This window comes from Herpetosiphon gulosus (assembly GCF_039545135.1).
In the GTDB taxonomy this organism is placed as follows: Bacteria; Chloroflexota; Chloroflexia; order Chloroflexales; family Herpetosiphonaceae; genus Herpetosiphon; species Herpetosiphon gulosus.
Genome location: NZ_BAABRU010000019.1, coordinates 1 through 57,671 on the forward strand (window position 1 = coordinate 1; position 57,671 = coordinate 57,671).

The 57,671-nt window shown below is 50.3% G+C and carries 45 protein-coding genes (1 of these 45 running past the window's edge); 29 read left to right on the plus strand and 16 right to left on the minus strand.

All coding sequences use genetic code 11. The features are described from left to right. Positions 1–354: 354 nt before the first annotated feature. From ABEB26_RS21145 to ABEB26_RS21160, 4 genes are read right to left on the minus strand one after another with little or no spacing between them, the layout of a single operon-like run. A complete protein-coding gene (locus ABEB26_RS21145; protein WP_345724063.1) occupies positions 355–1,104 on the minus strand; it encodes an SIR2 family NAD-dependent protein deacylase in 750 nt (249 codons plus the stop codon). A 27-nt stretch (positions 1,105–1,131) separates the two neighbouring features. Beyond that, entirely contained in the window at positions 1,132–1,866 is a 735-nt protein-coding gene (locus tag ABEB26_RS21150) for an SIR2 family NAD-dependent protein deacylase (RefSeq protein WP_345724138.1), read from the minus strand. A gap of 2 nt (positions 1,867–1,868) precedes the next feature. Further along, positions 1,869–3,653 carry a serine/threonine-protein kinase gene (locus ABEB26_RS21155; protein WP_345724064.1) on the minus strand — a complete coding sequence of 595 codons (1,785 nt, stop codon included), beginning with the start codon at positions 3,651–3,653 and terminating at the stop codon, positions 1,869–1,871. 51 nt (positions 3,654–3,704) lie between these two features. Continuing rightward, the gene (locus tag ABEB26_RS21160; RefSeq protein WP_345724065.1) at positions 3,705–4,394 is read right to left on the minus strand and encodes a class I SAM-dependent methyltransferase; all 690 of its coding nucleotides are present in this window, start codon (positions 4,392–4,394) and stop codon (positions 3,705–3,707) included. A gap of 109 nt (positions 4,395–4,503) precedes the next feature. Between ABEB26_RS21160 and ABEB26_RS21165 the strand changes: the two genes are divergently transcribed. The 4 genes from ABEB26_RS21165 (at position 4,504) to ABEB26_RS21180 (ending at position 9,362) form a co-directional block, all read left to right on the plus strand. Beyond that, positions 4,504–5,982, plus strand: a complete 1,479-nt coding sequence (locus ABEB26_RS21165; protein ID WP_345724066.1) for an aminotransferase class V-fold PLP-dependent enzyme — start codon at positions 4,504–4,506, stop codon at positions 5,980–5,982. Next, complete coding sequence (locus tag ABEB26_RS21170) at positions 5,958–7,028, plus strand: alpha/beta hydrolase (RefSeq protein WP_345724067.1); 1,071 nt, start codon at positions 5,958–5,960, stop codon at positions 7,026–7,028. Before ABEB26_RS21165 ends, ABEB26_RS21170 begins: the two co-directional genes overlap by 25 nt. Then, positions 7,021–8,055 carry a HEAT repeat domain-containing protein gene (locus ABEB26_RS21175; protein ID WP_345724068.1) on the plus strand — a complete coding sequence of 345 codons (1,035 nt, stop codon included), beginning with the start codon at positions 7,021–7,023 and terminating at the stop codon, positions 8,053–8,055. Before ABEB26_RS21170 ends, ABEB26_RS21175 begins: the two co-directional genes overlap by 8 nt. Before the next feature lie 128 nt (positions 8,056–8,183). Further along, entirely contained in the window at positions 8,184–9,362 is a 1,179-nt protein-coding gene (locus tag ABEB26_RS21180; protein WP_345724069.1) for a S1 family peptidase, read from the plus strand. A 71-nt stretch (positions 9,363–9,433) separates the two neighbouring features. On the opposite strand, the gene ABEB26_RS21185 is transcribed toward ABEB26_RS21180, so the two are convergent. Next, positions 9,434–9,772, minus strand: a complete 339-nt coding sequence (locus ABEB26_RS21185; protein WP_012190713.1) for an FKBP-type peptidyl-prolyl cis-trans isomerase — start codon at positions 9,770–9,772, stop codon at positions 9,434–9,436. 115 nt (positions 9,773–9,887) lie between these two features. On the opposite strand from ABEB26_RS21185, the gene ABEB26_RS21190 reads away from it, so the two are divergent. From ABEB26_RS21190 to ABEB26_RS21220, 7 genes are all read left to right on the plus strand, one after another. Beyond that, positions 9,888–12,959 carry an AAA family ATPase gene (locus ABEB26_RS21190; RefSeq protein ID WP_345724071.1) on the plus strand — a complete coding sequence of 1,024 codons (3,072 nt, stop codon included), beginning with the start codon at positions 9,888–9,890 and terminating at the stop codon, positions 12,957–12,959. 81 nt (positions 12,960–13,040) lie between these two features. Beyond that, positions 13,041–14,972: a B12-binding domain-containing radical SAM protein gene (locus tag ABEB26_RS21195; RefSeq protein WP_345724072.1), complete on the plus strand. Its 1,932-nt coding sequence runs from the start codon at positions 13,041–13,043 to the stop codon at positions 14,970–14,972. A 267-nt stretch (positions 14,973–15,239) separates the two neighbouring features. Beyond that, positions 15,240–17,135, plus strand: coding sequence for an ATP-binding protein (locus ABEB26_RS21200; RefSeq protein WP_345724073.1), 1,896 nt, complete (start codon positions 15,240–15,242; stop codon positions 17,133–17,135). 93 nt (positions 17,136–17,228) lie between these two features. Further along, positions 17,229–18,755 carry a glucose-6-phosphate dehydrogenase gene (gene zwf / locus ABEB26_RS21205; RefSeq protein WP_345724074.1) on the plus strand — a complete coding sequence of 509 codons (1,527 nt, stop codon included), beginning with the start codon at positions 17,229–17,231 and terminating at the stop codon, positions 18,753–18,755. Between the two features lie 12 nt (positions 18,756–18,767). Further along, a complete protein-coding gene (locus ABEB26_RS21210; protein ID WP_345724076.1) occupies positions 18,768–19,880 on the plus strand; it encodes a glucose-6-phosphate dehydrogenase assembly protein OpcA in 1,113 nt (370 codons plus the stop codon). After that, positions 19,877–20,599: a 6-phosphogluconolactonase gene (pgl, locus tag ABEB26_RS21215; RefSeq protein ID WP_345724077.1), complete on the plus strand. Its 723-nt coding sequence runs from the start codon at positions 19,877–19,879 to the stop codon at positions 20,597–20,599. The genes ABEB26_RS21210 and pgl overlap by 4 nt, the downstream gene beginning before the upstream one ends. A gap of 65 nt (positions 20,600–20,664) precedes the next feature. Then, positions 20,665–21,531, plus strand: a complete 867-nt coding sequence (locus ABEB26_RS21220) for a PIG-L family deacetylase (RefSeq protein ID WP_345724078.1) — start codon at positions 20,665–20,667, stop codon at positions 21,529–21,531. Positions 21,532–21,780: 249 nt separating this feature from the next. Here ABEB26_RS21220 and lepB (ABEB26_RS21225) read toward each other — a convergent pair whose 3' ends face one another. After that, positions 21,781–22,527 (minus strand): signal peptidase I, encoded by a 747-nt coding sequence (gene lepB, locus ABEB26_RS21225; protein ID WP_345724079.1) that lies wholly within the window; start codon positions 22,525–22,527, stop codon positions 21,781–21,783. Next, complete coding sequence (gene lepB / locus ABEB26_RS21230; RefSeq protein ID WP_012190563.1) at positions 22,524–23,312, minus strand: signal peptidase I; 789 nt, start codon at positions 23,310–23,312, stop codon at positions 22,524–22,526. Before lepB (ABEB26_RS21230) ends, lepB (ABEB26_RS21225) begins: the two co-directional genes overlap by 4 nt. 413 nt (positions 23,313–23,725) lie before the next feature. Between lepB (ABEB26_RS21230) and tilS the strand changes: the two genes are divergently transcribed. From tilS to ABEB26_RS21295, 13 genes are all read left to right on the plus strand, one after another. Then, positions 23,726–25,186, plus strand: coding sequence for a tRNA lysidine(34) synthetase TilS (tilS, locus tag ABEB26_RS21235; RefSeq protein ID WP_345724080.1), 1,461 nt, complete (start codon positions 23,726–23,728; stop codon positions 25,184–25,186). Next, complete coding sequence (gene hpt, locus ABEB26_RS21240; RefSeq protein WP_345724081.1) at positions 25,176–25,718, plus strand: hypoxanthine phosphoribosyltransferase; 543 nt, start codon at positions 25,176–25,178, stop codon at positions 25,716–25,718. Before tilS ends, hpt begins: the two co-directional genes overlap by 11 nt. A gap of 128 nt (positions 25,719–25,846) precedes the next feature. After that, on the plus strand, positions 25,847–27,802 hold the full coding sequence (gene ftsH, locus ABEB26_RS21245) for an ATP-dependent zinc metalloprotease FtsH (RefSeq protein WP_345724082.1): 1,956 nt from the start codon (positions 25,847–25,849) through the stop codon (positions 27,800–27,802). A gap of 158 nt (positions 27,803–27,960) precedes the next feature. After that, positions 27,961–28,719 (plus strand): YebC/PmpR family DNA-binding transcriptional regulator, encoded by a 759-nt coding sequence (locus ABEB26_RS21250; RefSeq protein ID WP_345724083.1) that lies wholly within the window; start codon positions 27,961–27,963, stop codon positions 28,717–28,719. Between the two features lie 329 nt (positions 28,720–29,048). After that, complete coding sequence (locus ABEB26_RS21255; RefSeq protein ID WP_345724084.1) at positions 29,049–29,885, plus strand: FHA domain-containing protein; 837 nt, start codon at positions 29,049–29,051, stop codon at positions 29,883–29,885. 4 nt (positions 29,886–29,889) lie between these two features. Next, positions 29,890–31,080, plus strand: a complete 1,191-nt coding sequence (locus tag ABEB26_RS21260; RefSeq protein ID WP_345724085.1) for a vWA domain-containing protein — start codon at positions 29,890–29,892, stop codon at positions 31,078–31,080. 18 nt (positions 31,081–31,098) lie between these two features. Next, complete coding sequence (locus ABEB26_RS21265) at positions 31,099–32,484, plus strand: serine/threonine protein kinase (RefSeq protein WP_345724086.1); 1,386 nt, start codon at positions 31,099–31,101, stop codon at positions 32,482–32,484. A gap of 19 nt (positions 32,485–32,503) precedes the next feature. Further along, positions 32,504–34,081 (plus strand): PP2C family protein-serine/threonine phosphatase, encoded by a 1,578-nt coding sequence (locus tag ABEB26_RS21270; RefSeq protein ID WP_345724087.1) that lies wholly within the window; start codon positions 32,504–32,506, stop codon positions 34,079–34,081. Positions 34,082–34,138: 57 nt separating this feature from the next. Further along, the gene (locus ABEB26_RS21275) at positions 34,139–35,068 is read left to right on the plus strand and encodes a hypothetical protein (protein ID WP_345724088.1); all 930 of its coding nucleotides are present in this window, start codon (positions 34,139–34,141) and stop codon (positions 35,066–35,068) included. Between the two features lie 91 nt (positions 35,069–35,159). After that, positions 35,160–36,011: a Calx-beta domain-containing protein gene (locus ABEB26_RS21280; RefSeq protein WP_345724089.1), complete on the plus strand. Its 852-nt coding sequence runs from the start codon at positions 35,160–35,162 to the stop codon at positions 36,009–36,011. 86 nt (positions 36,012–36,097) lie between these two features. Further along, positions 36,098–37,054, plus strand: a complete 957-nt coding sequence (locus ABEB26_RS21285; protein ID WP_345724090.1) for a Calx-beta domain-containing protein — start codon at positions 36,098–36,100, stop codon at positions 37,052–37,054. Between the two features lie 145 nt (positions 37,055–37,199). Then, positions 37,200–39,431, plus strand: a complete 2,232-nt coding sequence (locus ABEB26_RS21290; RefSeq protein WP_345724091.1) for a protein kinase domain-containing protein — start codon at positions 37,200–37,202, stop codon at positions 39,429–39,431. 95 nt (positions 39,432–39,526) lie between these two features. Continuing rightward, positions 39,527–40,633 (plus strand): serine/threonine-protein kinase, encoded by a 1,107-nt coding sequence (locus ABEB26_RS21295; protein ID WP_345724092.1) that lies wholly within the window; start codon positions 39,527–39,529, stop codon positions 40,631–40,633. Positions 40,634–41,264: 631 nt separating this feature from the next. Here ABEB26_RS21295 and ABEB26_RS21300 read toward each other — a convergent pair. Then, entirely contained in the window at positions 41,265–42,722 is a 1,458-nt protein-coding gene (locus tag ABEB26_RS21300; RefSeq protein ID WP_345724093.1) for a glycosyltransferase family 87 protein, read from the minus strand. Between the two features lie 445 nt (positions 42,723–43,167). Here ABEB26_RS21300 and ABEB26_RS21305 point away from each other — a divergent pair, with 445 nt between their 5' ends. Both ABEB26_RS21305 and ABEB26_RS21310 read left to right on the plus strand, forming a co-directional pair. Continuing rightward, positions 43,168–45,048: a S8 family serine peptidase gene (locus ABEB26_RS21305; protein WP_345724095.1), complete on the plus strand. Its 1,881-nt coding sequence runs from the start codon at positions 43,168–43,170 to the stop codon at positions 45,046–45,048. A 17-nt stretch (positions 45,049–45,065) separates the two neighbouring features. Beyond that, positions 45,066–45,617, plus strand: a complete 552-nt coding sequence (locus ABEB26_RS21310; RefSeq protein ID WP_345724096.1) for a hypothetical protein — start codon at positions 45,066–45,068, stop codon at positions 45,615–45,617. A 60-nt stretch (positions 45,618–45,677) separates the two neighbouring features. On the opposite strand, the gene queG is transcribed toward ABEB26_RS21310, so the two are convergent. From queG to ABEB26_RS21345, 7 genes are all read right to left on the minus strand, one after another. Further along, on the minus strand, positions 45,678–46,820 hold the full coding sequence (queG, locus tag ABEB26_RS21315; protein ID WP_345724097.1) for a tRNA epoxyqueuosine(34) reductase QueG: 1,143 nt from the start codon (positions 46,818–46,820) through the stop codon (positions 45,678–45,680). Then, complete coding sequence (locus ABEB26_RS21320; RefSeq protein WP_345724098.1) at positions 46,817–47,944, minus strand: site-specific DNA-methyltransferase; 1,128 nt, start codon at positions 47,942–47,944, stop codon at positions 46,817–46,819. The genes queG and ABEB26_RS21320 overlap by 4 nt, the downstream gene beginning before the upstream one ends. 115 nt (positions 47,945–48,059) lie before the next feature. Then, positions 48,060–48,929 carry a metal ABC transporter permease gene (locus tag ABEB26_RS21325; RefSeq protein ID WP_345724099.1) on the minus strand — a complete coding sequence of 290 codons (870 nt, stop codon included), beginning with the start codon at positions 48,927–48,929 and terminating at the stop codon, positions 48,060–48,062. Between the two features lie 62 nt (positions 48,930–48,991). Next, positions 48,992–49,855 carry a metal ABC transporter ATP-binding protein gene (locus tag ABEB26_RS21330; RefSeq protein WP_345724100.1) on the minus strand — a complete coding sequence of 288 codons (864 nt, stop codon included), beginning with the start codon at positions 49,853–49,855 and terminating at the stop codon, positions 48,992–48,994. Positions 49,856–49,937: 82 nt separating this feature from the next. Beyond that, the gene (locus ABEB26_RS21335; RefSeq protein WP_345724101.1) at positions 49,938–50,948 is read right to left on the minus strand and encodes a metal ABC transporter substrate-binding protein; all 1,011 of its coding nucleotides are present in this window, start codon (positions 50,946–50,948) and stop codon (positions 49,938–49,940) included. A 131-nt stretch (positions 50,949–51,079) separates the two neighbouring features. After that, positions 51,080–51,256: a hypothetical protein gene (locus ABEB26_RS21340; RefSeq protein ID WP_345724102.1), complete on the minus strand. Its 177-nt coding sequence runs from the start codon at positions 51,254–51,256 to the stop codon at positions 51,080–51,082. Between the two features lie 73 nt (positions 51,257–51,329). After that, complete coding sequence (locus tag ABEB26_RS21345; RefSeq protein WP_345724103.1) at positions 51,330–51,896, minus strand: RNA polymerase sigma factor; 567 nt, start codon at positions 51,894–51,896, stop codon at positions 51,330–51,332. 281 nt (positions 51,897–52,177) lie between these two features. Here ABEB26_RS21345 and ABEB26_RS21350 point away from each other — a divergent pair, with 281 nt between their 5' ends. Then, on the plus strand, positions 52,178–53,404 hold the full coding sequence (locus ABEB26_RS21350; RefSeq protein ID WP_345724104.1) for a TolB-like translocation protein: 1,227 nt from the start codon (positions 52,178–52,180) through the stop codon (positions 53,402–53,404). A gap of 120 nt (positions 53,405–53,524) precedes the next feature. After that, positions 53,525–54,832 (plus strand): hypothetical protein, encoded by a 1,308-nt coding sequence (locus ABEB26_RS21355; protein ID WP_345724105.1) that lies wholly within the window; start codon positions 53,525–53,527, stop codon positions 54,830–54,832. A gap of 109 nt (positions 54,833–54,941) precedes the next feature. Here ABEB26_RS21355 and ABEB26_RS21360 read toward each other — a convergent pair whose 3' ends face one another. Next, entirely contained in the window at positions 54,942–56,360 is a 1,419-nt protein-coding gene (locus ABEB26_RS21360; protein ID WP_345724107.1) for a dihydrolipoyl dehydrogenase family protein, read from the minus strand. A gap of 431 nt (positions 56,361–56,791) precedes the next feature. On the opposite strand from ABEB26_RS21360, the gene ABEB26_RS21365 reads away from it, so the two are divergent. Further along, positions 56,792–57,671 carry the 5' portion of a BMP family lipoprotein gene (locus ABEB26_RS21365; RefSeq protein ID WP_345724108.1) on the plus strand. The gene runs 281 nt beyond the window's last position, so only the first 880 of its 1,161 coding nucleotides appear in the window; it begins with the start codon at positions 56,792–56,794; the stop codon falls past the right edge of the window.

The window sequence follows — 57,671 nt, forward strand, 5'->3', positions numbered from 1 at the left end:
CCTGTGGATTCTACCACCATCGCCAGTTTTTGTCAAATTAGCGTGTGTGGGTGAGTGCAGCAGGTTGGTGTGTCGTGACTGGCGAAACCAGGCATGCGTTGACAGCTCGGGGATTCTACCGCAGATTGTGACCCTTGTCAAATCCCACGAACCTGACCGAAACCACGAAGGTCGCGAAGCAGCGTTTTTAGCCACGAAAGACACAAATGACACGCATGCTTACTATTGTAGCTACCGATTGACCCAGATGGTGATGATTATGCTGCTGTTCCTAACGTGCCGACCTCCATTCCCGCAGCCCCTACTGATCCCTGACCCCTGAATCCTAGTCCCTACTCTTTTGATTTTCGCCTTTCACTCAGGCCATACTGCTTTGACCAATGCTGGCAAAATAATACCGCTTGCCCCACGTAAACAGCACTCAAAGGTATCGGAGAGATAGGTTTGATCAGTATTAACTTCGATGCCATAGGCTCCATGTTCGATTGCGGTTACGGGCAAAGTGGCGGCTGGTGGCACTAAGCCCGATGTGCCAATCGAAAAAACCACATCGGCTTGAATACAGGCAGCTTTGGCATGATTAAAAGTTTTGGTGGGTAAAACTTCACCAAACCAGACAATATCAGGCCGCAACAAGGCTTGGCAACGTGGACAGCGCGGCACGCCAACCTCATCATCGGGCAACCATGCCGATTGTTCAATGACGACATGTTCTTTAGAGCACTTGACTCGATCAATGTTGCCATGCAGTTCTAAAACGTTCGGCGAGCCAGCTCGTTGATGCAAACTATCAACATTTTGGGTAATCAAGGTCAAATGTGGCACATGCTTAGCCATCTTGGCCAACGCATAATGGCCTGCATTCGGGCTGGCTTGCGCGACTAAATCACGCCGATAGGCATACCAATCCCAAACTAGCTTAGGATTACGCTCGAATGCTTCGGGCGTTGCCAAATCTTCGGGTTTCATGCGCGACCAAAAGCCAGTTTGGGCATCGCGAAACGTTGGAATCCCACTTTCTGCCGAGATTCCAGCCCCAGTCAAAATCGCGATTCGCTCGGCCTGGCGCAAACGTTGTAAAAGCTCTTCGGGAAATTTGGCCATCACCAACTCCTCTCTAAATCAAATCAATTACTCAAGCACAGCCACTAATTGCGGCAATAGTTCAGCTAGTTTTCCATGGAAGGCATGATCGGTAAAAAAGCCAAAGGTCGAGGGCTGACGGTTAATTTCAATCACGGTTGCCCCATTACGTTTGGCATGCAGCGGCAACGAAGCAGCAGGCTGCACCACTGAATCAGTGCCAATACACAAAAAAACATCGCACATGGTCGCTTGATCAGCTTCGCGCAAGCGTTCGCGCGGCACACCTTCGCCATACAACACCACATCGGGGCGCAGATAGCCGCCAGTCCGCGGGCAGCGTGGTGGAATTTCGGTTTCATCCCATGAATCCACCATGCCGCCATCTTCATAGGAGCGCATTCGCGCCAAATTGCCATGCAGTTCGATCAATTCGCGGCTGCCTGCTCGCCAATGCAGTCCATCAGTGGCTTGGGTGATCAGTTTAAATTTTGGCATAAGTTGCTCTAAATCCACCAAAGCATAATGAGCTGCGCTCGGTTGAGCTGCCTCAGCCAAACCACGCCGATAGGCAAACCATTCCCAAACCAGCCGTGGATTGCGCAAAAAGGCCTCAACCGTCGCCAATTCTTGCGGCTCGTAGCCTGCCCAGCGTGAATCGAGTCGCTGGGCCTCACGAAAACTTGGAATCCCACATTCTTGAGCTAAACCCCCGCCTGTCAGCACCGTAATTGATTGGGCATTGCGTAAGCGTTGCAACAAAACGTCTGGCAAATCGAACACGCTCAAGGGGTTTCCTCCTGCTGCAAAAGATCACGCGAAATCCAGCCGGTCATCGCTTGACCATCTTTTTCAAAGACAATATTGATCCAGACAATTCCACCTTGGGTCACAATCGCATTGGGGTCGGGCGCAACCACGCGGGTGTTGGCCGGAATTGCCATAATGATGTTGCTGCCATCGCTCTTGTATTCGGCAGTTGTGCGGACATTACTTTCTTGCAAGGTTTTGAACACCAATTCACCAACGGTTGTCGGCAAATCTGGCTCATCTGGCTGAACGGTTGGCTGGGGCTTGGCAATATTCAAACTATCAATCCAGCCTGTAATGCGCCGACCTTGATAATCGTCAATTTCAATTTTAGCCCAACCATTGCTGGTCAAGTTGGTCGCTGGATCGCGAATTACCACTTCGGTGTTACGCGGCAAGCTCACCACTAAGGCGCTATTGCGATCTTGGTTGGTATACACTGGCGTATTATCTTGGATGATGATATAGGTTTCGTTTTGTTGGCCAGGTAGCAAATTACAGGCCCAAGTTGGAATGCGCTCGCAAGCCCAGGTTTTGGCCGCCCCGCCAACTAGCCAATTACGGCCAAAGGTAAAGCCCCAAACACAGCCAATCACCAATAATGTGATTAAGCCCAAACCAAAGGCCCGTCGCCAAATAAAATTCAAGCAGCCACGGCGATAGGTTTCACGCCGAATTTCGCTGCGCAATTCGCTGCGCAATTCTTCGCGGCTAATGCCTTGTTGAACTGGCGGCGCTGGTTGCGGCGCATAATATTGCGGCGGTGGTTGTTGCACTGCTTGTTGCTGCATTGGCGGCGGTGCTTGGCGCGGTGGCATCATCGGCTTAGGCGGCGCAACATTCCAATTGGGTGCAGCGCTAGCCGAAGGCGATTGCTGTGGTGGCGGCGTGGGCGTTGGTTGGGTTCGGCGTTGAGCTAAATTTTGACGCATATCACGCATGGTGTCGCGCAAAGCTGGCAATGGCCGCACTAATTGCTTGGTTGGAGCATCAGCCGCAGAATCAACCGCCGCTAAATCACGGGCCAACGCCGCAACCGTGGCCGTGCGTTGATCGGGGTCAGCCGCTGTTGCGACTTGGAGCGCTGCCACCAACGAAGGCAAAAAGCCATTAACCTGTTGATAGATCGATGGCATGTCTTTGGCATTGGGGTCGGGCGTGATACCTGTCAACAATTCGTAGCCCAATAAGCCAAGGCTATAAACAATCGAACGCTCATCGGGCGCAGCACCTTTGAGCCGCTCTGGCGCACGATACAATTGCATATCGCTGCGTAATTCTTCGTTATTCAGCCACCACGGCTCGATCAACACCGCCCGATCGCTACTAGTGAGCAAAATCGAGCGCGAGTCAATTGGCGGGGTCGGAGTTTGGGTGTTAATCGTAATCGCCACCGCCCCAACTACTTGGCGCAGCACTTCCAAGGCCCGTTCCGCCGCTAATGGCAGCCGATCGCGCAATAAATCGCCATCGACATCTTCGGTGATCATATACGGGCGATTCCCGACCTCGCCATTATCATAGACATCGAGTAAGCCTGGATGAGTACGTTTGGCGAGGCCTTGAGCCTCATCATTAAAACGCTTGCGTAATTGCGCATTCTCCAACAAGTCGGGGCGTAGCAGATGGACTAAAACTGAACGACTCAGCCGTTCGTCGGTTGCCCGAAACACCAATGCCAAGCGATTTTCGCCCAAACGGGCTTGCACCCGATAACGGTTATGTAGTAATGGTGTTGAAGGAGCAGAAGGTTGCGTCATAAATTACATTCACCTTGCAACGCCGAGCAAATCTCGACACTACGCCAAGGGCTACGGTTTGACCGCAATAACTAACTCATAAGCATCAGCTTGCCAAGGCCGAATTTCACAATCGCAGCAGCCAAAACTTTGTAACAATTGCTGCAATTGCTGGGCTGTCCAAGCCTTGCCTGGCAACCAACGGGCATGCCGTGGAGTCCAAGTGCTGATGATTAATGTGCCTTCTGGTTGTAAAACCCGCCACATCTCAGCAATGGCCCGCCGTGGACGGGGAAAATATTCCAAAGCTTCTAAACATGTTACCACGCCAAAACTTTGGTCAGGCCAGCGTTGCAAATTATCGCCGCTGCCTTCGTGCCATTGAATCCGTTCGGTAACTTTGGCGTGTTGGGCTTTGATTTGGGCCTGTGCCAACATCGCCGCCGTCAGATCAAGCCCATGAATCGCCCCATGAAACCAGGTTTCTTGGGCCAGCAACAGTGGAACGCGGCCTGTGCCAGTGCCAACATCAAGGGTCGCCGCATACGGCATGGCCATCAGCGCAACCCGCAACGGCCCACCAAGGTGAACCTCGTCGTGGATTGTAACATTGCTACGCACACGATCATAAATCGATGCACCACGGCTGTAAATCCAGCGCACCACACCTCGGCCAAAATAGCTGCCTTCGCCAATAATAATCAGCCAATACAGCAGCCCAAGGCCCACTACCACACTACTGAGCAGCCAAATCCAGATCATAGGCCGATTATAGCATAGCCCTCTTGTCGCTAGCAGTGTTCGCCGTCTATAATTCAGGTATTGGGCAAACAACCAGCGATGGTCGCAACGAAGCGACTAAGGAGCATGTATGCACGAACTTGCTAGCCACTTCGCAGCTTTTCGCCGTCAGATTGTTGGTATTGATCAGCATTTTATGACACCTTATGGCTCGCTGCCAATAGTTTATGCCGATTGGACAGCAAGTGGGCGTTTATATGCGCCAATCGAGTTGCAAATGCTGAATGTGTTTGGGCCGTTTGTCGGCAATACCCACTCCGAATCGAATATCACTGGCACCTCGATGACCGAAGCCTATCATTTTGCCCAACGTTTAATCAAGCAGCATGTCAACGCCACCAACGATGATGTATTGATTTTGGCTGGCTCAGGCATGACCGCTGTGGTCAATAAATTTCAGCGCATTTTGGGTTTGCGTATGCCCGAACAATGGGCCGAGCAGATTAAGTTCTCGAAAAATGAGCGGCCTGTGGTGTTCATCTCGCATATGGAGCATCACTCCAACCATACCTCATGGCTCGAAACGATCGCCGAGGTCGTGGTTGTGCCGCCCGATGATCAAGGGCTAATCGATCCCGCTAATTTGGATGCTTTGCTGCCTGCCTATGCTGAACGCAGCGTTAAAATCGGCGCATTCACCGCTTGCTCGAATGTGACTGGCGTGCGCACGCCCTACCACGAGTTGGCGCGGGTGATGCATGCACACGGCGGAGTTTGCTTTATTGATTTTGCGGCTTCAGCGCCCTATGTTGAAATTGATATGCACCCAGCCGACTCAACCGCCGCGCTTGATGCGATTTATTTCTCGCCCCATAAATGTTTGGGTGGGCCGGCCACACCTGGGGTATTGATTTTTAGCAGCAAGCTCTACCATAATCGGGTTCCCGATCAGCCTGGTGGTGGCACGGTCAATTGGACTAACCCATGGATGGGCCATAGTTTTGTCAGCGATATCGAAGCGCGGGAAGATGGTGGTACTCCCGCTTTTTTGCAAACGATCAAGGCGGCGCTGGCCTTCCAACTTAAGCAAACCATGGGCGTTGAGCAGATCGAAGCCCGCGAAGCCCAATTGACCAAACGTTTATTCCAAGGTTTGCGTTCAATCGATGGCATTCATATTCTGGCCGATCATTTGGAACAAAGGCAAGGGATCTTTTCGTTCTATATTGAGAATTTGCACTACAACTTGATTGTACAATTGCTGAATGATCGTTTTGGGGTGCAGGTGCGTGGCGGATGTTCCTGCGCTGGAACCTATGGCCACTATTTATTGCACGTCGATCCCCAGCGTTCCAAACGAATCACCGATTTAATTGATCAAGGCGATTTATCGGATAAACCTGGCTGGGTGCGGCTTTCGATCCACCCAACCACGACCGATCACGAGGCCGAATATTTGATCGATGCGCTGAATCAAGTAGTGAGCAATGGCTCAGCGTGGGCCGAAGATTATCAATATTCGAATAAAACCAATGAATGGCGGCATCGCCGACCAATTCCGCAGGATATAGGAGCGTGGTTTCAGTGTTGCGATTTGGTCGAGCATTAATTGAATTTGGGCGGGGCTTAGTTGGTTGGCTGGGGCTACTCAATTTGCTGAGTGCGCTCGTCAACCTGCCCAACCTTGGCTGGCTAGCTCAACGTCGCCGCGATGGCCTACTTGGCGCATTGCTGGCAGTTTGGGGCTGGCGCGGTGGGCGTTGGCGCTGGCTTAGTTTTTGGTTAGCCGTGCCAATTCAATTAGCGCTGGCTTCGTTGCGCAGCTTGTGGCATAACCCGCTGCGCCAATTTATGGCTGGCTCAACAATTTGCCAGCCAATTCAAATTATGCTCGATTCTGGCGAGCATGTGCCAGGCTTGTGGTATGCCAAATCGCACACCAACACGGCAATTCTCTATTTGCATGGCGCTGGCAACGACAAAACCCGCTATGCAACGCGGACCATCGAGCAGTTGCAACAAGCGGGTTTTAGCGTGCTAGCAATCGATCTAGCGGGCCAAGGCGAAAATCCGCGCATGCTCGATGTGCCCGATAGCAACACCGATGTAGCAGCGGCGGTCGCGTGGTTGCGCCAATATGCCGACCATGTTGTGGTAGTAGCCGTCAGTTTGGGCGGCTGTATCGGAGCACGGGCAATTGCCGATGGTGTAGCAGTTGATGGCTTGGTGATTATTGGTGCGCCAGTTGCACTCGATCTCAACAGCAATCATTATATTCGCAGCGAACTACGGGCTTTGTTGCGCCCGCAATTTTGGCAATACCCCGACCGCATGAGCTTGTTTCAACTGTGGCAGCAATGGCAAGCGCCGCCAATGCGCATCGCCATGGGCTTTAACCAACTTTTCCCAACGCTTAATTTGGCCGATTCGCTCAGCCGTATTCGTGCCCCAATCTTGCTAGTCTATGGTCAACGCGACCGAATCGCACCCTATCAGGCAGTTTTGAGCAACTTGGCGACCATTCCCGACGTAACCTTACAACTGATGCCTGAACACAGCCATCTGACTTTGCCGATGGAAACTTTTCCGCTAACCGCAGTCACAACTTGGATTCATGAGAGAATTGAGTCGAGTGAAGGAGCAATTCATGTTTGATCTAGAAGTCTGGCGAGCCGATATTCTGCAACGCTTGCGCCGTTTTGTGCGAGCACCGCAAACCGAAATGGGCATTTATGGCACTGAACGCCTAACCTACTATCTGACTAGTTTGGTACTTGAGCCGTTTTTTCAGGCCTTTACCAACCAACCATTACGCGCCGTTGTCACACTGGCCAATGTCACCCAAACTGCTGGCACCAGTTTTCTGATTCATAACGCCAATACTCTGCGCTATAGCCAGCAACTACTGTGGAGCGAATTTGAGCATTCGCCAGCCTTGCGCTTGGTAATCGAGCAAATTCTGCTCAAGCTCGATGTGATTGAGCATCTGTTACACACGCTCGATGATGCCGAAGCCCACTGGTTGCGCCAAAGCCTGAGCGATGAGATTGAGCCATATCGGCGCAACGGCGAATTAACTGAATTGCGCCATGCCCTGAATGAAATTCCATGGCAAACCCGCTATAGCACCGTGCGTTCGCTGCAAACCCGCCGTGGTCACTACACGGGCAGCGATTGGCAATTAATCGAGCAAGCATTAAGCGATCGGGTGGCGATGGTTCGCGCAGCGGGAGCACGCCAACTAGGCCGTGCCCAAAGCAATTTGGCTGGACATCTACGTGAGCGGCTGTTTCATGTGGCCTTGTATGATCGCGATTTAGGAGCGCGATATGCTGCGGCTCGTTCGATTGGCACCTTGCGCAACCAATTAATCGATGGCCTGAGCCGCGAATTGCTCACCACCGCCTTGTTTCATGATGATAGTTTTGTACGTTCGGCAGCATGTTTGGTGCTTGGGCAACTCGGCAGTGCCATGGTTACGCCCAGCATTTTGGATAGCCTAATCAGCGTTTTGCAGGATGCCGACCCCTACGCCCGCGAAGCTGCTGCTAACGCCTTTGCAGCAATGGGTCATGCTGCGGCAACTGCCGAAGTCTTGGCAGCCTTACGAACAGCGGTTTTAGATAGCGACCAATATGTCCATGAAGCGGCATTAGGCGCAATTACTGCGCTTAAGGATTAAACAGCAACCGAAATAAGATGATCACATGAGACTTTTAGTCGCACTTTTGAGACTTTAGGCTAAGCACTTCTTGCTATGCTAATTCCACATTCAAATGGAATCAACCATAGTACGAGGAGTGTACAAGGATGGCACATCGATTATTCAAACAAGCATGGCGCGGATCACTCGTTGCAGCCCTACTGCTCACAATTCCAATCGCAGGTCATGCCCAAGTTAGCCAACCTTCGCTTGAATCAAGCGATCAAGAAGCCGCTGATTTTGATTACGCCAACTATGCCCAACACTTTCAAGTAACATCAGCAATTGCCGCTCAACGCTTTCGAATTCAGGCCGCAGCAGGTGATCTTGAGGCCGTGTTGCGCCGTAACGAATCGGCAATATTTGCGGGATTATGGATCGAACATGCCCCAACATTTCGGGTAATCGTTCAATTTACCAGTGCCGGAAGCCAAACCCTTAGTCCATATCTAACCGATCCCGAGTTGGCTGCGGTCGTTGAAGTTCGCACCGCAACCCAGACCGTCAATGGATTAGAACAAGATCAAGCAACAACACGAGCAGCAATCAACAATTTGGGGGTTAATCACGATTCTGATATTGTGATTCAAACTGGGCGGATCGAAGTGTATGTTGTCGATTCAAGCATCATTGACACTGCTCAACGCCAAGGTCGGCTCGTATTGCCTGCCAATGTTGATATTGTGACCGTTGCTCGTTTGAGCCAACCTCAAGCTGATGTTTATGGAGGGTTAAGCATCACAGGGTGTACGTCGGGGTTTGCGGTAAAACATATCGATAATACCAAGGGCATTGCAACTGCGGGACATTGTGGCAATGCGCAAGCGCTTGGAGGGATTAATCTTACCTACAAAAATGGGATCGTTTCCTATTCGCATGATATTCAATGGCATACAGCCGTCGGCAATACGATTAAAAATCAAATTCGCTATAAACTTGATGGAACCCGACGCAATATTACAGCGACCAAAAGCCGGGTCAGCCAATCTGTTGGCACGGTTGTCTGTAAATATGGCCGAACAACAGCTTATACATGCGGCACGATTAGCTCGAAAAATTATGCCCCAAGCTATGTTACCAATGCTAACGCAACCTTTATTCGCGTTGATAATAATGCTGGCTATACCGATCTAACTGCAGGTGGTGATAGCGGTGGCCCATGGTTTGTCAATGGCACTGCCTATGGTATCCAAAGTGGCGATGTTGGCGCTGACCCAAATGATTCAATTTATATGGCCGTCAACTACATCACTGGAATGAATGTTAGTGTAATGACCGCCCCCTAATTAACAATCATAGAGTAACTAAAGCTAGGCAGATGCACCATCACCTGCCTAGCTTTATAGTTTAAGCAAAATTAACGAACCCCGATCAACTCCACATCAAAAATCAATTCAGCATTAGGTGGAATTACACCAGGGTAACCGCGTTCGCCATAAGCTAAATTGCCTGGAATATACAAGCGCCGCTTACCACCAACATTCATCGTCGATAAGCCTTCATCCCAGCCTTTGATCACTTGGCCAACCCCCAAAATGAATTCAAATGGCTCGCCTCGATCAACCGAGCTATCGAATTTGGTTCCGTTGGTGAGTGTGCCTGTATAATGAACAATCACCGTTTGGCCAGCTTTAGGTTGCGCCCCTGTTCCGACAACCTGTTCTTCGTAGCGCAAGCCCGATGGAGTTGTTTGCATCGAAAGAGCCTCCTCTGAGATTGATTGGGCCAATTATCAAGGAACATAGGAAAAATCGCAATTCAGGCTATAATAGAAACTAGCAAATTTGTACGCTTGGGCAGGAGTGCGCCGGATGTTGCCAGAGAAGCTGCGTGTTCGTAATTTTATGTGTTATCGCGATGATGTTCCTACACTCGATTTCGAAGGAATTCGGGTGGCTTGTTTGTCGGGCGAAAATGGCGCTGGCAAATCGGCCTTACTCGATGCAATCACTTGGGCGCTTTGGGGCAAGGCTCGCGTTTCCTCCGATGATGAATTGATCGCGTTGGGCGCACAGGAGATGGAAGTTGATTTGCAATTTAGCGTTGCCAAAATCTCCTATCGCGTGTTGCGCCGCCGTTCATCAGCCAAACGTGGCCAAACCATCCTCGAAATTCAAGTTAACGATGGTGATCATTGGCGAGCAATTTCTGGCAATAGCATCCGCGAAACCCAAGAGATCATTCATTCTGTGCTGCGCATGGAATACGATACCTTTATCAACAGTGCTTTTTTGGTGCAAGGCAAGGCCGATGAATTTACCCGCAAAGCACCTGCCGAACGCAAACGAGTGCTGGCCGAAATTTTGGGATTAGATGCCTACGAGCAACTTGAAGCCCGCGCCAAAGAGCAGGTGCGCTATTTCAGCGACCGCGCTCAAGGCCTCGAAGGCACAATCAGCAGCTATCGCGAATGGGTCAATAAACGTGATTTTTACCTGAGCCAAGAGGCCGAAGCGCAACAGCGAGTGCAGCATCTCAGCCATGAAATCCAACAAGCAACACTAATTTTTGAGCAAGCCGACCAGCAACGCCGCAATCTCGAAAGCCGCAAGGCCGAACGCGACCGCGAGCTAAGCCGCAGCCGCGACCTCGAACGCCAAATTGCTGAAAGCGATGCCGATTATCGCCAACTGGCTCAAGATATTGGCGTAGCTCAAGCGATGGTCGCTCGTCAAAGCGAAATCGAAACCAATTTTCAGGCCTTGCAAGCTGCTCGTGAAGAGTTGGTCGTGCTTGATCGCCTGCGTGAGCAAATTGTCCAGCTCAACGATCAATATAAAGAGCAACGAGCATTGGTCGAGCGCGAAGAACTTTCGTTGCAACATCAACTCCAACAATATCAGCGTGATCAGCAAACTAACGCCGAATTGATCGCCAATAAAGCCAGTAAGCAAGCAGATTTGACAGCCATGGCCGAGCAATTAGCCAGCTTCGCCAACGATCAACGCCATTTAGAGCAAGCCCGTAGCCAACGCAACGAGTTAGAGCAACAAAGCAGCAACTTAACTCAACTGCAGGTTGAAGTCCAACGATTGCAAGGCTTAATCAACGTGCGCGGCGATTCGCTGATTGCCGCACGCGAGGAGCAAAATCGCCGGATCATCGAGGCCGACAACGTTTTGTCCAACGAATCACGCTGGCGCAGCGAATTCGAAACCTCGGTTGCCCAACAAAAAGCCCTTATTCGCGATGAGCGCAAGCTCCAAGAGCTGCGCAGCCGCGACCAACAAGATGCCAAGCAACTCGGCGAACTATCGGCTCAAGAGAGCAATTTAAAGCAACTTGGCAAGCAAATTAACGATAAAATCGACCAACTGCGGTCAACCCACGATACCCACTGCCCACTCTGCCAGAGCGATATCGGCCAGCATGGCATTCACCAAGTGATCGAGCAATATATCGTTGAACGCGATGATCTGCGCGATCAATATCGTGAGGCCAGCCAAGCTCGCAAACAACTGAGCAACGAATATGATGCTCGCCAACGCGAAATTCAAGGTTTGGAGCGCAAAGTTGCTCAGCTGAGCACCTTAGCCGCAGCAGTTGGCCGCTTGGAAGGCCAAATTAGCGAGGCCCAAGAGCATCGCAACAAGCGCAGCGAAGCTGAGAGCACCTTGCGCGATTTGAATCAACGGCTTGAACATGGCGATTTTGCCCACGAAGAACGCGCCGCCTTGGCCCAAGCCCAAACCGAGATTGCCGAACTAGGTCTTGATCAAGCGTCACTTGATGCCCAACGCCAAGCCAATGGCGGATTGATCGCCCAGCTTGAGCAACGGCTAGCCCAACGGGGCGCAATTGAAGCCAAAGCCGCCGTGCTCCAAGAACAACTTGAGCGAATTCAGACGGCTGAAACCCATAATGCTACGTTGCATGAAACAATTTTGAGCTTGCAAGTGCAGCTTGATAGTCAGCAATTTGCCCAAACAGCGCGGCAACAGGCCGAGGCAATCTACCAGCAAATGGCCGAATTGGGCTATGCTAAACAACGTCATCAAGAAGTACGCGATGCAGTTGCCAGCCTTGGTCATTGGGAGGGCGAATATCATCAGTTGCGTTCGGCGCAAACCAACTTGGACACCAATCAACGTCAAGCCCAGCGTTTGGCCGAATTGATCGAGCGCCAACGCCAAGAGCTAGCTCAAATTCAAGTAACCGTCAATCAACTCAACCAAGAGTTGGCCCAATTGCCAGCCGCCATTCAAGCTGCCGAAACCGCGCAACGCACAATCAACGAGTTTCGCGGGCGCTTGGCCGTGGCCCAAAAAGATTTGGGGGCGGCGCAGCAAAACGTCCAGCATGTGGCCCAAGTCGCTGAGCAGTTGGCCGAAGCCGAAAAAGAATTGCTCTCGGTACAAGAGCAACGCGATGTTCACAGCGAATTGGTACGAGCCTTTGGCAAAAAAGGCATTCAAGCCATGCTAATCGAAACGGCAATTCCTGAGCTTGAGCGCGAAGCTAACGAATTACTCAGCCGTATGACCGATAACCAAATGCACTTGCGCTTTGAAACCCAGCGCGAAACCAAAAAAGGCGACACCAGCGAAACCCTCGATATTCAAATTGCCGATGAACAAGGCACACGCCGCTATGATTTGTATAGTGGTGGCGAGGCCTTCCGCATCAACTTTGCGATTCGGATTGCCATGAGCAAAATGCTGGCTCGCCGCGCTGGAGCCAACTTGCAAACCTTAATTATCGATGAAGGCTTTGGTTCGCAAGATGGTCGTGGACGTGAACGCTTGGTCGAGGCTATCACCCAAGTTCAACCAGATTTCAGTCGCATCTTGGTAATTACTCACATCCAAGAATTGAAGGATCAATTTCCGGTGCAGATCGAAATTACCAAGCACGACAATGGCTCACGTTGGGCGGTGAATTAAAAGAGCATAGAACAAAGAGCATAGAACATAGCCAAGATCGTGGTTGCTCTGCGCCTTTGCGTTTAAACAGAAATGTACTTCATGCTAAAAATCGTGCTACTCCAACTTCCTGTTCCCAACAATCCAGCGGCGAATGTGCCGCTAGCAGCGGGCTACCTCAAAGCATGGGCCTACAATCAAGGCTTGCTTGAGCGTATGCAAATTGAGATTGTGCCACGCGCTATTGCCGACCGTGGTGGTGATCGCCTGATTTGTAATTGGATCGCCGCCCAACAACCACACGTACTTGGTATTTCGCTGTATACATGGAATAGCGAACGCTCGTTGCAACTTGTCAGCCAACTCAAACAAGCATTGCCAAAGTTGATCGTGGTGGTTGGCGGCCCTGAAGTGCAGCGCAATAACACTTGGGTTTTACAACATCCAGCGGTCGATATTGCGGTCGAGGGCGAGGGCGAACAAACCTTCAGCGAATTACTGTTAGCGCTCGAACACCAGCAGCAGCAAATTAGCCTGCCGATGCATAACCAAGCCCAATTGCCTTATCCGCTGGTTGCTGGCACATTGCAATATCATGCGGGTCAATTGCATGCTGGCTTGCCCCGCCCCGCTATGGGCAGCCTTGATCCAATTCCATCGCCCTATTTGCTGGGCTTTTTGGAGCTACGGGCTGGCGAAATTGCCTTTATCGAATGTTCGCGCTGGTGTCCCTATGGCTGTACCTTCTGTTTGTATGGCCGCAATATGGGCACAAAATTGGGTGGTCGCATGTTTGGCAGCCAACGGGTGTTGGCTGAGGTGGCATGGGCACGCCAGCAGGGCGCACGGGCAATTCATTTTGTTGAGGCAAATCTCAATTTGTTGCCCAATTTTCGCGAATTGATGCACGGCCTGCAAAGCATCAATCAGCCTGAACCAACGCCAATTTATGCCGAATTACGTGGCGAACACCTTAAGCCCGAAAGTGTTGAGGCCTTGGTGCAAGCAGGCTTGACCGTGGCCGAAGTTGGCTTACAAAGCGCCAATCGCACGGCCTTGCAAGCAGTAGGGCGGCGTACCGACCTCGAAAAATGGGCCGAAGGCACACGCCGTTTGTATCAGCATAGCGTTGATGTGTTGCTCGATGTCATTTTGGGCTTGCCCGAAGATGATGCTACCAGCACCCACGCCACAATCGAATGGATTCAGCAGCAACAGCTTGGCGATTACGATATTTTCACCTTGCAAGTGTTGCCCGGCACAGGCGTGCGCAACGATGCCAAACGCTTTGGCATGCAATTTCAAGATCGCCCACCCTACTACATTTTGGCCAATCATTGGCTCAACTACCAACAACTCCGCGCCTTACGCTGGGATTTGCGTGAACAAGCCGGGCTTGATCCCTTGGCAATCGAAGGCATGCCGCAACCAGCCTGCGATGTTTGGCTCCAAACCTGCGAGCAAGCAATTCAGGTAATCGATCAGCCAATTCGTACTATCATTTTAGATTGTCGGGCAAACTTAAGTTTAACTGAATGGCAGGAGCAAGGCCAACATTATGCTGATCAGGTTGCAAGTCATGTGGTAATCGTGGCGCATCACAGCGATTTGGCCGTGATCGAGGCTTTTTGCTGGCCCATCGCCCAAGCCAACCTCACGATTCACTGGGATGTTGTGCTCGATCAGCCGCTTGCCCCCAACGCATTACGTCAACTCCAACAACGCTGGCCGCATACCATTGGCTACCTCGATCGCATCGCGGTCTATCGGCGCTGGCAAGCCGAGCCTGCCTGGGTACAAGTCACGCCGCGCTGGTGGATTCGCTGCGATTGGCAACAAGCGCTCGATCCATTGAGTTACGAAGGGATTGCTGAGGTCGTTTGGCAAGTCGATGCCGATCAAGCTAGTGCAGCGATTCCAGTTCTGAATCGACGGGGTGGGATGGGAATTGTGATCGAAGCTAAGCAATTTGAGCCAACATGGCAGGAACTAAGTGAGCATTTAGCAATTTTAGCTCCCCTGCCACACGATTAAATACTGCAAGGGCATCAAATTAATCATGTTTGGGCCTATTTGAAATTATTTAGGTCAATCACCACCCTTCTAAATCGCAATGCGTGGGTAGTCGTTGTTGCTCGATGAAATTAGAAATCGGCAAAACCATAGTCATGCCCCACACTTGAGACTCGCCCAAGCAAAAACCCACCCTACAGTCGGGACTAAGGTATTAGCAAAATCAATTCTATCGGCCATCGTAGCTGAGTACAATAGATGCATCATGGGCATTTGGGAGGGCCAGTTATGCATTATCTCTTCGATCATCCAACATGTATTCGGCGCACATCGCCTCAACATTTAGCAAGTTATGCCTATGGCGTGCGGGCCAGCTGCTCAGTGCGCCATCCGGCTGGCGATGGGGTCGATGATCCGCGCTTTTTATTATTTGGCCCCCAGCGTGGCAATTATCGCCATTGGTTCGATACCTATGAAATTAAGCCCGATAATGCTCCCGATTGGTATGCCCTGACGTTTCCTAAGCCCACCAAGTTAAATGTGGTTTATTGGATGCATGGCCCAATGTTTGATGACCATGGTTGGTGGACTTCGCTACAAGTCGAATATCGCGATGCTGAAGGCGCTTGGCACAAGGTTGACGATTTGCAGATCACGCCAAATTACCATTTTAGCCCACAACGTGGCGATCGTAAGCCCTTCAGTGCCTATGCTGCCCATTTCAATCCAGTCCGAACCAGCGCAATTCGGCTGATCGGTCAGCCCAGCGGCAAGCCGCAAATTACAACGATGGCCTATCTCGCCGCCGATTGGAGCACCTGCGAAGGCATCGCCGCCCACTTACGCCATATTCAGCAACCGTCGCCTGCTATTTTTGATCTATTACCAGCCAATACGTTGTGGGATACCTTAGCCAGCCTGCGTGATTTAACCAAAATTGCCTTTGATTTACAAACCAGCGCAGGCTTGGGGCTTGACCATTTTCTGGAGCCACAGCATTATCAACGCTTCCACGAAAGCCAACGTCAATGCTTCGCCGATGATTCGTTGTATCAATTAATTGGTCAGCACGCTGGTTGGCGCAAACTTGGCCAAACGATCGAGCAAGCGCGTGAACAAGCCTATGAAACTAAACAGCCAGTCATCGCTCAGCATCATGGCGGTTTGGTGTGGTTGGTCGTGCCAGTCATCAGCAACGATACTGTTTTAGGTACAATCGAAAATCGCAATTTTATTGCTCAAGAGCCAATCGATTGGCAATGGCATCGCTGTTATGCCCAAGAATTGGGGCTGGATTGGGAGCGCTATCAGACGGCATTGGAACAAATCAGCACATTTAGCCAACAACAAATTAATGCCACAATCAACCATGTGCAGCAACTAGTACGCCTAGCGCAACAATTGCTCAAAGATAGCCAAGAGATTCATACCCTGAAAAGTAGCGCCTTAGCCGCCGAGGTGTTTAGTCGCTCCAAGAGCACCTTTATGAGCATGATGAGCCATGAATTACGCACGCCGCTGAATGCAATTATTGGTTATAGTGAGCTGCTGATCGACGATCTGAGCGCGACAAATCAAGCACAATCAACCGATGATGCCCGCCAAATTCGGAGTGCAGGCCGCCATTTGCTGCATGTAATCGAAACAATTTTGCAGGTAGCCAACTTGGAATCAGGTGCATCAAATGTGCATTACGACGATGTTGATCTCGAAATGCTGACCAATTCGTTAGAGCTTAGTTTGCGCACGCAATTTCAAAAACGCAGCAATCAACTTGAAATTAAAATCGATCCCAATGCCTCGTGGGTCTATTCGGATAGCTCAAAAGTTCGCCAGATTATCTTTCAATTGCTGAATAATGCCAATAAATTCACCGATCATGGCCAAGTGCGGCTGACGATTGCCCCCGATAGCCTTGACCCCGAGATGCTAGCATTCGAGGTTTGCGACACAGGAATTGGCATCGATCATGAGCATTTGCCGCTCCTATTTGCTGAATTCAGCCAACTTGATGCCTCAAGCACTCGCCGCTACGATGGCACGGGCATGGGCTTGGCACTCTGTCGCCACTTGGCGCGGCTGCTTGGCGGCGATATTCGGGTTTGGAGCGAGCCTGGGATTGGCTCAACCTTTACCCTCGCCATCCCCCGTCAAAGCGTGATGACTCCAGTTAACGACCTCTGATCATTTAGTAAAACAGTGCTATGCTATAAGGCGCAACGGGGCTACACGGAAGGATGTAGCCCTGTCATTATGCGTGGTTCCTAAGGAGGGCTTGTGGAACAGCCAAATCCTTTGCGAGCAGGCTTACGAATTGCTCGCACCCCTGAAGCATGTACTGTGGTGATTTTCGGCGCGACCGGAGATCTCACTGCCCGTAAATTATTGCCTGCACTCTACAACCTCGCCCGTGAAGGCATGGTTCCGGCAGGCTTTTCGTTACTTGGCGTTGGCCGCCGCCCATGGAGCGACGATGATTTTCGCGCTGAAATGCGCAAAAGCGCCGAGCAATTCTCGCGAGTTCAGCCAATTAATGAAGAAGTTTGGCAAACATTTGCCGAAGGTTTGTTCTGGGTTGGCGGCGAATTTGGCGATCTCAACACCTACGAGCAAATTGCCAGCCGCCTCGAACACATCGATCAGCAACGTGGCACCGCTGGCAATCGTTTATTTTACTTGGCGATTCCGCCATCGTGGTTTGATGATGCGATTAGCAATTTGCAAAAGGTCAATCTGACCAACCAAAGCCATGGCTGGTCGCGAATTATCGTTGAAAAGCCCTTTGGCCATGATCTCAGATCGGCCCAAGAACTCAACGATCTGGTCAGTCGTGCTTTTGATGAAAGCCAAGTCTATCGGATCGACCATTATCTGGGCAAAGAAACTGTCCAAAACCTGTTGGTGGCGCGTTTTGCCAACGCCATTTTCGAGCCAATCTGGAACCGCAACTACATTGACCATGTGCAAATTACGGTTGCCGAAAGCCTTGGCATTGGCAGTCGAGCAGGGTTTTATGAGGAAGCTGGGGCATTGCGCGATATGATCACCAATCATATGATGCAATTGCTGACCTTGACCGCCATGGAACCGCCGGTTGAATTCAATGAGCACGAAGTGCGCAGCGAAAAAGTCAAGGTGCTACATGCGATTCGCCCGATGAGTGCCAATGATGTTGATCGCAATGCGCTGCGTGCTCAATACGATCATGGTACAATCAATGGCGATGAAGTGCCCAGTTACTTGGCAGAGAAAGGGGTCAACCCAACCTCACGCACACCCACATTCGTTGCACTCAAATTCGAGATCGACAATTGGCGCTGGGCGGGCGTACCATTCTACTTGCGCACTGGCAAACGGCTGGCAAAACGAGTCACCGAAATTGCGATTCAATTCAAAAAACCGCCGTTGCTGCTCTTCCCCGAAATTCGCGATGAAATTGAATCGAACGTTTTAGCCCTGCGCATTCAGCCCAACGAAGGCATCACCCTCAAATTTAGCGCCAAACAACCAGGCCAGCGCATGATTATCCATCCGGTTAATATGGATTTTCGCTATGGCTCGTCGTTTGGGGTAGCTGCGCCCGAAGCCTACGAACGCTTGTTGCTCGATGCAATGCTCGGCGACGCAACCCTGTTTACCCGCCGCGATGAGGTCGAAGCCCAATGGGCCTTGATGACTCCCATCCTTGAGCGCTGGGAAAACGACGGCGTTGAGCACTTGCCACGCTACGAAGCTGGCACATGGGGTCCAGAGGAATCTGATCAATTTATGCAACGTGATGGCCGTGAGTGGCGCAAATTGTAGGAGGTGGCAACCATGATGGGCGAAATTTCCAATAGCCCACGTCCAGCCAATGTTGCTGAGATTGAAGATCAACTGCGCGATTTGTGGCGTGAATTGGGCGAGCAGCATCGCGATGAAAATTATGTGATGACCCGCGTTTGTACCATGACCGTGATTGGCTATGGGGCAAATCAAACCCTTGCCAAACGAGTACGCACCGCCTTGCCGCAAGTATTCGGTGTGCATCCATGTCGTGCAATTTTGATCGAAACCGGCAACGAGGCCGAAGAACTCAGCGCATGGGTCAGCACCGTTTGTCAGCCAAGCAGCGAAGAGCACGAGCAAGTCTGTTGCGAACAAATTACCTTCTGTGTTGGTGAGCAAATGCGGCGACGTTTGCCTGGCACAGTTCTACCCTTGGTCGTTTCCGATTTGCCCTTGTTTGTCTGGTGGCCTGGCCCGTTGCACCCTGCCAGCAATGTGCGTACCCAATTGTTTGCCCATGCCGATCGCTGGATTATGGATTCGGCAGATTTTCTCGACCCACTGCCCGATCTGGCACGTTTGCACAAGATGGTCATGAGCGACCAAACTGATGCCGTCAGCGATTTGACCTGGGCACGTTTAACTCCGTGGCGCACGGCGTTTGCCCAAATTTTCGATGCAATGGCCATGCGTCCAGTGCTCGAAAACCTTAGCAGCATCAAGGTGACCACCGGCCGACATCAAGCAGCAGGCTTGCTAAGCATCGGCTGGATGGCAACCTGCCTTGATTGGCAGTTGATCAGCGCAAGCGGCAATAGTGAAACTTTGCTTTGCAATTTCAAACATCGCCATGGCACGGTTACGATCAGCATGCAAACCAGTGATCGAGCTGGCGAGGAAGTGCCATTTATCGAAGTACAGGCTGCCAAACATAAAGCTAGTATCACCGTGGGCCGCAGCAGCAACAAACAAGCTTTGCTAGCCAATGTGCATCTTGATGGCGAAACCCGTTGTCAGATGAGCGAACTGCCAAGACCCAGCGATAGCCTGTTGCTCTTGAATGAACTCAATATGTATAGTCATGATCGAATTTATGAACGGGCTTTAGCGATTGTCGCCGCAATTGCTCAAGCAACCGATCCCCATGGAGCACATGTATGACGCTTCAGATTGCCCCAAGCCGCGAGGAACTGATGATCCTTGCGGCTGATCGGCTGGTAGCCGAGGCTCAAACCGCCATCGCTCAACGTGGCCGCTGGACAATCGCGCTTTCGGGTGGCTCCACTCCCAAAGCGTTGTTTGAATTATTAGCCAGCCCACGCTACATTAATCAGATTCTTTGGGGGCGCTGTTTTTTATTTTGGGGCGATGAGCGCTGCGTCGGGCCTGACGATGCTCAAAGCAACTATCGCATGACCAAAATCGCCTTGATCGATCATATTCCGATTCCGGTGGGCAATGTATTGCGGATTCGCGGTGAGCTAGCGCCGGAAAGTGCTGCCAGCCTATATGCTCATGAAATCAAGCGTATTTTTGGGTTAACTGAAGGCCAATTTCCCCAATTCGACACCATGCTGCTTGGTTTAGGCAACGATGGACATACCGCATCGCTCTTTCCAGCAAGCGATATTTTGGGTCGCAACGATGTGTTGGTGGCCGAAACATGGGTCGCCAAACTCAAACAATATCGCATCTCACTGACTGCGCCCGTGATCAACAACGCCCATAGCAAAATATTTTTGGCGGCGGGTGAGGATAAAGCCGGAGTCATTCGCGAACTGATCGAACAAACTGGAGCTTATCAAAGTTATCCCGCCAGCTTGATCAACAACGCCGAATGGCTGCTCGACCAAGCAGCGGCTAGCCAACTGCAACATTAACGAATCGTTAACAGATTTTCGTGGCACAATACTAGGCATGCACCATAGCATCGAAAGGAATGTTCATGACTGACCATCGACCAACCATTATGCTTGTGCATGCCCACCCTGATGATGAAGTGATTTCAACAGGCGGCATTGCGCTGAAGTATCACGAGCAAGGAGCACGGGTTGTTTTAGTGACGTGTACCCGTGGCGAAGAAGGCGAAATTGTTGATGCTGAATTGAATACGCCTGAGAATAAAGCGCGATTGGCCGAAATTCGCGACATAGAGCTAGCACGAGCGATTGCGCTACTCAATATCACTGATTTTCATCAGTTGGCCTACCGCGATTCAGGTATGATCAACACGCCACCCAACGAGCATCCAGAATCGTTCAACAAGGCCGATTTACAAGCTGCCACGGCGCGGTTGGTAGCCTTGGTACGCCAATATCAACCAGATGTGTTGATCAGTTACGATGAAAATGGCAGTTATGGGCATCCCGACCACATTATGGCCCATAAAATCACGGTTGCAGCTTTTCATGCTGCTGGCGACCCCAGCCAATTTCCTGAGGCTGGGCCAGTGTGGGAACCGAAAAAACTCTATTACACCGCCTATCGCCGCTCGATTTGGCGCAAAGCTTGGGAATATATGCAAGCCCGTGGCGAGAAAACCCCGCTTGATAATCCCGAAGCAGATCTTTCGCGGTATGTTGATGATCCTCGTACTACGACTGCAATTGAAATTGGCCAATATTTACCAATCAAATTACAATCGTTGCTAGAACATCGCACCCAAATTGGGCCAACATGGGGCTTTTTGAGCTTGCCAGAGGAGTTACGTGGCGAGTTACTGAGCCATGAACATTTTGCCCTGATCGAATCGCGGGTAAGTTTGCCTGAACACGAAGACTTTGAAACCGATCTGTTGCTTGGAATTAGATAATTCCCTTATCCTCCAGAAAGCTGATCTTTCAAGGATTGATTTTAACAATCATCGTTGATCATCACCCTTCCGTCCCGCCTCGAGGCGGGAAACGCAGGGGGCTTTAACCCCCTGCTCCCCCTCAAGCACAATTTGTGGCAATCCAGCATCCAAGCATAAACTAGGATAGTATTTGGTTCCGAATAGAACCTGCCCCTTGAACGTAGATCCCTCAGCCAGAATATGAAAGATAGGTTGGGGCGAGGGAACTCAGTAGCTTGCCCAACGCTCTTTGGGCCAATAAGTAAACCACGCCTTGCCAATGACATATTCGAGCGGCAATGGCCCCCAACGCCGTGAATCGCTGCTAAATGGTCGATTATCGCCCATCACAAATAAATGACCCTCGGGCACAACCAACTCACAGTGTGTATCACAAAGCGTATCAACCTCGCCAATATAATCCTCGGTTAATTGCTGCTCGTTGACCCAAACCTTGCCCTCGCGAATTTTGATTGTATCGCCGCCAACCCCAATTACCCGCTTGATGTAATCTTTATCGGGCAAATCATGGGCGGCTGGTGGAGCCAAAAACACAATAATATCGCCACGTTCAGGAGGATGCAGCAAATACAGGAATTTTTTGGGCAACTCAGCTTGGCTAGGCCACAAACGTAGCGGAGCATTCAAATCGAGATGGGCATAAATTGCTTTGTTGACCAAGACATATTGCTTGGTTTGCATGGTTGGCTCCATGCTTGTGCCTTCGATTTGAAAATTCTGAATCAAGCTACGCAAGATCAAAAAGCTCAAAATCAAGCTGGCCACCATGTGCCACGAACGGCGTAAGCGTGGCCGTTGAGGCACTGGAGTTGGGACAGGCGGTGCAGGCAACGGCACTTGCGATTGCTCCAACCAAGCAATTTCTTCGGCACTTGGCGCAGTAACTGGCAGCGGTTGAGTCTGATCAAGCGCCAAGCGGGTGGTTTTTACCTCGGATTGTTCGAAATCGTTCATTGGCCCGTTGGTGCTGCATAACTGGGCGTTTGCACAACACCCCAATCTTCTTTGGGCCAATACGAAAGCCAAGCTTTGCCAATCACGTTATCTAAGGGCAATGGCCCCCATTCGCGTGAGTCGCTGCTGTTATTGCGATTATCGCCCATCACAAAAACATGGCCAGCTGGAATATCAACGCTACAGGTCGAGGCATAACCTTTACAACTGGTTTGGGTACCAGCATCAAGATATTCCGATTCATCGAGCAGTTGGTCGTTGACATAGACTTGACCATCAAGCAAGGTAACTTTATCGCCCTCGATCCCAATCACCCGTTTAATATAATCTTTGTTAGGTTCATCGTGGGCCGATTCTGGAGCCAAAAACACCACAATATCGCCTTGCTGCGGCTTGCGGAAGGGATAAACCACATTTTGCTCAAGATCACCACGACCTGGTAATAGCCGTAACGGCGCATTTAGGTCAAAGTGCATATATAAAGCTTTATTAACCAAAATATACTGCTGATCGTGCATGGTTGGGAACATACTCGAACCCTCGATGCGAAAATTCTGCAACAAGCCACGCACAATAAAAAAGACCAAAAGCACAAAAACGACCGTCTCGATAATCTCTTTGACGACCGACCAGCCGCGACGTTGGGGAACGGTTTCGGCAGCCGCTTCCTCTAAATCCAGCGGTTCTTCTGGTGGTGGGGCTGGCTCAAGCCTGGTTGGTTTTAATGGATTTGGATCATGTTGAGCAGCTTGTTCAAGCCGATCCCGTAGCGGTGTTGAACTCATTGAATTATCCTTACACCCTGAATTATGTCGCTGCGCGGCATTATAGCATACCAACTTTGGCCAAACCTGCCCTAGAAGTCTTGATTTTAATTGACCAAACTGGGGATTGATGATCTAGTATGCCGCGAAGCCTAATTGCTGTCAATTTAAAGCAAAGCCCATACCGTCAATCAGTCCATGTTAACGATTCCAAGCCGTTTACAGCTGATAGGCAACTGATCAACGGCTGATACCCACCAATGGTTCCTGCGGCATAGCTTTCTCTCAGCATACCATAACCCAAATCTTTCCAAGCAGTTGTTAATCTAGTGCTAATCCTACACCCCAAGCCGCAAACTCCATCGTGAGATTGACATGGCTAGCCGCAAAAATGTGCTATCATCAAGGTTGGCACCACTTACGAGAACTCTGCTATGTCCCAACTACTCGACATTGAAACAACCCTCATCCGCGATGGTCGCCTCGCCTCGGCAGCATGTTTGGTGGTGGCGGTTTCAGGTGGCCCGGATTCATTAGCCTTGCTGCATCGGCTGACGGCCTTGGCCACCCCCTATGGCTGGCGTTTGCATGTGGCCCATCTTGATCATGGCTTGCGCGGCGAGCAATCAGCTGCTGAGGCCGCTTTTGTGGCCGAAATCGCCGCCGATTGGGGCTTAACTGCCACAATTGAGCTGCGCGATGTTGACCACGTTGCCAAACAATATCATGTGGGCTTGCCTGCTGCCGCCCGAGCGACGCGCTATCGTTTCTTGGCCGAGGTCGCTTTGCAACAACAAGCCGATGCGGTGGTGCTCGGCCATCAATCCGATGATCAAGCGGAAACGGTGTTGTTGCATGTGTTGCGGGGCACCGGCCCAAGTGGCTTGAGCGCCATGCGCCCACGCACCGAGTGGGTTGGCTGGCGAGTTACCGCTGGAATGCCGCATCAAGCAGTTGGTCCAGCCTTGATTCGGCCCATGCTCAATATTACCCGCGACGAAATTGAGGCCTATTGCGATGAACAGCAATTGGAGCCACGCCGCGACCCTACCAATAATTCGCTGGAATATACACGGGGCCGCATTCGCCACCAACTATTACCATTACTGGGCGAATACAATGCTAAAGTTGTTTCGGCCTTGGCGCGAACGGCGCGTTTGGCGGCAATTGAAACCGACTACATGCAAAGCGAGCTTGATCGTCAATGGCAACATTTAATTGAGTTTGAACCTGGGGCAATTACCTTTCATCGTGAGCAATGGAATCAGATGCATCCGGCTTTGCAGCGCCATGCAATTCGCCGCGCGGTTTATTTATTGCGGCCTGAGCGCGACGAATTAACATCCTCGCAGCTTGACCATGCGTTAAGTGCCATGAACAGCTTGCAACTGTTTTGCCAAATGCCGCATAATTTGGTCTTGCATCGCAAGCCACATGGCTGGACAATGACCGTAGCCACAACCATGCAGCCAACCAATGACGAACCGCAATTGAGCATCGATGAGTGGCCGCTTAATCAACAAGGCATGACTCCGCTGCCCGATGAACGTTGGCGGGTGATTATGGAGCTGATGCCCAGCCGCCCTGAATATAATCTTTCGCGCTGGCAAGGCTTGCTCGATGCCGATGCAATTCAGGGCAAATTGATGTTACGTCAACGTCGCCCAGGCGATCGCATGCGGCCAGCGGGAGGCATTGGCTCACGTCGCATCCAAGATATTATGGTTGATATGCGTTTGCCGCGCGAACTACGTGCCCAATGGCCATTATTCGTTGATGATCTTGGGATTCTTTGGATTCCTGGCTTGCTAATGGCCGAACATGCCCACCCAACGCCAGAAACAACCAACTTTTTGCTCATAACTTTGGAGGATACTCACGCCGATGCATCCTGATCTTGAGCGGGTATTAATCGATACCGCAACACTCCAAAACCGCGTCCAAGCGCTTGGCACAGCAATTGCCCAAGCCACGGTTAACGCACCCGAGTTAGTGTTAGTTGGCATCTTAAAAGGGTCGTTGATCTTTATGGCCGATCTGATGCGCTCGATCGGGCGCGAGGTTTGCTACGATTGCATTGCAGTTTCATCGTATGGAGCCAGCACCGAAAGCAGCGGCGTAGTTCGTTTAAACAAAGACCTCGACCTTGATATCGCTGGCAAGCATGTGATCATCGTCGAAGATATTATTGATAGTGGCCTGACATTAAAGTATGTACATGATCTACTGTTGCGGCGTAACCCAGCCGCTTTAGAGATTTGTGCCCTGCTGAATAAACCTGAACGGCGCAACGTCAATGTGCAGGTTGATTACCGTGGTTTCGACATTCCCAACGAATTTGTTGTGGGATACGGACTAGACTATGCTGAACGCTACCGCAATTTGCCCTATATTGGGGTGTTAAGCCCACGTGTTTATACACATTAACACTTTACTAATGGGCATTTCCCTTGCTAGGTAGGTAGCGCTTTGGTATAATTTTAGAAGGTCGCTGTACTCCGCATGGAGTGCAGCAAAATTTTATGAGCGTGTACGCACGTTCAGGAGATACTGCGATGGGTGAAAATCGCTTCTTACGCAACAGTTTTGTGTATTTGATCATCGTAGTGGCGGCGTTGGCGCTCTTCTATCAATACATCAATGGTAGTCCTGGCAATACCAGCGAAAAGAGCTACAGTGAAATTCTCGACTTAGCCCTCCAAGGTAAAATTGCCGAGATCGTCCAAACCGAAGGTCAAGTCGAGTTTCGGGCGACCACCAACGACACGCCACCCACCACCTATATTTCTCGCAAGAACAGCACGAGCGAAAGTATTGAAGAAATTCTTTCGCAAAAATCCCAAGATGCTAGCAAATTAGCCGAGCTTAAAGATCCTGAGAATAAGACGGCAATTGCAGCACCGTTGGAAAACGCTGCCAAAGTTAAGTTCAATCCTAAATCGGCTCCAGCTTGGGGCGGCATTTTAGGTGCAGCCTTGACCTTCTTGCTGCCCACCCTTTTGCTGATTGGCTTTTTCGTCTTTTTCATGCGCCAAGCCCAAGGCTCCAACAACCAAGCGATGTCGTTTGGTAAGAGCAAGGCCCGCATGTTCACTGGCGACAAACCATCGGTAACCTTCTCCGATGTTGCTGGCCAAGAAGAAGCCAAACAAGACTTAACCGAAGTGGTCGAGTTTCTTAAATTTCCTGAGAAATTTGCCCAACTTGGCGCACGCATTCCGCGTGGGGTTTTGATGGTTGGCCCTCCAGGTACTGGTAAAACTTTGCTCAGCCGTGCAGTTGCCGGCGAAGCAGGCGTACCATTCTTCTCAATCAGCGGTTCGGAATTTGTCGAAATGTTCGTTGGGGTTGGGGCAAGCCGCGTGCGCGATTTGTTTGAACAAGCCAAACGCAACGCTCCTTGTATCGTCTTTATCGACGAAGTTGATGCAGTTGGTCGCCAACGCGGTGCTGGCCTTGGTGGCTCGCACGATGAACGCGAACAAACGCTTAACCAAATCTTGGTTGAAATGGACGGCTTCGATAGCAACACCAATGTGATTGTGATCGCCGCCACTAACCGCCCTGACGTGCTCGACCCAGCCTTGGTTCGCCCAGGCCGTTTCGACCGCCAAGTGGTGCTCGATGCTCCCGATATGCGTGGACGGGTTGAAGTGCTCAAGGTTCATACCAAGGGCAAGCCACTCTCCGAAGATGTTAATTTGGAAGCAATTGCCAAATTAACGCCTGGTTCATCGGGTGCTGACCTCGCCAACATCGTCAACGAAGCTGCTATCTTGGCTGCACGGCGCTCGAAAAAACGCATCGCCATGCAAGAAATGCAAGATGCCACCGAACGAATTATGCTTGGCGGCCCAGAACGACGCTCACGGGTGATGACTCCCAAACAAAAAGAGTTGACCGCCTTCCACGAAGCTGGTCACGCAATTGTTGCGAAAGCGATGCCTGGTGCAAACCCTGTGCATAAAGTGACGATTATTCCTCGTGGGATGGCTGGTGGCTACACCTTGATGATTCCCGATGAAGATCAAAGCTATATGAGCGTCTCGCAGTTTGAAGCCCAAATTGCTGTAGCCCTTGGTGGCCGCGCCGCTGAAGAATTGGTGCTGAGTGACTTCACCACTGGCGCTTCGGGCGATATCCAGCAAGTGACGCGTATGGCTCGGGCGATGGTTACCCGCTATGGGATGAGTTCAGAGCTGGGGCCAATTGCCTTTGGCGAAAAAGAAGAGTTGATCTTCTTGGGTCGCGAAATCAGCGAACAACGCAACTATTCGGAAGAAACCTCACGCAAGATCGATTCGGAAGTGCGGCGCTTGGTCAGCGAAGGCCACGAACGTGCCCGCGCAATCTTGGAACGCAACCGTGAGGTGATGAACCGTATGGCCGAAGCCTTGATCGAGCATGAAAACCTCGATGGTGAGCCATTGCGCCAATTGCTCGACGAAGTAATTAAGTATAACTCCAATAATGGGGTTTATAACGACGCTTTGCCCAAGCAACGCATCTAAATCAAAGCGTAACGATTGATCGAAGAATTGGCGCAGGCAGTGATGCTTGCGCCAATTTTTTGCCAAGCTTCTCAAGCATACGCTATAATGGTCAACAAAAACTCATGATTGAGCGGCACACTGGGGTGTGCACAATTGTTAACCGTAGGAGTTATCCGATGTCAGGGCATACAAAATGGCATGAAATTCGCCGCAAAAAAGGGGTTCTTGATCAACGCCGAGGCCAACGCTGGACGAAAATCGCTCGTGATATTACGATCGCCGCCCGCGAAGGTGGTGGCAGCCCCGACATGAACTTCCGGCTGCGCTTGGCGATTGAAAAAGCCAAAGCCGATAATATGCCATCGGATAATATTCAACGAGCAATTGATCGCGGCACTGGCGTAAGCGGTGAAGCAGCGCTCGAAGAAGTTACCTACGAAGGCTATGGCCCAGGCGGAATTGCAGTGATCGTCGATGCTGCCACCGACAATCGCAACCGCACCGTTTCCGAAATTCGCACCGCCTTTAACAAAAATGGTGGAACGCTCGGCGAAGGCGGTTCAGTCGGTTGGATGTTTGACATCAAAGGTTTGATCAGTATTGATCGAACTGAAAAAACCGACCCCGATGAAGTGACCTTGCTGGCGATCGATGCTGATGCTGATGATGTGATTGTCAACGACGATGCAATTATTGTTTACACCGAGTTTAGTAAATTGGCGGCGGTGCGCGATGCGCTCAATGAACAAGGCCTGAAAATCAGCACGGCGGAAAAAACCATGCTGGCCAAGACAATCATGGAAGCTGACGAAGCGACGACCTTCCAGATTTTGCGGCTAATGGAGCGGCTCGAAGATCTCGATGATGTGCAAAAAGTCTATAGCAACCTTGAAGTATCCGATGAACTAGCCGAAAAATATGCCGAACAAGGCTAGTTAATTGGCTGCATGCAGCCAGAACCAGCACGGTTTTAACTGTGCTGGTTTTGTTTAAGTTTGTGTTATCCCCACCAAATCCAAGCCAAATAGTAAAACAGAATAAGGCGATTCTGGTATAATCAGGGACGATTATCCAAACCCTTGCAGTACAGAAGTCCTATGGACAACCTACGCTATGCCTCAACTTCATGCCAAGAAAGCAGGGTATGAAGCTAGATCTACAGGTTAAACACCATGATATACAGCGCAATTGCAGCAAGGGGCGCACACTCCCGCCCCATCCAGCACTATCCAGCACTATCCGCTAGCTCACGAGGAGACGCACGATGACCAATTTTGAGTTCTGGCAAAAAGTTAAGGAAATGGGTCAGATCACGTATGACTGGTGGTATCCTACGATTGCGCTTCCGGCTTTAATTTGGGCAGTTTCGGTTCTCTTCTTGGCAATCTTTGCCGCACGTAAAATTAAAAAAGTGCATAATCGCTTTTTAACCCTCTTTTTATCGACCATTCCAGTATTGTTGATCTTCCCATCGGCCTATATTACCCAAGCTCTTGGCAGTGCGCTGAATCGGGTTGGTTATACGTTGCCTGAGAATGTCAACGATTTTGCCAGCAACGATGCACTCGTGCTCGGCAATTATCTGAATGCCTTTGGCTTATGGGGAGTATTGGGCATCACCTTCACCTTACCGTTGATTCTGAGCAGCCTCTCACGCAGCGAAGTGCCAGTGATCAGCCCAGCCATTCGCAATGCCACCAAAACCATCACCAATATTGCTACCCGCGCTTTTGGCCGACGTGGCGGAGCTGGCGGTGGTGGGCGGATTAATGCACCCTATGGCTCGATCACAATCAACAATGGCTCGCGTAAAGGCTCAATCGAAGCCTTACGACCCGATTTTACAATTGGCGGCAAGGGTGATATCCAAGTTAGTGATGTAATTGTTTCACGGACCCATGCCAAATTTGTGTTGGAAGATAATCAAATTGCCGTGATTGACCTTGGTAGCACCAACGGCACTTTCTTGGTGCGCGATGGTCAAGGCTTTATGCTCGATAGTCAGCCTGTGCCGCTTGAACATGGCGATATGCTCTATCTCGGCGACCCCAACCAAGACAATGCAGTAGAAATGGTATTTGAGTTTAATACAGGAGCATAACCTCATGAAAACGTGGATTTTGCGTTGTAGCCTTGCGTTGCTGCTGCTCTCGCCAGTTTTGACCTATGCTCAAGCAGCCTATGAAGTTAAACTCACCGATGCTCAATTACTGCAAGATCGGGTGGTCAACTTCAAGATGCGGGTGACTGATACGACCACTGGTCAGGATGTACCACCTTTGGAACCTGGCGATATTGCAATTTATCAAGATGGTCAATTGCTAACAGATTCTCAATTGGTGATGCATGCCATCACCACTGATGCGACCCACCCAACCAGCCACACGATTCCCTTTGATAGCCAAAATGTTTTACGCGCTTCGGGGGCAACGATTGGCTTGGTGACTGATTTAAGTGTTGCGCTCGGCGATCCGTTTATCGGCGAAGTTCGCACTGCTGCTGAAAGCTGGATCAACCTTGGTAACGCGGTTTCACCCAACGATCCAGAATCGATTGGTTTGTTTATTCCGCGCTCATCAAATAGCCAATCAACCCGTCCAGCCGCTGCACCCGAGTTTGATCGCGACCACAATAAAATTATTGGGGTTTTGCGCACTGAGCCACCACGCGATGGTGCAACCAATTTGTATGGGGCAGTCTTAGAGGCCGTTACTGCTACCGCAGCCGAAGCCAAAAAACGCGGCACTGATAGCTATGTAGTGGTATTTGGCGATGGCTCGGTTACCCCCGATAGCGCTGGTTTGTTCAGCCAAATCGTCGATCTTGCCAATAAAAACAACACGATTATTATTGCCGTTGGGATTGGCAAGACTGAAAATTTGGATAAAGCTAGCAATCAACTGCCTAATTTAGCCAGCAGCACCAACGGGCGCTACGTTGCTGGAGGCCCAGAAGAGCGGCCAAGCAAAATGGAGCAAGCCTATAAAGCCTTGGTTAAGCCCGTTAACCGCACTGGCTACGATCTGGCATTTGCCCATACAGCACCGCGCGACGATAAACAACACACCTTCCAAGTTAAGGTGACGATTGCAGGCCAAACCTGGGAAAGCTCAACTTTGCCAATTCCAATTGGTGGGCTAGCCACCGAATCGGAGTTTACCTCGTTAAGCCAACTTCAAAAATATTATCTACTGCGTGGCGTGCCCGCCGCAATTATTTTGGCAGCAGTCACAACCGCTTTAGCAACCGCCACCCGCCGTCGCCCAACTCGGATTGATCCAGGGGCTGGCAAGTAGGCTATCGGAGGAGCGACTATGCATCTTGTTGCAGGTCAACAATATGGGCGCTATGAAATTGTTGATGATCGTTTGGCGGAGGGGCTTTCCGGCCCGGTCTATCATGCGATCATCAACCACGATGATGGGCATCGTGAAGAAGTGGCGCTCAAATTTCTGACGAACAAACTTCCTCAAGTTCGTCAGTATTTTATGAATGAGGAACGTTTGCTGAAGAAAGCCGAGCACCCCCATGTGATCGGCTTTGTGCACAGTAATGTCCGTGACGAGCCCTATACGCTAGCCACGACGTTTGTTTATGCCTACAGCAATAAAGAGTTATCGAAGCAAAAAAGCGAAACTATCGCGCTACAAATTGCCGAGCAAATTGGCAGCGCGTTGGATTATCTGCATATTGCCCACCCCGATAGCCCAGTTATTCATCGTGATGTAAAGCCCGATAACATTTTGGTTGATAAAGCCTCGCACGATGCGATTCTGATTGACCTCAGCGTGGCTTCACACGAACGCTTTGCCTTGGTCGATGAACGTGGTTTTGGTACACCACCGTATATGGCTCCTGAGCAATATACGGGGCATGAAGTGCCAGCAACCGACCAATATGCCTTGGCCTTGGTTGTCTACTACTTCCTAACTGGCGATACGATTCCAACGATCAAACCGCCCAAAATCAAGGGCATGGAATCGAATGATCCCCAAGTATATCAATCAGCTTTGGCGATCTGGAATACTGAATTTCGTCAGCAATTGGCGGCTCAGAACGAGCGGATTCGCAAAAACTTGGCCAAACATCCCACCGCAATCGAGGTTTTCTTAAAAGCGACTGCCTTCGAGCCAACCGAGCGGTATAGTTCATGTGCAGCCTTCAGTATGGCCATGCACGAAGCGTTGCGCAACGATGGAGCCGCATTTGCCGCTCCAAGCATGCCGATCAGCAATTCACGGCGCTCAACCATGATCAGTATTGGGGCAATTAGTGCTCTGGTTTTAATTGCAGTGCTCTTTTTATTGTTGGGTGGTGGCGATACGCCTGATCCAAATGGTAAAGCAACGCCAGAACAAGCGGCGATGCCTCCAACCTCAACCTTACCCGAAACCCCCACTACTGGTGGTATTCCAACGGTCACGATCGAGGCGGTTATTCCAACCTCAACCTTACCACCAATAGTTTCACCAACTGCTGGGGGTCGTGAGGTAACCCTAAGTCAAGGCTATATTTTACGGGCCCGACCTGGCGATGGTAGCGCGAATGCCCTTGGAAGTGGCCAAGCGCTTGAAGGCCAAAAGTTTCTTGTGCTTGATGAGAACCCCAGCACAATCAATGGTGATCAACGGAAATGGTTCAATGTACAACGTATCAACGGTGGAGAAATAGGATGGCTACCAGAAACAGTCTTACGCTAGGCCACCAAGGAGCATTGCAATGAGTCAAGCAGCAAATCTGCCTAACCTCGTGGTCTATGGTCAAAGCGATGTTGGGCGACAACGGAATAATAACGAAGATAATTTGGCATGGCGACATGCCGATGAACGCAGTTTTGGCACCAAATTGGTCAACGGGGTAACCGAACTTTTCGCCAAAATTCGCGGCGGTGGCGCAACTGGGTTTAGTGTCAAGATCGAGCATAAATTGCTGGCTAGCCATGGTCGGCTGTATGTTGTCGCCGATGGGGTCGGCGGTAACGACGATGGTGAGTTGGCTAGCCGCGCCGTTGTCGAATATACGACCAAGTTTTTCTATAATAGCGACCCCAAAAGCTACAAAAGCAAACAAGATCAACTAAATGCGGCAATTCAATATGCCACCAAAATGGTTTATAAAGAGGCTGGCAATACCAACCGCGCCTCAACCTTAGTGTTGGCATTGGTTTGGGATGAAGGCACACTTCGCAAGATTATTTTCTCGAATGTTGGCGATAGCAAAGGCTATTTGTTCCGCGCCAACAACACCGAATATGATCGTGCAGTCCAAACCAAAGATCATGTCAACGCCATGAACAAAAGCCTCTGGCAATCCATGGGCGACCCCGAGGTAACGCCTCACTTCAGCGATGAACTGGTTTTGGGCAAAGATGATGTGATTGTGTTGTGCTCAGACGGGCTTTCCGATGGGGTGCAGGCTGAAGAAATTGGCAAAATTGCCACCCGCAATGCTCCCCAAAATGCGACAACTGAGTTGATCAGCCTTGCTAATGAGCGCGGCGGCCACGATAACATCACCAATGTGGTGGTGCGTAACGGCCCTGCGCCAATTCAATGGGGAGCCTTAGGCGGGATTTTGGGAGTTGTGCTCTTGGTTGCGGCCCTCTTGGGTGGGATTGTGTTTATCGGTGGTGATGATGTCCCATCCGGTACCAGTGGACGCAACGCGATTAGCATTCCAACCAGACCAATCATTACAATGGTCGATGGTTCGTTTGCCACGGTGACCTTGCCTGCTGAGACCGCTACGGCTGAAGCGCTTTTAATTCAGCAAGCGACCGAAAATCCAGTGCCAACCGATACTTTAGTGCCGCAAGCGACCAGCGCACCTGGTACAAACCCAACTGCACGGCCAGCAGCAACAACAGCGCCAACCAATCGGCCAGCAGCGACAAACCCACCAGTGGTGCAGCCAACTACTCCACCAGTGGTAATCCAACCGACCAACCCACCAGCCCCAGGCGATCGCGATGGCGATGGCTTTACTGACGATGTTGATGGTTGTCCTGATGTGGCAGGCCCAAACAATGGTTGTCCAGCACCAGTTGAGCCAACTCAACCACCAGCCGTCGGCGATAGCGATGGCGATACGATTCCTGATGATCGTGATGCTTGTCCAAACGAGCCTGGCGATCCATCACGCAATGGTTGTCCAAAACCAGTTGAGCAGCCAACCGAGCGGCCAACCAATACGCCACGGCCAACCGAACAACCAACCACACCGCCAGATCCGCCAACCAATACACCACGGCCAACAGATCCGCCATTGCCAACACCAGTCCCACCACCATTACCATAGATCAGGTAGGAGTCGGTTATACCTAGTTAGCGCAATTGAAATTATAGGGATAGCACAATGCAGAAGTTTCAGCGTCTATCGTTAGTACTATTGTTCATCAGCCTAAGTCTCATGCTGCAACCAATCAGCCATGCCCAACAAGACCTTAAGTCGCCAGCTGCGCCAACAATTGACCAGCCGAATGCCCTCGCCGCCCCACCGGTGATTGGCTGGGATCAAATAGCTGCAACCGTAATTGAAGGCCAAGACCTTATTTTAGCGGTGCGCGTCAAAAGCATTGATCCAGGTGATTCGGTCGATATTGGGATTACCTATGAAGTTTATAATGGGACAGCCCAATCGCCCGCTGATTATAATCGAACCTTAACCTTGGTTAGTAATAATCAACCAATCAACGGTACGGTTGCAATGAGAGGGGCAGAACGAGTCCAATATATCAAAGTTGATACCAATATGGATGGCAACAACAACGAAGGGCTTGAAACGTTTTTTATTGATATCTCGGTAGCAGGAGCCCAAATTGACCCAAGCATGGGCAATCGGGTAACCGTTACAATTGCCAAGGACCAAAAGTTCTATCCGGCGTTCGCCGACTTCCAAGGGTGTAGCGATGTCGCCGAGCCAACCAACAACAATCCTAATAACGGAGCGCTTTTGGCAATTAATGGGGGGACATGCCAAAGCGATTTTGCCAATGAAATTCCAGGCGATTCCGATTATTATCTATTGAGCCAAGCGACCAATGGCTCGTTGCGGCTTTTATTGGCAAATGTAACGCCGAACCAGCATGACTTTAACCTCTATCTTTATCGTCAACGCACCGATGGATCGTTTGAGTTCTTGCAACAATCAACCAATCAAGCTCAAATTGCCGATTCAATTAGCTTCGCAGCAACGGCGAATACCGTCTATTTAGCACGGGTTTACTGGGTTATCAGCACCGGAACCGCTACCCCAGTTTATCAATTGAGTGCAACAGCCCAATAAGTGTATCACCAAGGAGAGTAGAGTTTATGAAGCATGCTAGCTCCACTGAGGAGCTAGCATGCCCCAACTAATTATCCAAAGGAGTGTTAGGATGCTGCGGTGGTCTCGTTTTATTCTTATGTTCTTGTTCATTCAACATATGCTCATCACAAGTAGTTTTGCTAGCCCTGAAGCCCCTCAAGCAATTACGGTCTCGTGGCAAACTACTAAGGTTTCAACCACTGAAGGTGTCAGTGTTTGGTTAGCGGTTGTGGTTAATGGAGCTGACCCATCTGCTAATGTTGATATTGACCTTAGATATAATACCCAAGGTGTTACAGCCGCTGCTGGATCAGATTACGCTGGCTCAATGGGTAATAATTTCAATATCAGTGGGCAAACTCGGGTTAGGTTAATCAGAATAGAAATTTATTACAATAACTATTACGAAAACCATGAAACATTTCTTGTACAACTCAATTCTCGCACGAGTGGGATTGATGTTGTAGGCGAGGCAAAAGCGGAAGTAACGATTTCGCGTAGTCGTCAATTTGGGGGCATGGTTGGCAATCTGCAATCATGTTTAAACTCAAGTGGCACAGCCAACGATCTACCCGTAACTGCTGGAATGATCAACCCCAATGGCGGTTGGTGTGATAACCATTTCATTAATGCACCAGCCCAAGCTTCCGATTATTATTACTTTATTGCGCCAAAAAACGGTCGGGTAGATATTGATCTGCTCAATACAACCCCTGATCAGCATGATTATAATCTGTATCTCTATGTGCATAATGGCGGTAACGACTACACCTTTATGCAACAATCGACAAATGCTGGTCAACAAGCTGAAGGAATATCGGCAAGCATCAGCGCTGGCGCACGCTATTTGATTCGGGTCTACTTTGTGAGCAAAACTGGTAACAAAGACCCCTACTATCGGCTAAAAGCTAACGTTCCTTAAGCAACCGCATGCCTCATATGAGAGTTGCTCGACTAGAGTTTAGATAGGTCATCTTAATTTTCAGTGTGTAGGACAGGAATTCGTATATGCGTCACTATTCTGCTAAACATATTGTTCGTTGTCTAGCTGTTTGTTGTTTCCTAAGTCTCTTGTTCCAAATTAACCCTCAAGCCAATGCCCAAACAATCGAAGTAACGCCACCACCGCCGCCACCACCAGTCACCCAACCAGAGCAGGCCCAACCAAATGTGCCTCAGGTAGGCACAATTCAGTGGGGCAGCACCTCAATTATCGCCTCCGAAAAACGTCTTTCGGTGTGGTTGCAAGTTAAATTCCTGGGCAATACGACCCTCAATTCATTTAGCTATCGAACAATTGAGGGCAGTGCTGGAGCTGGCACCGATTTTACAGCTCGTGATATCACGGTCAGCGTCCCTGCGAATCAAGGCTATACCTATATCCAAATTCCATTGATCAATAGTGCCTTAGTTGAAAGCAAAGAAACCTTTGTGGTTCAACTGTATGGTCTGACTGGTTTCACCCTTCAAGGAAGTGCCAACGCAACCGTTGATATTTATGAGCGGCTTTATGCGATGCCTCAGGTACGGGGCGTTAGCGCTCGTTGCGATACCGCCGAAGATCAAAACGATAATCCGCTAACGGCAGGCTTCTTAGGTGGAGCACTCAATAATGGGAGTGTTTGTTCGAGTAACTTCCTGAATGAAGTTCAAGGCGATTCAGATTACTACCGGATCTATGTTGATGGGTCGCCGGTCTATGAATATCTGTTTAACATTACTATGACCAATACGACCAATCCAGCTGCCCACAATATGGATATCTTCCTCTATGAATTGGTCAATGGCAATTATCAGACGATCACAAACTCGCTGCAACCAGGCCAAGAGCCAGATACAATTGCGGTTAGCTTAAAACAAGGGACAACCTACTTTTTACGGGTTTTGTGGGGGTCATCAAGCGCCTCAAGTGCCAAGCCCAGTTACAATATTTACACCTCAATTAGCAGCCCGCTTAACCCATAAATGGGCTAATGGCTAATTAAGGTGCTAGTGCTTGTCAAGGCTGCCGAATAGTGTGATAATGGGGCAGCAACGAAGTTGTCGAAAAATATTAATCTTTGGTACTGAAGAGAGCGGTCTTCCGCTGTTTTCGTTGTAGGATGCTGCTATGGAGTCGTTTGAACATACCCAGTTGGGCGAGTATACCTTGCAGGATGAAATAGGTCGCGGCGGGATGGCGCTCGTCTATCACGCGCAGCACCCCGATTATGGCTCGGTAGCCTTTAAAGTGTTACCGCCCTATTTCGCCCACGATACCGACACGCTCCGACGATTCATGCTCGAGGCACGGGCGATCCGTGAGTTGCACCACCCGCATATTGTGCAACTCTACGAAGCCAGTGATATTCCTGACCCAAATAATACCCGCCAACGAATCCATTATATTGCTATGGAATTTATTGGCGGTGGCACACTCAGCGAACGCTTGCATACCCAGCCCCGTCAGCAACTCAATCCAACAATTGAAATGGGCTTGCATATTGGTTCGGCCTTAGATTATGCGCACCGCAAGCAGTTTATCCACCGCGATATCAAGCCCAGCAATATTCTTTATCGCCACGATGGGCATGCAGTCTTGGCCGACTTCGGGATTGCTCGCGTCAGCAATGAGGCTCGCATGACCAAAACTGGCGGTTTTGCAGGCACAGTCGCTTATACAGCACCCGAAATTGCTGAAGGCCAAATTGCTGATGCTCGCTCCGATATTTATGCCTTAGGCTTGATTCTCTATGAAGCTTTGGCGGGCAAAAACCCCTATGCCAACATGCATGCGAATATCGCTGTTGCATTAAGTAAAATTATCAGTACCCCCTTGCCGCCATTACGCGAACTAGCCCCCCATGTCCCACCGCTTACCGCCCAAATTATCGAACGCGCCACGGCCAAAGATCCGGAACGCCGTTTCGAGAATATGTCTGATTTTGTTGAAGCACTCAAACAGGCTAAATTTGGACGATCAGCAACTAAACCCGATGTGCAGTTGAATGCCCATGGCAAGCCCATGATTCCAATTGCAAGGCCCGGGGGGAGTCGAACTGAGCGCAGTTCTGAAGGCGATTCGACCCGTACTCAGGTTTTCAATCCCGTGGTTGGTGCTGTTAGCGCTGTCAATGTGCCTGTTTCACAGCCCAACCAAGGCTTGGCAGGCCCAGCCAGCGGCGCAAACATGGCTTTGCCTGTTGAAGGCAGCCAAATCTATACGCCTCCAGCAGTTAGCGGCCCAAATAGCCATATCAATCAGCCGCTCAGCGGGGTTAATCAACCATTGAGCGGAGCCAATCAGCCTTTACCCATGGCTGGTGGGTCTCAAGTTAATGCGGCATTACCCAATGATGGTACGCAGATCTATACCCCTGAGTCGGTTGGTGCACCAAGTGGAACCAATATGGCACTCACTGGCGAGAGCACGCAAATGTATGCGCCAATGTCAGGGGTCAATCAGCCAATGTCAGGGGTCAACCAGCCCTTAACTGGCCAAAACCCGCTCCGTGGGCCAAGTTCACGTCCCAATCGCACCGTCAATGCTCGGCCCATCGAGGTTGCCCGACCTGGCACCGCTGTCAATCAAAACCTTGGCCCTAACTCACAGCCTAATCTCGGCTTTGACGGCGGCTCAGGCACCTTTGCAGTTAATCGGCCTAATAACAATAAAAAGAAGGCCTTAATTGCTGGGATCGGTGGTGGGATTTTAGGCTTGGTACTGATTGGTGTGTATATGCTCTCTAGCAGCAATGCTGGCAATACCACCGATAATAACGGAACATCAAGCGCCATAGTGACAACCGATGGCGGGGCAACCGCCACAAGCGGAAGTGCAAGTGAAGGAACGCCCATTGGTACTCAGCCAGTTGTGGTGGTTGATCCAGGAGTCGCGACCAGCACCTTGGCCCCAACTCCAGAAAATAGCCCCACGCCTGAGCCAACCGATACGCCTGTCGCCACCGCTACGTCGAATGCAGTTGTCGCAACTACCCGTCCACAATCACCAACCCCACGGCCACGGGCAACCAATGTTGCCCCAACTGCACCACAAGCAACGACTGTACCGCCAACTAACACACCAGCACCGATTGATAGTGATGGTGATGGAGTTGCCGATGACAGTGATCCTTGTCCGAATGTAGCTGGGCCAAATGGCGGTTGTCCCGCACCAACCGATGTTCCACAGCCAACCGCAATCCCTGATTCCGATGGCGATACGATTCCTGATAACGTCGATAATTGTCCAACCGAACCAGGCGATCCATCACGGAACGGTTGTCCAAAACCACCACCAACCAATACACCACGCCCACCAACCTCGCCGCCACTACCACCAACCCCCGTTACAGGGCCATAGGCGTGGCGGAAGTCGATTAGCCCAAACAACAGAGCGCACCTGCCAGTGCGCTCTGTCTATGATCACAAGCTATGTTTAGCATTAGGTGGCCCTCTATGCAAAACTTAAGTAATCTTCAACTTGGGGAGTATCATCTAGCTGAGCAGATCGGCCAAGGCGGCATGGCGGTTGTCTACAAGGCTGAACATCCACAGTTTGGCACAACCGCGTTCAAAGTCTTGCCGTCGATGCTGATCCACGTCGGTGAATTATTAACCCGCTTCCTCAACGAGGCCGATGCCGTGCGGATTTTACATCACCCGCATATTGTCCAATCGTATGAGACCGGGGCTGTACCCCACCCCCAATTAGACGAGGAGGTCTATTTTATTGCGCTCGAATATATCGAAAATGGTTCGTTGTTGGAGCGCATGATCGCTAGCTCGCTCGCCGTCGAAGATGTGATCAAGATGGGCATCGATATTGGCTATGCCTTGGAATATGCCCATAGCAAAGGGATTATTCACCGCGATATCAAGCCCAGCAATATCTTGTTTCGCAACAATGGTCAAGCTGTTTTGGCCGATTTTGGCATCGCCAGCACGGCCCAATATATTCGGCTGACCAAAACGGGCAATGTAACAGGCACAATCGCCTACATGGCCCCAGAAATTATGCAAGAAGTGCCAGCCTCGCCGCGCTCTGACCTCTACTCATTGGCCTTAGTGCTCTATGAAACGTTGACCAACTCACGGCCTTTTGGCACGGATACGGCTTCACCGCAGTTGGTGCAAAAAATCTTGCAAGAGCAAATTCCACCGCTGCAAAACGTTGTGCCCAATATTTCTCCAGCGATTGCCCAAGTTATCGAACAAGCCTTGGCCAAGCATCCGAGCCAACGTCAAACATCAGTCGGCGAATTTGTCAGCCAATTGCAACATGCGCTGCAACGACGCACCCCAAGTCAATTTACCATCCCACTGCCTGAGCCATCCGAAGACCTGTTGGCCGATCAGTTTACCAAGCCCCAACAACGCAAGCCCAAGGCTAAACCGATCGAGGTTAATCGACCAAATGCGGCAGCCTCATCAACGCTTGGCATTCAAGCCAGCAATGATCTCGCCAGCTCGTCGCGGGCAAAATTTACAACAACGCTCCAGTTTGTGTTGATCGCAGTTGTGACCTTCTTTTTAGTCCTAGGTATTTTTTTCATTTTTAAATAATTGACCCTAGGTATTTTTTCTTAATTAATTTTTGACACAATTGCCTTAACCCAAGCCCTTTCAAGCCAAAAATTGCCCATTTTAGCGCTTCATCGTAAAACAGCGATGAAGCGCTTGTAGTTAACCAGCCAGCCCAGTATATTAACAGTGTAACCCGTATGGATACGGTTCAGCGGGAACAGCACCTAAACAAATCAAACCAAACCCCACATTGGTCACCGCTATCAACCAACGGAATGGCCGCTGGAAATAGTCGGTGGTGCGTCGAAACTAACAAATTCATTAATTATTGTTATGAGGAAACGCACAAAGACATGCACGTGGCTCGGGCTGGTGGTGACTGATCACCGACGAACACCCATCTGCTGCTCGGTTATCAATGTGAAGCATTGTTATAGTTCTTGCGTGATGTGACAATAACCGTAATTTTAAGGTCAGCCGCAAGGAACACTAGCAAGCCCAGCCCCTGCGAGGGGTCTCCTCGGCAGGCAGCCGCTTCGCTTAGCCATAACAATTAGGAGTTTGTTTAGCTTTGAAGCTGTCGAACCGTATCCGCGGGTCTTTTGGTTAGAGTGTTTTGTTTGTAAAAAAGGATTGCCACCGTCTCGGAGGGGATGGTGGCAATTGCACTTTAGGGCTTTGGGACGTAGGTAAACACGATATCGGCAAATTCTAGTTGATAATGCTCGTCAATCAGTCGAATGCTCTCTTCAGTCCAGCGCCCCGTCGCATCGCGCCGATCAGTTTGCACATTAAATGGCAGCATAATCAAGCTCCAACGGCGTTGCCGAATGCTCTCGTATAAGCCATGCGCTGGCCAAACACCACTCTCAATCGCTGGCCCCATCGTCGATGGATCATCGAAAATCAAGGGTTTGCCCGCCGCAACTGCCAAACCAGGGTTATCAAGCAACACATCGCCAGGCTTAGATTGAATATAGGGCACAAATCGCGCCAAATCGAGAATACCAAACTCGCCCCCATACCAACTTGGGGTTTGCCGTAAACACCAGCCTTGTAGCAACAAGCCACTGATCGCCACCGCCGTCGCTGCCCGCCCCCAACCTTGCTTAGTCAAACCAAGATTAATCAGCAAACCAGCCGCCAAACCACCAGCCAAACACCACGCTAGCATTGTTTCTAAAAGATGATTATGGTGTGCCCCAACTTCGCCTGCTCCATACAACGAAATTGGAGCCAGCGTGGCATACAAGGCTGCTTGGCGCATGGCATAATGTCGCCAGTGCAAGCCCAGGAGTGCCAAGCCAACCAAAGGCAACGACCAGCCAAGCAATCGTACATATTTCCACATCAGATCAAAGCTCCACCACTCCGAGCGATGCAAGCCCCAAATGTGGCGTGTGGCCCAGCCAGTGGTCACAAGATCCAACGCGAGATACGGCAAGCCTGCCGCTAAAACGGCAATCGTGCCAAATTTCAGGCCTTTGCGCCAATCGTGCAGCAGCAAATTGAGGCCAACCGCAAGCGGAGCCATGGCCAAGGTTTGTTTGGCTAAAAATGCCAAGCCAAAACAAACTGCCGCCCAACCAAACCAACGCCCTTCACGCCAGCTAGCCAAGAGCAAACCCAACGCCGTAAAACTCAAGGCAAATAGATCCGGCTTGAGTCGCAAGGCCCATAATTGAGCTGGCGGAAAGGCCAGCCAACACGCGCCAACCGCTAAACCCAGCAGCCAAATGCGGGTATGGCTGGCCACAAACAGGCTGATAATCAGGCCAATTGCCAACATTGAGAGCAGCGAAATCCAACGGCCTGCCGTAAAAGGCCGCTCAGAATTAAATGGCATAAACGAAAGCAGCATCGGGTGCAAAGGGGTATAGGGAGCCGAAATAAATTCTTCGGCCACAATCGGGCGATACAACGAGCGATCGCGCCGAATCAGTTGGGCTTCGTGTAATAATGTGCCTTCAAGCCCATCGTCAGGGGTTTGCAAGTTCAGCACAGGCCGCCGCGCCAAGCCCCGTTCAAAGGCTGGCCACATCAAGCCAAGCATAATCACCAACAAGAATCCGCCCAAACCAAGCCGCCACCAAGCCTGTTTTTGCCCTTCAGTCTGCTGTTTTTCCATCGTTTTCAATTCTTCCACAAGCTAACAAAAGCCCATGGATGATAGCAGATCCGCTACGTAACGTCTAGCAACTTGTGCGTTCTTGCAAACTTTGTAGCAATTCGTTGCGCACGCTTGGCTCAGTTTCAGTTTGCAGGGCTTGTTGCAACTAACCTGCTACATGCTTGCTGCATTTCTGCTCTATACTGCTCTAGCTGCTTGCTATACTCAAAGTATCTCGTTCTCGTCAACGAATCATTCGGCAAGGAGTCGCGCTCGAAGCGCTCTGCTAGAGGAGTCACATTGTGGAACACCGTTTTCGACCAAAACTACTATTCGTATCTTTGTTGGGATTAGGCTTGTTTGCCTTATTGCCTCAACAACCAAGTCGGGCATCCAGTCCAGTCCAGTCCAGTCCAGTCCAGTCCAGTCCAGTCCAGTCCAATTCAACCCCTATCCAACCCCAATGGCTGAACCAATTCTAGAGCCAATTCAGGGGATGACGGCCATTCCGGTCAGTACCGATGCGATCTTGCCAGAAGATCTGGATCAACTTTATAGTATTGTTGGCGAATATAGTGGGCAAACCTATAGCTTTCTTCATTCGCTTGATGCCCAATTGAATGTCCGCACTGATTGGTTTGATAGCAATCAGCAGCCCATTTCGTACACAACCTTCTTAGAACAAGAACGTGCTGCCTATTGGGCCAGTTATGGTAATTTTGATCAAGAACTGGTTGCTGAACTGGCGTTGAAGCAAGCCAACGATTATATGCCTGTGATGCTTTGGCTCAGTGATGAAACCGCCAATAAACAATCGGTCATCACCACCCTCAATAGTCTGACCAGTCAACCCTATCAATTTACCCAAGGGCAGGTTGCCCCAACCTTGTACTCTGCGTTGCGTAAAGCCGATCTCCAGGCATTGCAATGGGAACCAAGCATCGATCGTATCTATCCCTCGCGCTCATTTGATCCACAGCCCGAGCCGTTGGAAAGTAATGCGATCCAATCGCCACTGATTCATAGCGCCCTGCAAACGGAATACATTCCAGCATTCTGGCAAGATGAGAACTATGGAGGAGGGCAGAAACTAGCAGTGATCGAACCAGGCAAAGTCCGCCCCTTATATGTTGATGTGGTTGCCAGCCAAGCCTCATGTACGAATTATCCTTTTGACCCGCATGCGACAGCCGTTGCCAATGTGATGGCCAGCAGTGGTGTGCTCCTTGGGGTTGCTTCATCTGCCAAGATTATATCTAGCTGTATTAGTGGTGATGGGCAATTAGAGGAGGCCTTGCATTGGGCCGATATACAAGGCGCAGATGTTACCAATATCAGCCTTGCCTTGGAAGGATCTTCCCAATTAGGCGGCCCAGATCGGGTTGTTGATTACTTTATCCGCAGCCGTCATCGATTAGCTGTGGTTGCATCAGGAAATGAAGGAGGATTCGTCGCCACACCTGCCAAAGCATGGAATGCCTTATCAGTTGGCGGCTTTGAGGATATGAACACCATCAAATGGTCTGGTGATGAAATGCTTGATGTTTATTCCACTGATATGACAGACCATTTTGTTTCCGCATGGCAGAATCCATCGAATCAAGCAGGAGCCTGGGAAAAACCTGAGGTAACAGCGGTAGGCCTCTTAGAAATGTATGGGTATGGGGCGAATAATACTGAGATCAAATCGTGGGTAGGCACAAGTGTCGCTGCTCCACAAGTAGTTGGATTAGTTGGGCTACTTTTGAATGTTGATCCTACCTTAGTTAGCTGGCCCGAGGCCATGAAGGCGATCATTATGGCTTCATCAGTCCATAATATTGTTGGCCCTCTCTCAATTACGCCCAATGCAGGCGACTTGCGTGATGGGGCTGGGGCGATTGTGGGAACTTTAGCTCGCGATATTGCCAGCAGCCGTAGTTTGAGCAATTGGACAAGTTGCACCTTTTCATGTTGGGGGGTAATCGAACTCACTGATGAGCAATTTCCAGTCGGCGCATCGATTGGCGGTAAAATCTGGGCCGCCGCAGGCGAACGGGTGCGGGTGGTAGTCGCTTGGCCTGCCCGCGCGACGGCATACTATCATTTTGGCATGGAAACGAATTTAAATTTATCGATCCTAAGTCCAAGTAACCAACTGGTAACAAGTTCAAATCGCGTCAATAGTAGCGTTGAGATGGTCGATTTCATTGCACCCGTCAGTGGCAGTTATTCGATTAACGTGGTCAATGCGGCAAGCCCAGAAACCGAGCATCGGATCGGGCTTGCCGCCCTTGTTTATAATCAAAGCTTGTTACTCGAAATTGACAACAACCTTTTTATCCCCATCGCCCAAGCTAATTAATAATGGAGCAATGGATCATGCGAACGATATTCACGCTACTACTATTCATTTTGTTAGCGGGATGTAGCAGCCAACAGCCAGCCCAAACCTTGCCATTTACGCGGCTTGCAGATCTCGATGATAAGCATGCAGGATTTGATGATTATCCCTACGCTGAAGCAGTCTTAAATCTCCGCATGACCCAAACTGCTGGCCAGCAAACAATCTTACTTGAAGAACTTCCGAAGCAGCAAGATCCCTTTGTTGATCGGCAAGCAATCCAAGCTATTGATACAAAAACAACGCTTATCCTTACGGTTTTTACTTTACGGTATATTAAACGTGGGCATTGGGTCACGATCAATGAAGTCCAGCGCGACCAACAAACCCTCACAATCAAGGTTGAGTATCATACCCCTGAACCAGGTCAATACCTTACTGGGGGGGCAACAGTCATGTCAATTAGTAGTATTGCGATTGATCGGGCGCTGCTACCGCCAACTGATAGCTTAATGACGATTCGGGTTGTTGATCAACACCAAACCGAGTGGATTCGACAGGTCTATGAGTTAAAGCCAATCATTGAGTAGGGGCTTAATCTCAGCTTTTGCTCCACCTTAATCATAGCTGGTTAAGGTGGAGCAAAAGTTCTAGCGCTCTTGCAAACTTTGCAGCAATTCATTGTGCACGCTTGGCTCGGTCTCAGTTTGCAGGGCTTGTTGTAATAAACTCGTGGCTGAATCATCGAAATTACGGCCAACCGCCCACGCGGCATGCTCACGCACAAGGCTGCTGGCATCGTCCAACAAGGGCGCTAGCAAGGGCAAAATCTTGGGGTCGCGCCAGTTGCCCGCCGCCACACAGGCGTTGCGCACCAAGCGATCACGCTTGAGCCGACTAATCGCGGCCTCGCCATAGCGCTCGCCAAAACTGGCCGCATCCAAGGTCAACAAGCTGACCAAGGGCGGAGCCGCTCGATCATGATCAATTGGAAAGAAGGCGCTTTCTTGGCTTTGCACACCAAAACGCTGCCACGGGCACACATCCTGACAGACATCACAGCCGACAATCCAATTGGCCATTTGCGGGCGCAGCTCACGCGGAATTGAGCCTTTGTATTCAATCGTCAGGTAGGAGATGCAGCGCCGAGCATCGAGCACATGCGGTTTGGGGAAGGCTTGAGTTGGGCAGGCTTGCAAACAGCGGCTACACGAGCCACACATCGTCGCCGGGGCAGGCTGATCATAAGCCTCAAATTCGTAGGTCGTCAGAATTTCGCCCAAGAAGAAAAACGAGCCACGCTGTGGGCTAATCAGCATGGTGTTTTTGCCGATAAAGCCTAAGCCAGCCTGCTGGGCATGCGAACGCTCTAAAATCGCTCCAGTATCGACATAGACCCGCTGTTGAACTGGCTCGGCAATTTGGGCTTGTAGCCAATTCGCCAGTTCTTGCAAGCGTGGAGTCATTAGATCATGGTAATCGATACCCCAGGCATAGGCTGCAATTCGCCCACGGCTGGGATCGTTCAGCAAACTAGCGGGGATCGGCTGAGTGCGATAATCCAGCGCCACGATAATCAACGAACGCACATTCGGCACGATCACATTCAAATCTTGACGACGCGCTTGGCGATCAGGCCGTGCCAAATAGCCCATCTCGCCATACATTCCGGCCTCAACCCATGCTTGGTAGGCATCTAAGGTGGGCGATGGCGTAGCAGGCGTAATGCCGACCAGATTAAAGCCTAATTGAGCCGCCTGTGCTCGAACTGCCGCAGCAAGATTGTTCGTCATAACTCACTTAAATCATCGGCGCTAGGAGTTTGTTCGCGTAAACGCCGCACCTCTTGGCGCAACAAATCAATTGAGGCTAAAGTACCATCACTCGCCTGAAAAAACCAATGTTCCCAGCCATTACAACTCGGTTGGCCGGTCAAAATTGTGCCAAGCTTGTGAATTGAGCCGCGCGTACCATCGGCCATGCGCAGCGAAGCATCGGCCAACAGCGTGGCAACCAAGTTTGGATCACGGTTGAACCACAATTGCTGGCCCGCATGCAACAAGCCATGTTCCAACAAATTACCAAACGGAATCCGTGGAATCCGCCGTTTGTTGCTCGGTAAGGCTTGTAAAGCATCGGTACTGCTAGGCGGCTCAATCGCGGCAATCCGGCCTCGCGCAGCCTCAACATAGCTGGGATCACGCTCGATCCCAATGTAGTGACGCGCCAAACGTTTGGCCACCGCGCCAGTTGTGCCAGTACCAAAAAATGGATCAAGCACCACATCGCCGACATTCGAGCTTGCCAACAGCACTCGATAAAGCAAGGCTTCAGGTTTTTGGGTGCTATGTACTTTGTTGCCGTTGATTCGCAGGCGCTCGTTGCCAGTACACAGCGGAAATTCCCAATCGCTGCGCATTTGTTTATCGTCGTTCAAATGGCGCAGCGCATGATAATTAAAGGTATATTTCTGGCCCGGCAATTTAGCACACCAAATTAATGTCTCATGAGCATTAGTTAAGCGTACACCACGAAAATTTGGCATTGGATTACGCTTAATCCAAACAATATCGTTTAAAATCCAAAAACCAAGGTCTTGCAAAATTGTACCAACCCGATAGATATTGTGATAACTACCAATTACCCACATTGTGCCATTATCTTTTAAGACGCGCTGACATGCTTGCAACCAAGTGCGAGTAAACGCATCGTAGGCAGCAAAATCCCGAAACGAATCCCAATCATCATCAACTGCATCAACATGGGTCATGTTGGGTCGCAATAAATCGCCACGCAATTGCAAGTTATAGGGCGGGTCAGCGAAAATGAGGTCAACGCTGGCTGGTGGCAGTAATGGAAGAACATCACGACAATCACCTAAAAGGATTTGATCGTGGTTCAAGGCTAAATCGGCCATAAGCAGTCCCCATGCGTGATAGTAAGATTGTATCCTACCAAAGAATCAATGCATGTGGAATATGCTAAATCGTTAGCATGGGCCTAATTCAGGTGTGAACAACGATTGTACCTAGTTAGTCGGCAACTTTGCGTTGAAACAAGCCAGCTAAAGCATTTTTGCGCGGCGCAAGCACTAATACCAGCAAAAAGATCGCTGTATGAGCCAAAACAATCGATGAGCCAGTTGGTACGCCGTCGATATAGGCCGAAACGTAAATCCCAATCGTTGCCGCAATTAGGCCTTGCACCGAACCCCAAACGATCATCGACCAAAAGCGTCGCACCACCAACGAAGCAGTTGCCGCAGGCGTAACCAACATCGCCACCACCAGCACAATCCCAATGCTTTGAATCGCCACCACCACCGTGATCGCCATAATGCTGAGCAGCAAATAGTGCAAAAATCCTACTGGCAAGCCTTGGGCCGCCGCAGCCGTTTGATCAAAGGTCATTAGCACTAATTCTTTGTAGAGCGCGGCAATCACCACCAGGATTAATCCGCCAACTCCAACAATCGTCCAGAGATCGCTCTGGCGCACCGCCAGAATATCGCCAAGCAGCAAGCCAAATAGCTCTTTGTTGTAGCCACGATCACGCGAGAGCAGGAAAATGCCCAAGGCAAACATGCCAGCAAACAATACTCCGATGGCGGTATCAAGGCTGACTTTGGAGCGACGAGTAATCCAACCAACACCTAAAGCGGTAGCCACCCCAAAAATCGCCCCGCCCAGCGCAATGTTCCAGCCGAGCATCGAGGCAATTACCACCCCAGGAAATGAGGCATGAGCCAAGGCATCACCAATAAACGATAAATCTTGGAGTACCACAAATGCGCCGACCACCGAACACAGAATTCCAATCAGGATGGCGGCAAGCAGGGCGCGTTGAGTCGGCGCAAATTGTAAGGGAACCACGAGACAGTTCCAAAAATCGGTACATTTCATGGATTGGGAACCTTTTATAGCTGGCAGGGGCCAGGGGTCAGGGGCTAGGGATCAGGTTTACTCTAATTTACATTATTAGCAGTATTACTATCAGTCAAAGCCTGTTTTTCGGTGCAATTGCCATGGTTGCAATCGAGAATGATGCGCTCAGCGCTTGGCACTAAAACCAACGAACGACCAAAGGTGGCTTCAACCACTTCGCGAGTCATAACGGCGGTCGGCGGGCCATAGGCAATCAGGCGTTGGTTCAAGCAAAGCAACGCATCAAAATGATGTTCAAGATGTTGCAAATGGTGGGTCGTGACTAAAAGCGTGCGGCCTGCACTGCTCAGATCGCGCAGCAGATGCAAAATGACCTCTTGAGTTGGTACATCAACGCCGCTGATTGGCTCATCAAGCAGCAAAACATCGGGTTCTTGGGCCAATGCTCGCGCTAAAAAGACCCGCTGTTGCTGACCACCAGAAAGATCAGCGATTGAGCGTTCGGCAAAATCTTGCATATTGACTTGTTCGAGCGCAGCATCGGCGAGGGCATAATCGGCTTTTTTCGGGCGACGCAGCCAACCAAGCTGGCCATAACGCCCCATCAGCACAACATCGCGTACACTGGCCGGAAAGCGCCAATTGACCGCGCTAATTTGCGGGACATAGGCCACTTTGCGCGAACGCTTGGCCAAGGCTTGACCAGCCACCAAAATTTGGCCTGTTGAAGGAATTAGGCCTAAAATTGCTTTGATCAATGAGGTTTTGCCAGCCCCGTTGGGGCCGATAATCCCAATTAATTGGCTAGATTGGGCCTGAAACGAAACATCGCTAAGCACTGTGCGTTGATCATACCGAATAGTAAGTTGACGAACTTCAAGCGCTGGAGCCAGACTGGTGGTCGATTGAAGCCGAATATGCGCTTGGGAAGCAACCGCTGCCATAGAAAAATCCTTCGTTAACGCAAGAAGCTATAGGTAACAGCCGCTGCTGTTCCTATAGCTACTGCCGTACATCACGTGTGCGTTATTTGAGCGCAGCAACAATAGTATTCATATTGTACCGCATCATGTCGATATAGGAAGTTGCAGTATCGCTGCCTAAAGTGTCGGTATACAACACCGCAATTGTCTCAATCCCAGCTTCATCAGCCAGTAATTGGGCAGTTTTTTGGTTGAACTGCGATTCAGAGAAAATTGCCGGCACACCACTGGCCTTGACGCTCTCGACTAAGGCTGCTAAATCGCCAGCCGAAAGCTCAGCTTCGGGGTTTTCCAACAATACCCCAGCAACCTCAAAGCCATAGTGATGGGCAAAATAAGGAAAAGCATCGTGGTTGGTCACCAGTTTACGCCGTTCAGCCGGAATTTGGGCTGCCAAGCCTTGTAATTCTTGGTCGAGCGCTTGCAGTTGTCCGAGATAAGCCTCGGCATTAGCTGTATACACATCTTTGCCACTAGGATCGATCGCGCTGAGTTGGTCGCGAATTGTCAAGGTATACGACATGACATAGGTTGGGTCGAGCCAAAAGTGCGGGTTGCCCTCTTCGTGAGCGTGCTCATCAGCATGTTCTTCATCAGCGTGTTCTTCGTCGGCGTGTTCTTCCTCAATCACTTCAAAGCCAGCCGATAATTCAACTCGTGGCTGCTCGCTGCCCCCAGCATTTTCAAACAAGGGTTCGAGCCATTCCTCAAGCGCATGACCATTGAAGAACACAATATTGGCATCGGCGATTTTTTGGCTATCGCCAGGCGTAGCTTGATAATCTTCAGGGCCAGCACCCAAGGGAATAATATTATCAACAATCACCCGTTCGCCACCAACTTGCTTGATCACATCGGCCAAAATGCTCATGGTTGTGACGACGCGAATTTGGCTGACTGGCGCGGTGCTAATTGTCGTTGCCGTTGGCATAATTTGATCAGCGGTGGTGGTTTGTTGTTGGCTTTGGCTAACTTGGCTTGGCTGAACTGTGGCAGTGCTTTGGCCACAACCAACCATCAACACCAGCAACAACACTAAACTATATCGACGCATTGAATTGAAATCCTTAGCTAATTGATATTAATCTCAGTATAAAAGAGATAATATCTCAATAAATGGTTTTTTGTCAAAAAAAAGCCCATTGCCTGGAGGGCAATGAGCCGATGGATATCAGCACATCGGTATCATAATACCGCAATAATGCTTAATGTGCTGAGAATTAACATCAAATAGACTGCCAATCGCCAAGTATAGAGGGAAATCGATTGGCTACTAGCTGGAACTTGCAGCATATGGGCTTCCCCCAGCACTAGTGCAAGTGCTCCAACGACACACAACATCACCATAAGTGTGATTTGCATAGGACACCTCCTTGCGGGAACTGCCGCCAGATGGATGTTGCAGCAGCTATACGCCCCAAATCAAAAAGGTGTTTCAAACTTCGGCCATATAACAAGCCAAAGCGCGGCGCAAGGTGGGGTAGGCTTGTTGCAAATAGCCATACACGGTGTCGGGGCTAATTCCCAACGAGCATGAGGCCTCTTGGGCAGTCATTCCTTGCAAATAACACAAATTGATCGCCATGCGTTGGCGAGTTGGCAGTGTTTCCAGTGCTGCATAAATATATTGGCTTAATTCAGCCGAAAGCGTTGCATCGCCCAAATCGCCAACACTCATTCGCTCATCCAGTTCATTCAAGTTGGTTTGGGGTCGTTGGCGACGGCGATAATCAAGCGCAGCATTAATCGTAATCCGATGCAGCCATGTGCCGAGGCTACTACGGCCTTCAAAGCGATTAATATGCTCAGCAGCACGAATAAAACTCTCTTGCACAATATCATCAGCTTCATCATCGGAGTAAACATAGCGCCGAGCTAAGCGTTGCAGCTGTGGTGCGAAGGTTTGTAAAAAATAATTAAAGGCCGCATCGTCGCGCTGGCGCAACCCAGCAACCAGACTAGCTTCATTTAATTCTTGGCTGCTAGGTTGAAAAGCAAGCATCACAACAGTCCTTCGCTAGGAATAATCAGCAATCTATAGGCTCAATTCAGCGGTGTTGCAACTTTAGCACAAGCGCCTGCTAAGCCCCGTATCCAAGAACACGACTTTTGGATAGACCCATGAGTAACATAGGTTCAGCCCAAAATAGCGCAATAGTCCTAGGTTAAAAAAGGCCTAGTTAGGTGGATCGTAAGCCGATTCGTGATAGGCTTAATCCTATACCATTCAGTGGACTAATTGGGGATTCATTGAACGGTTGCAATTTAATAGGAGGCGATGTCATGCGACGACGCATTCGTTGGCTACTGTTAATCGGTGGAGTTGTTGGCCTCGGTTTGGCGGTTGGAATTGGCTGGTGGCAACGCGATCAACCAGCAGTTAAGCTCAATCGAACGCTCGTTCAAGATCAAGCTGGCAATATTCAACTGATCGATAGTCATAATCAATCATTAACCTTGACCAACGATGCCTCATCAATCGTGCAATATATTCAGGTTACGCCTGCGCCCGATGGCCAACACGTAGCCTATATTCAACTAACGCCCACGGTGATCGAAATTCGGGTACAAGCCTTCGATGGCAGCCCCGCTCGCACAGTTTTCAGCGATTTCAACCTGCGCCCGTTTTATCTTTACTGGTCGCCCAATAGCCAAATGCTGGCCTTTTTAGCGTCGGGCACAACCATGGAATTGTATGTTGTGCCCGCTGATGGCTCGGAAGTAGCGCATAAAGTGCGTGATGGTCAACCATCGTATTTCGCTTGGAAACCCGATAGCAGCGCTTTGCTGTTGCACACTGGCGGCGGCACTCCGGTTGGCAACACAGCAGTCCACTCAGTTCAATCCAAAGATTTAACCTTTTTCAAGGAAACTGCTGGCGATTTTCAAGCTCCTGCTTGGAATGCTGATGGCTCGGCTCGGGTGGTGGTGGTGGCTGATGGCGAGATCAATCAACTGATGAAGATTGATCAGGCGGGGCAACAAGCCTTGAGCGAACCAACCAGCGATGGCTTTATGTTTGTGCTTTCGCCCGACCGTGCCAAAGTGGCCTACCAAACCTTTGGCCTGCAAACCCGCTCAGGCTTGATGATTCAAACAATTGCCACAGGCAAAAGCCAAAGTTTTGAAACTGCGCGTCCATTGGCATTTTTCTGGTCGCCTGATGGGCATTCGGTGGCCTTGTTGGTTGCCGATGCTCGCCCACGCGGCCCCAGCGGCGATGCAGGCATTATCAAGGTCAGTCGCCAAACTCAAACTGGGGTGCAAGTGCATTGGGAAGTCCTGAATGTCGAATCAGGCCAAGTTAAACGGCTTAAATCGTTTGCGCCAAGTGGGCCTTTTTTGAATGTATTGCCCTACTTTGACCAATATGCCGCCTCGTTAACCTTCTGGTCGAGCGATAGCCAATATCTGCTCAACAATAGCAGCGACGGGGTTTGGCAAATTCATGTTGAAACAGGCGCAGAACAGCAACTTACGACAGGAGCATTTGGGGTTGCCGTGCCGTGAGCCACTAGACTTGATTCTGGTAGCGATGCTATAATCGCCATGCAGGCCAGTGGTCATGAGGGAGCCACTGATCGCTACCAGCAATCCCCTCGTTGAGATTTGATGATGCGTCGAATTATCATGAGTACGCTAACCTTGCTAGCGCTAAGTTTATTGCCACGCGCTGCATCGGCCCATGAGTTGTGTTTCAATCAGGCCACCGAATATTGTCTGAATGATCCGTTTGCTGACTATTGGGAAGAAAATGGGGCTTTGCCAGTTTTTGGTTATCCAATTAGTGCGGCAACTGCACAAAGTGACCATAGCTTACAATGGACAGAGCGCCATCGGCTCGAAGCATGGCCAGCCAATGCCAATACACCCTATGAAGTGCAGTTGGGCCTAATCGGCAAAGAACGCTTGGCCTTGCTCAATCGCCAACCAGAAGCACCCGAATCAGGCCCAATTGATGGTTGTTTATGGTTTGCCGAAACTGGCCACAACGTTTGTGATCAAACTTCAAGTGCCGGATTTAAACAATATTGGCAAAATCATGGCTTGGCAGTGCCAGGCTTGGATCGTTATGCTCGCTCATTACAACTATTTGGCTTACCACTGACCACGCCTCAAATGGAAACCAATGCCAATGGCGATACGGTGATGACCCAATGGTTTGAACGGGCACGTTTCGAGTGGCATCCCAATAATCCCGATGAATTTAAAGTGCTGCTAGGCTTGTTGGGTAAAGAAGTTTTTCAACCAATTATCGAGCCACAGCCAACGCCGATTCCAACCCCAATCCCAACCCCAGAACCACAGCGTTGTACAGCGGTTTTTCCGGCTCCTAGTGTAATTAGCCTTGCTGAAACCTGTGTGGCGGGCGGCTCATTATTTGCGGTTTCAGGCAAATTCGAGCCAAATCAAACAATGTTTGCCTATGTAACTCAACCTAATGGCGAAGTAATAACCTTTCCAGTGGTCATTGGCAATAGCCGAAGCCAAACCGATGGAACATTTTCGCTGGTTGGGGCATTACCAGCCAATGCCAAACCGGGGGTTTATGGAATTACCGTTGAAGGTGGACGCTCAAGCGGGGTAGCCTACTTTGAACTCTATACTCCTGCTCAAACTCCAACAACCGATTATGGTGTTGTTCCCGCTTCATCGCCCAATGGCTACGCCTACCCTGATACTGGCCCAATTGGCCAAGTATTCCATTATGGTGCTTATGGCTTTGAGCAAAATTCAATCGTATCAGTCTATATTACGGCTCCTAACGGCTCAATTAGTACTGCACGATTCAAGGTAACCGTTGATGGCGATGGTAATGCTGGACGTGATGTCGCGTTCCGTACCAACAATCTTGATCTCGTAGGGATTTACGCCATCACGTTTGAAACCACTGATCAACAATATAAAGTAACCATCTATCACCGAATTACGCTCTAAATTTAGAGCCACAATCACCTAAACGAGTGATTTGCCACCGCTAGAGAAGTTGATCTCTAGCGGTTGGATTTTAGTTTTAGCCTGTTACGACTTTGCCCTAGGCCTCAACTTAGCGAAAATACCAACGTAATGCTCGTTGCAACAGTGGCTTTTCGAGCCAGCGGGTAAACGAGCGTTGAGCAGTCATTTTGAGGCCTTGCGAGCGGGTTGGATAAACATTAATCAAGCCACCTAACTTAGATGCGCTTACGCCTGTACCCATCGCCAGCACTGCTGCATTGATCATATCGCCAGCGCCTTGGCCGATAATATGCACGCCGACGATTTGCTCTTTGCGGCCAACCGCCAAAATTTTGATAAAGCCTTGAGTTGAATCCTCGGTACGAGCACGGTCGTTGGCACTCCACGGCAACTCATATACCCGCAAACTACTGCCATACTTGGCCCGCGCTTGGTCTTCATTCAAGCCCACATGGCCTACCTCGGGATCGGTAAAGGTCGCCCAAGGCACTAATTCGTATTTCATGGCGCTTTGGCCTGGAAAAAGTGCATTGCGCAGCACCAAACCTGCTTCTTGGGCTGCTACATGGGTAAATTGATAGCGCCCAATCACATCGCCACAGGCAAACACCCGTGGGTTACTGGTGCGCAAATATTGGTCAACATGAATCCGCTGTTCGGGGTCATACAAAATGCCTGCTGCATCCAAACCTAAATTATGGAGATTTGGAGTACGACCCGCCGCGACTAAAATTGCGTCAGCAACGATGGTTTGGGGTTCGTTAGTGGCAGTTTGAATCGTGAGCTGTTTTGCGTCAGCCTGAAGTTCGACTTTGAGGGTTTTGGTGTTGAGGTAAATTTGCAAGCCCTCGGCTTTAAGCGCTTGAGCCAAAGCCGCGCCCATGGCATGATCATCTTTGGGCAACAGCCGTGGGCCTTGTTGAATAATTGTCACTTCTGCTCCCAAGCGAAACAGTGCTTGACCTAGCTCACAGCCAATCGGCCCACCACCAAGCACAACAATCCGCTTAGGCAATTGTTCTAACAAAAACACATCTTCGTTGGTAAGATAGCCCGCCTCGGCCAAACCCGGGATGGTCGGAATTTTGGGATGCGAGCCAGTCGCGATGCAAAAGTGCTTAGCCCGCAGCAATTCGCCATTAACTTCGACAGTTTGATCATCATAAAAACGCGCACGACCTTCGATCACCCGTGCACCTGCTTGGTGCAGCACCTCAGGCGCATCGTCGTGTTGATAAATTTGCTGTTGCACCGAATGCACATAGCCCATCACCGCAGCAAAATCGATACTTGGCTGGGCGGTAATCCCATAACGGGCAGCGGTTGCCGTTGTATGGGCAATTTTGGCAGCGTGAATTAAGCTTTTACTGGGCACACAGCCAGTCCAAGTACAATCGCCACCGAGCTTATTGGCCTCGATTACGGTAATTTTTGCCCCCAACGAAGCGCCAAATTTTGCAAAGGTAATCCCCGCCGAGCCGCCACCAATTACCAGTAAATCGTCCATGCATGCTCCTTATATCGAGGGATCAGGGGCCAGGGGTCAGTAATCCACGCAGGATACAAAAATCGAAACCGCGAAGATCGCGAAGATCGCAAAGCATTTAAACCCAGAAATGTATCGTCCAAACCCCGCCCCCCAACAACCGATCCCCAAACTTTATGTTCTATGCTCTTTACTATACTGCCACACTTGCCAAGCAATTCTAAACGATTGCGAAATATTTATTGGCTATTGACGTTTCCAACCAATCTCCGATAGCCACCCTCATCCCTTATCCCTTATCCCTTATCCCTCATCCCTCATCCCTCATACTTTATACTGCGCCGTGTTATGTTATAATCAACGCCAATGCATGTCGCCATTCCCCACGCGTTGCGGGTGACATGGTTTTTGGGGAGCTACAGATACACTTTTATTTTAGGAGGGTTCCTCCCATGAACAAACGCATGATTGCGTTCATGATGCTGTTGGTCTTGATGATTCCGGTGTTGGCTGCTTGTGGCACCGAAACCGCTGCAACCACAGCTCCAGCGGCTACCGCCACCACCGAAGCAGCTGCTCCAACGGCAACTGCTGCTGCCGAAGTAACCGCTAGCCCAGCCACCGAAGCAACCGCTGTGGCAACCGCTGCGGCAACCGCCGAAGCAACCACCGGTGCTAGCAACCCGAGCGACATCAAAATCGGTTTGGTTACCGACGTTGGTAAAGTCGATGACGGTACCTTCAACCAATTCGCTTTCGAAGGCTTGAAACGCGCCGAAACCGAACTCGGCGTGAAGATCGACTACATCGAAACCATCGATCCAAAAGACTACGAAAAGAACATCGAACAATTCGCTAGCCAAGGCTATGATTTGATCATCGGCGTAGGCTTCTTGATGGGCGATGCAATCAAAGCCGCTGCTTCAAAATACCCTGACTTGAAGTTTGCCATTGTTGACTTCGCTTACGAACCAGCATTAACAAACGTCAAGGGCTTGGTCTTCTCAGAAGATGAATCAGCCTTTATCGCTGGCGCTTTGGCCGCAATGGTTTCAAAGAGCGGCAAAATCGGTGCTGTTGGCGGTAAGGAACAAGTTCCTGCGGTCAAGAAGTTTGTGCTTGGTTACGAAGCTGGCGCTAAATACGTCAACGCCGACATCCAAGTCAGCAAAGTTTACATCGACTCATTCACCGACCCAACCGCTGGCGGCGAAGCTGCTAAAACCCAAATCGCTGAAGGCGCAGACGTAATCTTCGGTGCTGGTGGCCAAACTGGCTCAGGCGCAATCAAGACCGCTGCCGATAACAATGTCTTCGTGATTGGCGTTGACC

Bases quoted from the DNA above. Each gene is read 5' to 3' on its own strand.
- ABEB26_RS21145 (WP_345724063.1), bottom strand. From the start codon at position 1,104: ATGGCCAAATTTCCCGAAGAGCTTTTACAACGTTTGCGCCAGGCCGAG.
- ABEB26_RS21155 (WP_345724064.1), bottom strand. From the start codon at position 3,653: ATGACGCAACCTTCTGCTCCTTCAACACCATTACTACATAACCGTTAT.
- ABEB26_RS21160 (WP_345724065.1), bottom strand. From the start codon at position 4,394: ATGATCTGGATTTGGCTGCTCAGTAGTGTGGTAGTGGGCCTTGGGCTG.
- ABEB26_RS21165 (WP_345724066.1), top strand. From the start codon at position 4,504: ATGCACGAACTTGCTAGCCACTTCGCAGCTTTTCGCCGTCAGATTGTT.
- ABEB26_RS21175 (WP_345724068.1), top strand. From the start codon at position 7,021: ATGTTTGATCTAGAAGTCTGGCGAGCCGATATTCTGCAACGCTTGCGC.
- ABEB26_RS21180 (WP_345724069.1), top strand. From the start codon at position 8,184: ATGGCACATCGATTATTCAAACAAGCATGGCGCGGATCACTCGTTGCA.
- ABEB26_RS21185 (WP_012190713.1), bottom strand. From the start codon at position 9,772: ATGCAAACAACTCCATCGGGCTTGCGCTACGAAGAACAGGTTGTCGGA.
- ABEB26_RS21190 (WP_345724071.1), top strand. From the start codon at position 9,888: ATGTTGCCAGAGAAGCTGCGTGTTCGTAATTTTATGTGTTATCGCGAT.
- ABEB26_RS21195 (WP_345724072.1), top strand. From the start codon at position 13,041: ATGCTAAAAATCGTGCTACTCCAACTTCCTGTTCCCAACAATCCAGCG.
- ABEB26_RS21200 (WP_345724073.1), top strand. From the start codon at position 15,240: ATGCATTATCTCTTCGATCATCCAACATGTATTCGGCGCACATCGCCT.
- ABEB26_RS21210 (WP_345724076.1), top strand. From the start codon at position 18,768: ATGATGGGCGAAATTTCCAATAGCCCACGTCCAGCCAATGTTGCTGAG.
- pgl (WP_345724077.1), top strand. From the start codon at position 19,877: ATGACGCTTCAGATTGCCCCAAGCCGCGAGGAACTGATGATCCTTGCG.
- ABEB26_RS21220 (WP_345724078.1), top strand. From the start codon at position 20,665: ATGACTGACCATCGACCAACCATTATGCTTGTGCATGCCCACCCTGAT.
- lepB (WP_345724079.1), bottom strand. From the start codon at position 22,527: ATGAACGATTTCGAACAATCCGAGGTAAAAACCACCCGCTTGGCGCTT.
- lepB (WP_012190563.1), bottom strand. From the start codon at position 23,312: ATGAGTTCAACACCGCTACGGGATCGGCTTGAACAAGCTGCTCAACAT.
- tilS (WP_345724080.1), top strand. From the start codon at position 23,726: ATGTCCCAACTACTCGACATTGAAACAACCCTCATCCGCGATGGTCGC.
- hpt (WP_345724081.1), top strand. From the start codon at position 25,176: ATGCATCCTGATCTTGAGCGGGTATTAATCGATACCGCAACACTCCAA.
- ftsH (WP_345724082.1), top strand. From the start codon at position 25,847: ATGGGTGAAAATCGCTTCTTACGCAACAGTTTTGTGTATTTGATCATC.
- ABEB26_RS21250 (WP_345724083.1), top strand. From the start codon at position 27,961: ATGTCAGGGCATACAAAATGGCATGAAATTCGCCGCAAAAAAGGGGTT.
- ABEB26_RS21255 (WP_345724084.1), top strand. From the start codon at position 29,049: ATGACCAATTTTGAGTTCTGGCAAAAAGTTAAGGAAATGGGTCAGATC.
- ABEB26_RS21260 (WP_345724085.1), top strand. From the start codon at position 29,890: ATGAAAACGTGGATTTTGCGTTGTAGCCTTGCGTTGCTGCTGCTCTCG.
- ABEB26_RS21265 (WP_345724086.1), top strand. From the start codon at position 31,099: ATGCATCTTGTTGCAGGTCAACAATATGGGCGCTATGAAATTGTTGAT.
- ABEB26_RS21270 (WP_345724087.1), top strand. From the start codon at position 32,504: ATGAGTCAAGCAGCAAATCTGCCTAACCTCGTGGTCTATGGTCAAAGC.
- ABEB26_RS21275 (WP_345724088.1), top strand. From the start codon at position 34,139: ATGCAGAAGTTTCAGCGTCTATCGTTAGTACTATTGTTCATCAGCCTA.
- ABEB26_RS21280 (WP_345724089.1), top strand. From the start codon at position 35,160: ATGCTGCGGTGGTCTCGTTTTATTCTTATGTTCTTGTTCATTCAACAT.
- ABEB26_RS21285 (WP_345724090.1), top strand. From the start codon at position 36,098: ATGCGTCACTATTCTGCTAAACATATTGTTCGTTGTCTAGCTGTTTGT.
- ABEB26_RS21290 (WP_345724091.1), top strand. From the start codon at position 37,200: ATGGAGTCGTTTGAACATACCCAGTTGGGCGAGTATACCTTGCAGGAT.
- ABEB26_RS21295 (WP_345724092.1), top strand. From the start codon at position 39,527: ATGCAAAACTTAAGTAATCTTCAACTTGGGGAGTATCATCTAGCTGAG.
- ABEB26_RS21300 (WP_345724093.1), bottom strand. From the start codon at position 42,722: ATGGAAAAACAGCAGACTGAAGGGCAAAAACAGGCTTGGTGGCGGCTT.
- ABEB26_RS21305 (WP_345724095.1), top strand. From the start codon at position 43,168: ATGGCTGAACCAATTCTAGAGCCAATTCAGGGGATGACGGCCATTCCG.
- ABEB26_RS21310 (WP_345724096.1), top strand. From the start codon at position 45,066: ATGCGAACGATATTCACGCTACTACTATTCATTTTGTTAGCGGGATGT.
- queG (WP_345724097.1), bottom strand. From the start codon at position 46,820: ATGACGAACAATCTTGCTGCGGCAGTTCGAGCACAGGCGGCTCAATTA.
- ABEB26_RS21320 (WP_345724098.1), bottom strand. From the start codon at position 47,944: ATGGCCGATTTAGCCTTGAACCACGATCAAATCCTTTTAGGTGATTGT.
- ABEB26_RS21325 (WP_345724099.1), bottom strand. From the start codon at position 48,929: ATGAAATGTACCGATTTTTGGAACTGTCTCGTGGTTCCCTTACAATTT.
- ABEB26_RS21330 (WP_345724100.1), bottom strand. From the start codon at position 49,855: ATGGCAGCGGTTGCTTCCCAAGCGCATATTCGGCTTCAATCGACCACC.
- ABEB26_RS21335 (WP_345724101.1), bottom strand. From the start codon at position 50,948: ATGCGTCGATATAGTTTAGTGTTGTTGCTGGTGTTGATGGTTGGTTGT.
- ABEB26_RS21340 (WP_345724102.1), bottom strand. From the start codon at position 51,256: ATGCAAATCACACTTATGGTGATGTTGTGTGTCGTTGGAGCACTTGCA.
- ABEB26_RS21345 (WP_345724103.1), bottom strand. From the start codon at position 51,896: ATGCTTGCTTTTCAACCTAGCAGCCAAGAATTAAATGAAGCTAGTCTG.
- ABEB26_RS21350 (WP_345724104.1), top strand. From the start codon at position 52,178: ATGCGACGACGCATTCGTTGGCTACTGTTAATCGGTGGAGTTGTTGGC.
- ABEB26_RS21355 (WP_345724105.1), top strand. From the start codon at position 53,525: ATGAGTACGCTAACCTTGCTAGCGCTAAGTTTATTGCCACGCGCTGCA.
- ABEB26_RS21360 (WP_345724107.1), bottom strand. From the start codon at position 56,360: ATGGACGATTTACTGGTAATTGGTGGCGGCTCGGCGGGGATTACCTTT.